Raw genomic sequence first — 57,671 nt, 5'->3', positions numbered from 1 at the left:
GTCGAATTCTCGTAACCCGGCGGTGTATACACATACATTTCGCGCCATGAATTGGTTCCTTTTGAAAAATATTTTTTGATTCTGATATCACCATGCGGAACGTCTTTTAAAGCGTAAAAATCTCCTTCTTTATTTGGAATTTCGATACCGCTTGCCATTCGTCCCATTCCGTAAAATGTCTGACTTGATGGATCTGCAACTGCAAGGCCATCAATAAGCAGGGAATAATAATTAAATCCTTTGTTGATTACCTCTGTAGTTACTGTCCAAAATCCTTCTGAATCTCTTGTCAGATCGTATTTTTTGCCCAAATCGATTTGTACTTTTGAAGCTTCGGGAGCGTTGACTTTAAAAAGCACTTTGTTATCCGGTAATATTTGAGGATATTTTGCAGTACGAATATTGGTTTGCGCAGGATTTCCTAAAATGGTATAAGCTGCAAAATTGGATTGATCGACAGGTTTAAATAAGAATTGTGAAAACATATATAATCCGTTTTTCCAGACTTTAAAATCATGAACTCCGGACTCGATATAATAAATGTGAGGTACATCATTTTTATATAAATAATCATGCGTTCGCTTACTATTTTCGATAAGCCAGTCGTTATCTCCGCAGGAAATCCAGAGTAGTTTTAATTTCTTTTTTGCCTCTTCTGGATTGGGAAGTAATTCTTGGGGTGCTTTAGTATTTGGAGCTGCAGAAAATGCTCCAACCCAGGCAAATTTATCTAAATTACCTAATCCGAAATTTAAAGATTGTCCGCCTCCCATTGATAATCCGGCGATGGCGCGGTGTTCTCTGTCTTTCAGAACCGGGTATTTTTTTTCGATAAACGGAATCAGGTCGTTTAATAAATCTTTTTCAAACGTAGCAAAAGCCTGTACTTTGTCGGGCGCCATTATATTTCCGGTCGCACTGTCGTCTTTCATTGCCCTGCCGTTTGGCATGACCACAATCATAGGTTCAATTTTTCCTTCTGCAAAAAGATTGTCTAATATAATTTGCGGATTTCCTCCGTTGAGCCATTCTTTTTCATCGCCGCCTATTCCGTGTAAAAGATACAAAACCGGATATTTTTTCTTTTTATTAAATCCCGGAGGTGTGTAAACTGTTGCTTTTCGTGTAGAACCAACCGTTTTAGATTCATAAGAGATCGTTTCTATTTTTCCCGCCGGAATATTGGTATTTAACTGATCAAAACCAAGGGGAGCCTGCACTATAAAAGGCGATTTTCCATCAGCCAATTTATATCCCAATAATGAAAGCATTTTATCAGCATAACGTCTTCCTAAGTCTCTGTAACCTGCGGCATTAAAATGCAAAAAATCAGGTTCTGCCATACATCCTTTAGATGAAATCACATACGAATTTGGAATCGTTTTTGGCAATGTTGCAATAATTTTATTCATGCTGCCACATTTACCATTCTGGTCTTCGTTTACGGTTTCCCCTGAAAGCAAAGGCACTTTTTTCGGATCCAGATTCAGGTCTTTTATCAAATTATCATAGACAATTTTTACTTTTTTTGTCCAAAGTGTATCGCCGGTATTCGATTCTCCCTGATGCAGCAAAATGCCTTTAATAACTCCTTTTTTCTGTGCTATTTTGGCCAGCTCTACCAATCTTGCATACGGATTTCCGTCGTATTCTTTTAGAATGCCTTTCATCCAGTCTGGCGCTGTTGCTACATATTCTGCTGTTTTATCTTTGTCAAAAAGTTCAATTTTGCATCCTCCAACGGCCACATTGATTACGCCCACTTTTATATTTTTAGGGAGATTGGCTACCAGATTTCTTCCAAAATAATCAACTGGCGTTAGTCCGGTACTGCAACGGCACAATGGCGGTATGGCAGTGTACCAATTTCCTTTTTCACGTTTCAGGTCAGGACAATTGACTGCCTGTAAAACCTGAAATCGATCATCGACACCCAATTTATCCTGTGGTTCTATTTTGGCATATCCTTCCATATTCGACTGGCCAAAACTCAGATAAACATGAAAATTAGGATCTTGAGAATATCCCTTTTGTGCTATTGAAAAAAGAACCGTAAATGCGAAAAACCTAAGTATTGATTTCATTGTTGATTTGTTTTTATTATCAAAAAATCATTTTAATCGAATTCAAAATATGCAAACTGTTATTTAAATAAATTGAGATCTACTGTTTCTCCCATCTTAAGATAACCTGCTTCGTTTGGATGCAAAAAATCGCCGTCGTGCAAGTTGGATAAAATCGTTTTTGAACCTTCTTCTGAAACCATGGCTTTATCAAAATCAATTACAGCATCAAAGGATTTGCTATTTCTGATCCAGGCATTTACAATATCACGGGCTTCTTGTTTGTGTGGCGCGTCATAAAATGATTTCGCAAATGGCAAAATGGTACAGCCGTAGACTTTAATTCCTTTTGCATGTGCTTTGGTAATCATCACTTTATAAGCTTCAATAAGTTCCTGCGCTTTTATTGGTGCATCTTCCTGATTTTTAATTCCTCCAATATCGTTGATGCCTTCCAGGATTACGAGCCATTTTGTGCCTTTTTGAGATAATACATCTCTGTCAAAACGATTTAAAGCCGTTGGGCCTAATCCGCCTTTAACGACACAATTTCCTCCAATTCCTAAATTTAAAACACCAATTTTTTCTGTTTTTTTATTGGTAGATAATCGTGTCGACAAAATATCTGTCCAACGATTTTGTTTGTTAGTTCCTGATCCTCGGCCGTCTGTAATGGAATTTCCCAAACAAACGATATTCGCAGTGTTTTTATCAGCCACAACATCCAATCCCATAATCGAATACCAATGATCTGTTTTTATGGCGCCATCAAAAGCTGCATTTTGAATTTGATCTCCTTCAAGAATGTAAGAAGTGGTTCGCGAACCGGGATGTCCTGATGTTTTTTGCGATGTATTTCCGTAATGAATGGTAATCGCCAAAAGTTGTCCGGGCTGTAATTCAAAATCAAAAGCATCTGAAAAAACTTCCTGTTCGGGATTTATGGTGATGTCTGGTTTTCCATTAAAACGAAGTTCCTTTTGGGTTTTAGCATCAACAATCGGTGCATCGATAACATTGGCCACACTAACCGATTTTAAAACCGTTTGTTGATCGCTAAAAATATTAGAGAAACGCAATCTCATCCGTTTTCCTCCAATAGAAACCCTTATAATTTGTCGAAGCGTATTTTCTGAAAGTCCCGGAGCGGGAGGCATATTGTTGGGTTCAACCAGCATTTGCGCGCAAGCCCAGGTTCCGACCCAATTCTCCGTTTTTGATTTGCTTTGTGCTAATATCTGACAACTCAAAATCAAAAAGAAGAGTTGCAAAAACAACAATCCTTTAAAATGTTCCTTTTTCATATTTCATTTTATTGTGGCTGAGCATCATTTGCAGCCGTTGCGTACAATCCTACCAATGCACCTGTAAAACCTCCTGCCACATTGGTTGAAAGAATATCACCTGAAACCGGTTCGCCTAAATTTTTAAAATTAGTACCGTTCAGGGCATAAGTAAATTCGTAACTGTCTCCGGTTGCTTTTACCTGAAGTCGTATGTTTTTTTTAATTTCAATTTTGGCACTTGCGATTGTTTTTGACTGTCCTTTTTCTGTTCTTTCTAATAAAATATAGGTGTCTTTTCCTTTTTTTGTGATGCCAAAAACATAATTAAAACGCTCGTTTTGCAGGCATGTAATTCCGGCAAGATCTTTTTCAGATTCTGGTTTATAGTCTATTGTCGTGGCAAAGGAGAACGTGTTGTGCATTTGTCTGTAAAAAAGTGTCGACGTAGGTTTCAGTTCTTTCATATTTACTTCGAAAGGATTAATCTGAAGTCCTTTTTTGGTTACGGAAATAAAGTTTTCACGAGGGCCTCGAAGTCCGATCCAGCGGTAATCTAATTTATCAGAAGTAAAATTTTCGGTAAATGTAAAATTACCATTCGGGAAAAATCCGTCTTTACCCGTTTTGTTTTCGGTAACGCCTTTTGGCATTTTAATTTTTGGTTCTAAAGGCACTAATCCGTTTTCAAAAACCGGAAAAGTTCCTGACCAGTCTACCGGAAGCATAAAAGTTTCGCGTCCTGTATTTACTCGGTCTTTATCATTCGGGCGAACGCCTAAAAATACACCGTAATATTTATTATCAGGTCCAAGAACTAAATCGGCATGTCCTGCCCAGTCTACTTTGTCTTTTCTGTCCTGAGGGAAATATCTTTGGGTCAAAATCGGGTTGTTTGATGCCGGTTTAAAAGGCCCTTTGGGACTATCGCTGATAAAAATAACTTCACTGTGATTTCCGCCAGTACCGCCTTCGGCACACATTAAATAATAATGACCGTCTTTTTTATACAAATGCGGCGCTTCTATCCAGATTGGTTTTTTAGAAAGGTCTACTCCGCCATCTACAATAATTTTATCCGTTCCCGGAATCACCTTATCTTTTTCCAGATCGTATTCCCAAACTTTTATAACACGATGTCCTTCATATAATTGCTTTCCTTTATCGGGAGCATCATTATGAACGATATATCCTTTTCCGTTATCATCAAAAAAGATACAAGGATCAATTCCGTCAAAGCCTAATTTTATTGGGCTTCCCCAGCCTTTCATCGGATCTTTTGTTTTTACTATAATATTGCCCAGACCTCCCGAAAATGCTGTTACAATCATATAGAAAGTGTCATTATGAGGATTATATGTTATTCCCGGTGCATATACGCCCTGGCTTATACCTGTATCATGCGGATTAAATTCGGAGACTTTATTTAATACGCCTCCAAGGTCTGTCCAATTCACTAAATCTTTAGAATGAAAAATTGGTACTCCTGGAAACATAGCAAATGAAGAACACACCATAAAATAATCATCGCCTTTTCTGGTAATTGCCGGATCCGGATAACATCCCTGTAAAACGGGAGAATAAAACTCATCTGGCTTTAATGGATTATTTTTATAAATATTATCATTTCCCTGATACACAACATTCGAAAAAACAGGTGGTTTTACATTCTGTTTTCCGGTAATGGTATCTTTAACTGCAACTCCTTTAAAAGAAAAGAGAAACGATAATGCTAGTGAGAGAACTAATAGTTGTTGTTTCATTTTTGTTTTTTCTTATTTTTTTAATGTGGATAAAGTGGGTTTATTGGAACGCGGATGACGCGGATTTAAACAGATTGTCGCTGATTTTTTTATTGAAAATCTGATAAATCTGCTTAATAAAACAAAGAAATCCGTTTAAATCCGCGTCATCCGCGTTCCATTTTTATTTCATTTTCAAATCAATATCCCTTATATCCTTGCTGCGTTTTACAAGGTAAAAGCCGAGGAAATTATTCCTCGGCTAAACTTAAACTAACTTAAAAATTTATTTACTTCAAAATATTTATTAATTGTATCCTGGATTCTGGTACGTTTTTTTATCGGCATCAGACATTTCCATACCATCTATTTGCCCTTGTGGAATAGGACGCAGATAATGATGTGGCTCTATTGTTCTGGTAATAACCTCTGGCGTATGCTGACCGTAATTTGATCCGCCAATTGAATATTTACCGGCAATTTCATTCCATTTTTGAGTTCTTACTAAATCGTACCAACGGTATCCTTCACCATAATATTCACGGGAACGCTCTGCCAGAATGTAATTAATGTCAATTACCGCAGGAGTTGTGCTTGTTAATAAGGCACTGTTGTCGGCCGTTTTTGCTACTTTACCATTATTGTCCCAGCGCCATTTTCCTGCGCGGTCTCTGATTACATTGATAAGATCTCTGGCAGACATACCGCCAGTTGCTCCTTTTACAGCTGCTTCTGCCGCGACAAAATAGAGTTCTGAAAATTTAGCAACCGGATAAGGTCTTGTGCTTCCTGCATTTGGCTGTCCTAATCCTCCTGCATTATCTGTACGGTATGGTCCTAATTTCCATAATCCCGGATATACGATTCTGCTTATTCCCAGTGGAGAAATTACATAATCAGATCTGCCTGGTAAAACTCCTGCTCCAACACCGTTATCTCCTGCTCCTGTAGGATAGGTAATTGCCGTTGCAGGTTCATCATTAAGAAAAGTTACAATAGCATCACCTGGCTTTACCGGTAATCCGTTAGCATTATACAATGTTGGTACATCGGTTAATCCGGTTCCAAGTAAATTCCAGTTTCCACGATATACGGCTGCAAATGTTCCGTCGTATCTTGAATCGTTTGTTTTATCTGCAAAAGTTTTGGTAAAGACTTCTATAGGCGGTACCATTCTTACCCACGGACGTCCCAAAAACTGATCTGCTGCTCTTTGTACAGTCGAAACTGCAGCTCCTGATGCATTTTTACTTCTTATCGAAGTGTAATTAAATGTTCCCATCCAGCCTGCAAAATTATCCGGCGCACCACCACTTCCGTATGTAAGACTTGCTCCATTGTAATATTCACTTTCTTCTGTATGATCTGCATAAAGCATAATTTCTTTGTTGCGATCATTAGAACCTAAGTTTACATCATAATAGTAAGGCAATAATCCATAAGTTCCCGGATTATTAATTCCGTCTAATGCGATGTTGTAAGCTTCCTGAAAATACCATTGTGCATTGTGACCATCAGGATCTGTTCTTGGTGTATCAGGATAGGTTGGAATATTGTTTGGATTTTCCAGCCACCATGCATATGTCAGATATGCTTTTGCCAACATTAAACGAGCCAGCGTTTTAGTTGCTGTACCGGTTAACCTTGGCGCATCAGGTAATTCATTTACAGCTGCTACTAAGTCCGGAAAAATAGCTTTGGTATAAACCTCACTTACTGTATTTCGTTTTGAAGATCTTGATGGCTTACTATTAAATTTCAGTTCGCCAGCTCCTAAATCTAAAGGCACGCCTCCAAAATTTTGTACTAATAAAAAATAATCAAAAGCTCTAAAGAATTTAGATTCTGCAATTAAGCTATTTGCAATACCTACTGCAGCAGCATTTTCAATAATACCACTTGCTGTATTAATATCATTGTAAGAGTTATTCCATACCACATCGGCTCTGCTTGAGGCAGGATTTATAACCCCAACTCCGGATAAATCATGATCTTTGAAATTTCCATCGGCTTGCTGTCCATATGTATTTTCATCTGTTCCTGTTTGCACAGAATTATAATAATAGGCCTGCCCGTATATCCATCGTAAATGGGCATAATGTGAGGTCAATCCCTGTACAACTCCCTGTTCCGTTTTAAAATAGCCAGGCTCATAAAAATCATGTGGTTTTTCTTCTAAAATATCAGAGCAGCCCGCAAAGGAGAACAAAGCTACTGATCCTATAAGTAATCTTTTAAAAATATATCGTTTCATAGTTGTTCTTGATTAAAATGTGAAATTAAGTCCGAATAAAAAGTTTCTGGTTGAAGGTGTATTTGTTCCAATAACCGTAAATCTACGTTGGTAAGTACCTGTTACGGCCTGATTTTCATCTCCAAAAGAATTTGTTTCAGGATCCATTCCTGATTTTCTATTGTAAGGAGAGAAAAGTACAAACGGATTTTGCGCTGTAAAATAAAGTCTCAGCTTCTGTATCCCTAAACTTCTCATAAATTCCTGATCTAGAGTATATCCAAGAGTTAATGCTCTGATTTTTACATAAGATGCATCAAAATATCCCATCGTAGAAATGTATTTTGGGTTATCACCACTTCTAATACCTCTTGGATTTGGATATTCAGCATCTCTGTTATCCGGAGTCCAGTAATCTACATCAACATTACTTCTTCTTCCGTTAAGTAAATTCAGGTAACTGTTTCCTCCGTAAAGTGTACTGATTAAAACACCACCGCTTTTAAAAGCTCCTACGGCAGAAAAATCAAAACCTTTATATGTTAAGTTCGTATTAAAACCTCCCTGAAAGTCCGGGTCAGTTTCTATAATTTGTCTGTCGCTTGTATTAATGGCACGAGTTGGTGAACCATCCGGATTAAAATCTCCTGTATATTTTACTTTAATAGATCCTACTACTGTTCCCTGAGCGTTGATACCGGTTGGTCCTGGCTCTAATATTGACATGTATGGATCGCCTTCCTGCCAGATTCCTACTTTTTCATAATCGTAAATAGAGTTGATATTATAACCTACAAACCAGGAATTTGCCTCATCTCTTTGCGCTCCCGACGCAAGTTTAACCAACTTGTTTTCGTTGGCATAGAAATTAACCCCAACGGTCCAGCTCAATCCTTTTGGATTATCAAGAATAACTCCGTTTAAGGCAATTTCATATCCTTTATTTTCAGTTTCACCCACGTTTGCCACATAACTGCTCACGCCCGATGTTGCCGGAAGATTTACGCGTTGCAGCAAATCTTTTGTATTTGTTTTATAATATTCGATGGTACCTGATAAACGATTATTAAGGAAAGCGAAATCCAGTCCGTAATTCCATGTTGTCGAATATTCCCATCCTAAATCCGGATTAGGTAGTGTTGTAACATATACACCTGTAGAATTTGTATTTCCAAAATTATAAGGTCTTGTACTTAAAGCCCCCAAAGTTTGATATGGATCTACAGCCTGATTAGAAGTTTCACCGTATCCTACACGTAATTTTACAAGATTAACCCATGAAAGATTTTTCATAAAAGATTCATTAGAAGCTGTCCATCCTGCAGAAACCGCCGGATACGTAACCCATTTATTTCCTTTTGATAAACGTGACGAACCGTCTGAACGAATTGTTCCCGAAATAAAATATTTATTGTCATAAGAATACATTGCCCTTGCCATATAAGAACTTAAACCCCATTGTGTATAATCCTGATCTGCAGGGTTTATAACCGCTTCTTCTTCACTCTGACCCAAGTTGTAAAACTGAAATGCATCAGAAGTAATTCCGTTTCTGGCGATTCTTGAAGTATTTCCTGTAAATTGCTCGTTTGAATATAATCCCACAAAATTTACGGTATGCTTTTCAGCAAAAGTTTTATCGTATGAAATCAAATTTTCAATAAGCCATTGTGTTGATAATGTATTGCTAATCCATGCATTTGATATCGTGGTTGGATTTACATCAAAAACACCTTGTCCTTCATAGTAACCGCCATTTGATAAGCGTAGATTCAATCCGGTATTCATTCGATATTTCAAACCTTCAACTCCCGGTATTTTTACTTCAGCAAAAATATTATTGTACGAACTAAAAGCTCTTGTCTGGTTCACATAAGACTCGCCAAGATTATTAATAGATTCTCTGGTGTAAACCCAGTTTTCATCAGCACCCATTCTCACGGTTCTTTTCAAAGATCCGTCCGGATTATATGGATTTGCCAAAGGAGAGGTTCCTAAAACAGTACCTGTACCAATGTTATCTCCGTTGGTAACAGAATAATTGCTATTGGTATTAAATCCCATACGAAAAGAGCTTCCTAATTGCTGATCTAAACCTGCTCTTAAGCTAAAACGCTCGTATTTTTGACCAGGTAAAACTGATTCTTCTTTATAATATCCTAAACCTGCATTATAAGCTCCGTTCTCACTACCTCCTGAAACACTTACATCATGACTAATCATTTCGCCAGCTCCGTAAAGTGAATCCTGCCAGTCTGTATTGGTGCTTCTTGACTCATCAATACCATCTGTATATAAAGTTGAATAATCACGAAGTGCTCCAAATTTAGCAGCATCCATCATATCATATTTCCCAAAAACCTGCTTGATACCGCTAAATCCATTATAGTTAAAAGTAGCTTTTTGATTTTTACGTCCTTTATTACTTGTAATTAATATAACCCCGTTTGCTCCACGTGAACCATAAATAGCAGTTGCAGAGGCATCTTTTAAAACATCTACAGATTTTATATCAACAGGATTTATATCTCCGATTGAACCTGCAAACGGAACTCCGTCTAAAACAATTAAAGGATCATTACTCCCTGTTAAAGATCTGGTTCCACGTATGCGTATCTGCATTGCTGCTCCCGGTTTGGTCGAAGTCTGAGTTAAGTCAACACCCGCGAGCCTTCCTTGTAAAGCCTGCGTTACGTTGGCAGCAGCAACTTGATTTAATTCACCGCCTCCAATAGAAGCTACAGATCCCGTTACAGCTTCTTTCCTTTGCGTTCCGTACCCGATAACAACTACTTCTTTTAATTGAGCAGAATCTTCTTCAAGACTTACATTAATTTTGCTTTGTCCGTTTACAGCTACTTCTTTGTTTCTTAAACCTATAAAACTGAAAACAAGAATACCATTGGATGGGACATCGATAGTATAAGTACCGTCAAAACCAGTACTTACACCAGTTTTAGTTCCTTTTAAATTTACATTAGCCCCCGGAATTGGACCATTTGCATCTGATACGGTTCCGGTAACTTTTGTCTGCGCACTCGAATGGAGTGAAAACGCAAACATTAAGATCAAAAAACAAAAACATTTTAGATGCTTTGCTTTACTTGTAACAAAAGAGTTAGTCATAAAAATTGATTTAGATAGTTAAAATTTGATTGGTTTAGTTAATAAGTGTACTTATAACAAATATAAAGAAAAGCAACTAATACACAATCGGTTGTTTGTTATTTTTTTAAACAATCAATAAAAAAACATACTTTAAAAAACATTCTAAATAATTTTAAGACTAAAATAATACATAATAGTTATTATTAGAATTATTTTTACTCCTAATTTTGACAATATTGCTGCATAACTTCTATTTAGTTAAAAAAAGCATAAAAAATAAAAAAAGTAAAAACGATCATGCTTTTACTCAAAAATAGTAATTTTTTAATGTAAAAATATTGTTAAAATAGAAAACTAAAAGGTAATAGATCAGTGTATTTGCTCTTAATCATTAAATATTTAGTTCTGAAAAGTAATCAGAACAACAGAAAAAGCAATCGGTTGTTATAAAATTAAAAAAAGCTCCTTTCGAATTAAATTCAAAAGGAGCTTTTCTAAAAATTGAAATTCAGTAAAATCAGTAAAAATTGACGTACTAAACTGGCAGTAAGAATATTATAATTTCATTTTTTTAGCATCTTCAATAAATTGGTTCAATCCAATATCGGTTAACGGATGTTTAAGTAATCCTTTAATAGCAGAAAGAGGACCCGTCATAACATCCGATCCAACTTTTGCACAATTTACAATGTGCATTGTATGTCTGATCGAAGCAGAGAGAATCTGAGTTTGGTAATCGTAATTATCATAAATTTCTCGGATCTCTTCAATCAAATGCATTCCGTCTGTTGAAATATCATCGAGTCTTCCTAAAAACGGAGAAACATAGGTAGCGCCTGCTTTTGCTGCCAGTAACGCCTGCCCTGCAGAGAACACTAAGGTAACATTGGTTTTAATTCCTTTTGATGAAAAATACTTGCATGCTTTTACGCCATCGCCAATCATTGGTAACTTAACCACGATTTGTGGATGAAGTTTGGCAAGTTCCTCACCTTCTCTTACCATTCCGTCAAAATCTGTCGAAACAACTTCTGCAGAAACATCGCCATCTACAATATTGCAAATGTCCAGGTAATGTTTTAAAATATTATCTTTTCCTGTAATTCCTTCTTTCGCCATCAACGAAGGATTTGTTGTTACACCGTCCAGAACGCCCATTTCCTGCGCTTCCTTAATGTCTTGTAAATTGGCTGTGTCAATAAAAAATTTCATTTTTTTGTGGTTTTAATTTGGTTAGTATTTAGTTTGTCATCCTGACGAAGGAAGGATCTCCGCTTACAACATCGACAAAGATTGACATATTTGATTGTAGAGCTACTTCCTGAGATTCCTCGTTTCCTCGGAATGACAAAACTACCTCTAACAGCTAATAGTTGTTGCGCACATCTTTGTCAAAGTTTAAAACTTTGACAAAGATTATACACACAGAATGTTTATCAAAATAGTTATTTCAGTTTTTAACCTTCTATAACTATCACTTTGATTATATATATTGATTGATAATGTTTTCAAACAATTCTTGTTTACCGCTTTGCAATGACAATTCACCATTTTGGTTGGCAATTTCATACAAATCTTTAAGGTTTAATTTTCCATCAGCAAAATCTTTTCCTTTTCCAGAATCAAAAGAGCTATATCTTTCTTTTCTTAATTTTTCATAAGGAGAAGAAGTAATAATTTTATCTGCAGTCAATAATGCTCTTGCAAAAGTATCTGCACCACCAATGTGCGCAAGGAAAACATCTTCAAGATCAGTAGAATTTCTTCTGATTTTGGCATCGAAGTTTACACCACCGCCTTGTAATCCGCCAGCTTTTAAGAAAACAAGCATTGCCTCTGTAGTTTCCTGAATGTTGTTCGGGAATTGGTCTGTATCCCAGCCATTTTGGTAATCACCTCTGTTAGCATCGATACTTCCTAACATTCCTGCTTTTGCAGCCACTTCCAATTCATGTTGAAAAGTATGTTGTGCCAAAGTTGCGTGGTTTACTTCAATATTGATTTTGAAATCTTTATCTAAACCATATTCTTTTAAGAAACCAATCGCTGTAGCCGAGTCAAAATCGTATTGGTGTTTTGATGGTTCCATAGGTTTTGGCTCGATAAAGAAAGTTCCTTTAAAACCTTGTGATCTTGCATAATCTCTTGACATCGTTAAAAACTGTGCCATGTGATCTAATTCTCTCCCCATATCTGTATTCAAAAGAGACATATAACCTTCTCTTCCGCCCCAGAATACGTAGTTTTCTCCGTCTAAAGCAATCGTAGCATCAAGTGCTAATTTTACTTGTCCGCCAGCTCTTGCAACGACATTAAAATCTGGATTTGTTGCTGCTCCGTTCATAAATCTTGGGTTTGAGAAACAGTTTGAAGTTCCCCAAAGCAATTTAATTCCCGATTCTGCTTTTTTCTGTTTTAAGTATTCTGTAATAGTTGCCAAACGTTTTTCAGATTCGGCAAAAGTTGGTCCTTCAGCAATCAAATCATAATCGTGAAAACAGAAATAATCAAATCCCATTTTACTGATAAATTCAAACGCAGCATCCGCTTTATCTTTTGCTGCCTGAATTGGATCTGATGACTGATCCCACGCAAAATTCTGAGTTCCCGGTCCAAACGGATCGCTTCCTTGTCCGCAGAACGTGTGCCAGTATGCAATCGCAAATCTAAAGTGCTCTCGCATTGTTTTTCCCGCAACAACCTGCTCCGGATTGTAATATTTAAATGCCAACGGATTATCAGATTCCTTGCCTTCAAATTTTATCTGGCCAATGCCTTTGTAATATTCTTTATTGCCTAAAACTACCATTTCTTTATTTTTTATGTGTTAATATTAATTCTAATTCTTGTTTCCATTTTGCATAAGCCTTTGCATACGGTTCTGCATTTTTTAGTGGTAAAAAGGTCATTACGTGATCGTTGGTCGTAATACTTGAACCAAATTTATTGTAATCACCATCTTTTAAACCCACTGCTCTCGCCGCTCCAACTGCGCCGGTTGTATTGTAAATTTCAATTTCGTGTCCGATTAAAGTTGCCACCGTATTCGAAAAAATCTCCGAACGGAACAAATTATCATTTCCGGCTCTAATTACATTTATCGTCGCATTATCATCCTTTAAACATTCCATTCCGTACACAAACGAAAAAGCAATTCCTTCAAGAGAAGCCCTGAACAAATGTGCGCTATTGTGAATATTTAAGTTGAGATTTAAAAAGTGTGTTCCGATGTTTTTATTGTTGAACATACGTTCTGCGCCATTTCCAAACGGAATCACGACAACACCATCAGAACCTACATCAATTTTAGACGCTTTACGGTTCATCGATTCGTAGGTTTCGTCACCCATATTATTACGAAGCCAACGGTACTGAATTCCGGCTCCGTTTATGTTTAAAAGTTTTCCAACTCTTGGTGTTTTTTCTTCGTAATTAACATGTACAAAATTGTTGACGCGTGTACTTTTTCCGGAAGACATTTCGCTAACGGCATAAAATACACCCGAAGTTCCTCCCGTAGCAGCCACTTCTCCCGGATTCAAAACATTCAAAGCCAAGGCATTATTAGGCTGATCTCCCGCTCTGTAAACGACCGGAATCCCAACAAGAAGTCCTGCTTCTTTCGCTCCTTTTTCGTTTAAAATTCCCTGATTCGTGAAATTCTCAACAATATCCGGCGTCAAAGATGGATCGATTCCGTAATAATCCAAAAGCCAGTTTGCCACTTTGTTTTCTTTATAATCCCAAAGCATTCCTTCAGACAAACCATTTTTTGTAGTGGTAATTTCTCCCGTCAATTTTAGCGCAATATAATCGCCCGGAAGCATGTATTTGTAAATGTTGCTGTAGATTTCAGGTTCGTTTTCTTTGACCCATTTTAGTTTCGAAGCCGTAAAATTCCCAGGAGAATTCAATAAATGCTCCATACATTTTTGTTCTCCAATTTCGGCAAAAGCCTCATTACCAATTTCCACCGCACGGCTGTCGCACCAAATAATCGAATTTCGAAGCGCATTTCCATCTTTGTCCACAATAACCAATCCGTGCATTTGGTACGAAATACCAACTCCCGTAATTTTTGAAGCTTCAATATTGGCCTCACGAATCGCTCTTTTTGTGGCTGTGCAAATGTGCTGCCACCAAATTTCAGGATCTTGTTCAGCCCAGTCAGAATGAAGGGCAACAATTTCCATTTCGTTTTGAGGTTCATTCAAAACAATTATTTTTTTCCCTGTTTCAGCTTCAACCAAAGCTACTTTTACAGACGAACTTCCAATATCATATCCTATATAATACATAACTTATAATGATTCTCTTAAAATTAAATTTGTTGGCACATAACTCTGCATCACTTCATCATGCGTAATAAATGCGGCCGCTTTTGTTCCTATTGCATTAAAATCAGTCGATACGACCGAAATTCCTTTGTATATAAATTTCTTCATTGGTGTTTCGTTATACGACAAAAAACCAACATCTTCCCCAGGCTCTAAATCCTTCTCTTTGCATTGCTCTAAAAAGTGACCTAAAATCCTGTCGCTTATGCTGATATACGCAATTCCTTTTTCGATATTAAACTTTTTGGCATCGGTAATAATTTCATTTTTAAAATTAAAATCGGCGCAAAATTTCTTAAAAAACTGTAAGGTTTCTTTGGGATGATTTGTATAATCCGGATAAATAAAATGGATGCTTTTATACTTTCTAAACAAATCAGCGGCTTCTTTCAATGAACTGTAAAACGCTTTTCCAAAATCCTGAAAAACATAATTATTTTCTTTTTTCGAATGAATATTCCAATCAATCAAAAGCAATTTATCATTCGAAATAGCTGATAATGTTGGCGCTACTTCTTTATGATCAAAATTCATCACCACGTATTTATAATATTTCCCAACACTATTATTGATGATCGTTTTAAAAACATCTATATTATAATGATGAAACTGAACATCTGTAATCACATTATCCGGCAAATTATTGACAAACGAATGATACAAAACCTCTTTATACGCCTTAAATGTGTCTAAAACCAAAAGCACTTTTCTGGTTTCTCCCGAAACATAATAGCCTTTATTCGGCACAGAATCAATGACATTCTGATCTTTTAAAATTGAATATGCTTTAAAAACCGTATCTCTCGACAACTGATTTTCTTTACAAATCGCATTTACAGACGGAAGCAAATCCCCCTTTTGCAAAATATTCTCCGCAATAGCATTATTAATTCCGTTTACCAACTGCTGGTATTTCGGAACATCACTATCGTGATTGATAACAAATACAAATTTTTCCTGTTCTTCTTTTAGCATACTGTTCCGTTCTGTTCTGGTATGCTAAAGTAGTGAATCCAACTTTATAAAAAAATACTTTTTCGTCCTAAATTGTTATGTTTTCAAAGCTCCAAAGGAGCGATATTTCCTAGAGATGCCACCCCGCTGGGGTTTCTATATAAATTAAAATACCAATTCTATAAATATGACGTCCCGTTGGGACTATTCAAATTATTATTGATATTCTCTGAATTATTATCTAAACAATAAAAATAATTTGGGCGTGTCCCTCCGGGTCGGGCTATTCGCTGCAAGTCCTCGCACTTCCTTCGTCAGGCTGTGGGCTTTTCGCTGCTATCCCTCACGCACCCGTAATCAAGACCAGACAAAACACTTCCTTAAAAATTAAAATTTATTTCTCTCTGTGATAACAATTCCTGATTTTGCAAATTCAAACTGTAAAACCTTGCAGCTCTGTGCGAAACATCTTCTTCCTTTTCATTCGAGTCATGTACAATTCCTGTCTGCAATAACTTTCTTCTAAAATTTGATTTATTAATCTCGATTCCTAAAATTTCTTCATACAAATTGATAACCTGCAAAAGGGTAAATTTCTCCGGCAATAAATTAAAACCAACCGCGCTTTTGCAGATATTTTTGCGTAATTCTTTTAAGCTAAAATCTAATATAATTTTGTGTTTATCGTTTAAACCGATAATTTCATTAATGCCAATCCATTTAACATCAGCATTAAACAAATCATCTTTGCTGTTATCGCGTTTTACCAAAGCATAATATGCGATCGAAATGTCTTCCTGCAACGAAGAGTCTGACTGATAACTAAATGCCTTTAATTGCTCTAAGAAAAATTGATCGCCGTTAATGTAATTTTTCAAAATATTATGGGCTGTACTCAAAATTGTTTCACCTTTTTTGATGTAATCATTCGCCAGTCCCCACGTTATAACTCCTTCATTGTCTTGTTGTTTTACCAATAAAACTTTAAGACTGTTGTTTTCAAAATTGAATATGACACAATCAATTTCTATTTTGTTTGTAATATATTGTTTGGCGATTTTTCTAACATTTTCATCTCCCTTTTTCATAGAAAATAAAATTTAAACATATTACTTTTCTTTTCCTTAATCTCCTGATCTTCTGATCCCGTACGGATCTATTGTAATAATTGAACCATCTTCGAGATAATCAATTTTAGTTACTTTCATACTTCGCAAATGCGTTACGCCTTTTGATAAACTCGAATCGTGGTAAAACAAATACCAGTCATCCTCAACTTTACAGATAGAATGGTGCGATGTCCAGCCCACAACCGGATTCAAAATGCGCCCCTGATACGTAAACGGCCCATACGGACTGTCTCCAATCGCGTAACAAATAAAATGCGTATCGCCTGTTGAATACGAAAAATAATATTTGTCATTATATTTATGCACCCACGAAGCTTCAAAAAAACGTCGGTCGTTGTCTCCGGCTAATAAAATTTCTCCGTTTTCATCAAGGATTTTAATCTCTTTTGGTTCTTCTGCAAACTCCAGCATATTGTCTGTAAGCAAGGCTACAATTGGTCCTAAAGCAGGTTCATTTGCAAGAGGTTCTTCCTGATTTGAATCGTAGGTATTGTTTCTGTATTTTTGAAGCTGTCCACCCCAAATACCTCCAAAATAGATATAATGTTTTCCATCTGCATCTTCAAAAACAGCAGGATCAATACTATAACTTCCTTTAATAGCTTCTGGTTCAGGCAAAAAAGGCCCAACTGGTGAATCACTTATTGCAACGCCAATCTGGAAAATTCCGTTAGCACGTTTCGCCGGAAAATACAAATAAAACTTTCCGTTTTTACAGGCCGCATCCGGTGCCCACATTTGTTTTTCGGCCCAGGCCACATCATCAACATGAAGCGCAACTCCGTTATCAACTGTTTCTGCATTAATGTTTTCCATCGAAAAAACATGGTAATCTTCCATTCCAAAATGATCACCATTATCGTTAAACGGAATCCCGGCATCAATATCATGCGACGGATAAATATAAATTTTACCATTAAAAACATGCGCCGACGGATCTGCGGTATAAATATGCGAAACCAAAGGCTGCGAAATGGCTTTTTTATTAATTTGCTCGAAATTAATTTGTTCAGTACTATCTTCAGGCATAGTCGTTTTTGTTTTATAAAATAATTAAGTTCTTCTTTCTTTTAAATCAGATTCAATCTGCACTTCCATATTTTTATCGATTTTATAGAAAAATAATAGCGTAACGCCAATTAAAAAAGGTATCGCGGGAAAAATACTTACCAATAATTTGATTCCGTTTATAGCAATCGCAGTTTGACCCGAAGCATTTGGCACATAATCAAAAAAGCCTAAAAACGAAGTGGTTAAAGCGCCGCCAATACTCAATCCGGCTTTTAAACCCACCATCATGGCTGAGAAAATAATAGCCGTTGCGCGACGGTTATTCAGCCATTCTGAATAATCGGCAACATCTGCAATCATCGCCCACAAAAGCGGAATCGTTATTCCGTAGAAAAATCCGTGCAGTATTTGTGAGAAAAACATAAAGCTGATGGCGTTTGCCGGAAAGAAATAAAATGCAATAATAAATAGGGTCGAAATGAATAAAAACAATCCGAAAATATTTCGTTTTCCGTATTTATCAGCCAGACTTTTAGATAAAGTTATTCCAACAATCATGAAGATAATTCCGCCAGCATTAAACAATCCGAAACCGGCAGAAACAGGATCGCTCCCAAAGTAATTCAGTTTTAAAGTGGATAAAACATCCAAAATGGGCTGGATAAAAATCGCCAGCTGATCTTTGTCTACATAATTTTCAAAATAATATACATAAGAACCGCCTTTCATTGCCAATGTAATGAATACCAATGTGGTAAGACTTAACATAATGACCCACGGTTTGTTTTTCATCAAATCGCTTAAGTCTTCTTTAATACTTGATTTTTGTTCCGGTTTTGGAATAATACGTTCTTTCGTAGTTAAAAATGTGATTAACAACATGATGGTTCCGATGATCGCTAAAACGGTCATTACCTTTTCTATACCAATGGCTTTGTCGCCATTTCCGGCACTTTTAATAATGCCCAGCATAAAAACCTGAACGAAGAATTGCGCAAACATTACAGCCACAAAACGGTACGCCGACATGCTGTTTCTTTCGCCCATATCGCCTGTAATAACTCCGCTTAAAGCAGAATATGGCAAATTATTACTCGCATAAAAAAGCAATAATAAAGTATAAGTAACAACGGCATAAATTACTTTTCCGTGGTAAGAGAAATTGGGCGTTGTAAAAGCCAGTAAGGCAATCGCACTAAGCGGAATTGCAGTTATCAAAATCCAAGGTCTGAATTTTCCCCATTTTGTGCGTGTTCTGTCTGCCAAAACACCAATAATCGGGTTGAAAACAAAAGCCGCAATTAAACCCACGACTAGCATAATTATAGAAGAATCTGTTGGCGATAAGCCGTAGATATCTGTATAAAAATAAGCGAGATACGTCATCAGGGTCTGGAAAACCAAATTTGCCGCGAGGTCACCTAAACTGTAGCCGATTTTTTCTTTAATGGATAATTTTTGTGAAATGTAATTCATTCTTGGTGTGGTTATTTTTTTAGTTAGTTGATTCCTGAAAAGGTATCTATTTTTTTGTCATTTTGAGAAACAAAAATAACATACAGAGAGCGACGTATTACATGGCTGTATTATATGATTTCTCGTTCCTCAAAATGACAAATTTGATAAAACAATCGGTTGTGTAAAATTATATAAAAAAACAGAATTCGCAAGTGCGTATTTAATTATTTCATTAAATCAAACAAAATACGCATTCGGTTGTGTACTTCGCAAAAAAAAGTTTTTTTTACGAGAAAATTTTATTGTTTTATTTCTTTTAATTGGATTACGCTGTTGTACGCTTTTTTGGGCTTTAAGTCTCTATCAAATAACAATGGGTAATTTGTCCTACCTTTTATAGGCCAGTCGTTTAACCAAGATTGTCCATCGTGAACGCCCCAAAACGTAACGCGGCTAATTTTGTCTTTATATTTTAAAAATAATTTAAAAATCGAAGCATAACGTTCTGCCAGTTTAACCTGCACAGAATCCGGAAGTGTTTTAGGATATGGATTCATTTTAGGATCTCCTTCAAATTTTTGGTTTACATCGGCACCACTAAAATCCTTTGGATTTGGCAAAACCGAAATATCAAGTTCTGTAAAAGCAACCTTGACACCAAGGGCAGAATACTCTAAAATACTTTTTTCAATTTCTTCTAATGATGGATAACCCAATTTCCAATGCGCCTGAATCCCTACTCCATCAATTTTGCCTCCGCCTGCCTTGATTTTTTTAATTAATGCAATATTTCCTGCTCTTTTTGCTGGTTCTTCATTATTATAATCATTGTAATACAAATCAACTTTAGGGTCTGCAGCAGCAGCCAATTTAAAAGCGTCTACAAGATATTGCTCTCCAAGTTTGTCCAGAAAAATTGATTTTCTTAAAGTTCCGTCTTCATTTAAAGCCTCATTTACCACATCCCACGAATCTATTCTGCCTTTGTATTTGGAAACAATTGTCGTGATATGATCTTTCATGAAAGCTTTCATTTCTGTGCTGTCCTTAATTTTTTGCATCCATGGCGCCAACTGACTGTGCCAGATCAAAGTATGACCGTGAATGAACATTTTGTTCTTTTCTCCGTAAGCAATAAATTTATCCGTGAGAGCAAAGTCGTATTTATCTTTTTGTGGATGAATAAACATCGATTTCATGATATTTTCTGCTGTAATCGCATTAAATTCTCTTTCGATTAAGGAATCTTCGTTAGCGTTTTTTTCTTCAATCTGATCAGCGCTCAGGGCAGTTCCAATATAAAAATCATTTTTATAGCTGTCTTTTAAGGAAACAACTTCTTTTTCTTTTTGTGCATTACAGCTGTTTAAAACTACAACAGACAAAAGCAGTAGAGAGCGGTTAAGTAATCTCATTTTATGTGGTTTAAGGTTAATAGTTAGTATGTAGTTGTTAGTACTTAGTTATTAGTAATTCTTGCTTCTTTATTCTATTTTCTATTTTCTAAACTATTGCTTCTTACTTCTTTCGATGATTGCTTACGCCAATTCTTTCAGCTTATAAGCAATACCCATTTCTAATCCTCTTAACTCAGCAAGACCTTTTAATCTTCCTGTTAAGGAATAGCCGGGATATGTTTCCTTGTCTTTATCCACTTCATGCAAAAAACCGTGATCGGGACGCATTGGCAGACTTATTTTTGTGGAATTCATTAGCAGTAAAATTTTCTCGACTATCCTTTCCATTTTGGTATCACCGTTTAAATGTTCTGATTCTCTGAAAATAGTTTCGCTTTCGCGGAAGGTGTTTCGAAGATGTAAAAAGTGAATTCGGTCTCCGCAATCATCTATAATTTTCTCCAGATTATTTTTCGGATCTGCTCCCAAAGAACCTGTACAAAAACACAATCCATTCGAATTAAAAGGAACGGCATTCAAAATAGCTTTAATATCTTCTTCGGTAGAAACAATTCTGGGCAATCCCAAAACCGAAAACGGCGGATCATCAGGATGAATGGCTAATTTAGCATCATGCATTTCAGCTACCGGAGCAACTTCTGATAAAAAATAAATCAGGTTTTCTCTTAGTTTTTGATTATCAATATTGGCATAATTATCTAATAAAGAGAGGATTTGTTCTGCCGTAAAATTGATTTTACTTCCAGGCAATCCCAATAAAACATTCTTAAAAAGTAAGTCTTTTTCGTCTTCAGAAAGTTTATCTCCAAACTTTAATGCATTTTCTTTTTCTTTATCAGAATAATCATTTTCAGCATTGGGTCTTTTCAGCAAAAAAACATCAAAATAAATAAAAGCTTCCTGATTGTATAATAGTGCTTTGCTCCCATCTTTATTAATAAAATTGTGCTCTGTTCGAACCCAGTCCAAAATTGGCATAAAATTATACGTGATGATTTTAATACCGCAATCTGCCAGATTTTTGATGCTTATTTTATAGTTTTCAATGTATTGCAGATAATTTCCGGTAGCGCGTTTTATTTCTTCATGAACCGGTAAACTTTCTACAACTGTCCAATCTAAACCTGCGTTTCTTATAATTTGCTGTCTTTCTTTAATATCTTCAACCGTCCAGATCTCGCCAACAGGAATTTGATGCAAAGCGGTAACAATTCCGGTTGCTCCGGCTTGTTTTATATCTAATAAACTTACGTTGTCATTTGGTCCAAACCAACGCATTGTTTGCTGCATTTTTATCATACTGAGTATTTTTTTTAATCTCGCAAAGTCGCAGAGTCGCAAAGTTTTTTCTTTTTTAAGCTTTATTTTAAATAAGTTGGCGACTTTGCGAGCAATTTCATAGGTTCTTAAAACCCAATACTATTTCCACCATCAACAGGCAAGACAGTTCCGGTTGTGTATTTTGATTCGCTCAGGGCGAAATAATAAACGGCATCGGCAATGTCTGATGGTTCTCCTAAAAAGCCCATTGGCGTTCTTCCCAAGACTTTGTTTTTTCTTTCAGGATCATTATCAAGTGCTGCCGAAGACATTTTTGTTTTTATAAATCCCGGAGCGATGCAATTGACACGAATACCAAACGGTGCCAGTTCGACCGCCATGGCTCTGGTCATCGATTCGATTGCGCCTTTACTGGCTGAATAGGCAATTACTTTTGGAATCCCGTATTGCGATGCCATCGAACTGATATTAACGATGCTTCCGCCATTATTTTCTTTCATGTTTTTTACAACGGCTTTACTCACGGCAAAAACACTCAAAAGATTGGTGTGAATTACTGATAGAAAATCTTCATCGGTAACATCTGTAAACTCTTTTTTTAGATTGATTCCGGCATTGTTTACCAAAATATCAATCGGGTTTTCTTTGGTTAGCTTTTCAATCATTGTTGGAATTCCGCCCAAATCATTTAAATCATAAATAACCGGAATGGCATTTTCGCCAATTTCCTTACATGCATCTTCTGTTTTTTCTTTTGATCTTCCAATTATATAGGTTTTAATACCGTTATCGCATAATTTCTTTGCTGTTGCAAAACCCAAACCCGAATTTCCTCCGGTTACAATTGCTGTTTTTGTGCTCATATTTTTTAATTTGAATATTAATTTCCCGGTGCAAAAGGAAATTTTAATGATTTAAAATAGTCCAAAGACTGTGTTGGTTTTTCGACGCCTAAAGGTAATTCCTTTTTTGAATATTGTTGAAAATACAGCAGACACGCATCCCGCCACCATTTTGCTTCTTTGTGCTGAATTTCTAATAACATCTGCACTTCTTTAAAACGTTCCTCATCAACATATTTCTGCGTTTTATTCCAGATATTTTGCATTGCTGCAACCTGATTTACACCTTCCTGATATTTTAAAGCTAAACCATTCCAAAGCGTTTGTCCGTTTTTCAATTTATAATCCCAGGAAACGTGATGAAACCATAACAAATCTTTTTCGGGACAAGTTTCGAGATTATCGAACATTTTCTCCACTTCGGGGGCGTATTGCGCTGTGGCATTTGTTCCGGTTTTTGATCGGTCGAAACCAATTCCGTTTTTATCTGCTTTATGATAATAAACGGGATTCCATTCTGGTCGTGACAAATTTGAAACCCACGGGCCCGGACCATAATGATGCCCAGTATCCATAATATGATGCAAACCAAGCGGTGTCATATAATTTACAACAGCTTCGCGCGATTGCATCATCATTTGTTTAACAGGTTTTATGAAGTTTTCATCGTTAGAGAATGTACATCGAAGCCACTCATCGGCAATGGTTTCTGAATCTAAATAGGGATTCCATGCTAGTCTCCCAAAGCCATACCAATTTGCCTGCGCAAAAGGATGCCCCGTCCAGTTTAGATCATTTCCGATGTTGGAAACGCCTGCAATTCCGGTTAGTTTTGTTTTGTTTAGAGATCCATCAATAACTTTAGCAACGGTTGTTCCTTTTCCTTTTTGATAGGTATCTGATTCTAAAACTTCCTGAAATAATTTTGGCAGAAAAACCAAATGTGTACTAAAACCCAGATATTCCTGAGTGATTTGAAATTCCATCATCAAAGGTGTTTTTGGCATCGCACCAAACATGGGATGAAAAGGTTCACGAGGCTGAAAATCAATCGCTCCGTTTTTTACCTGAACAATTACATTGTCTTTAAATTTTCCATCATAAGGCACAAATTCGGCATAAGCTTGTTTGGCTCTGTCGTTTGCATCATGTTCAGAATACACAAAAGCACGCCACATAATGACACCTCCAAAAGGCGCAACGGCATCGGCCAGCATATTGGCTCCGTCGACGTGGTCTCTGTTATAATTTTGCGGTCCGGGTTGACCTTCTGAATTTGCTTTTACCAGAAATCCGCCAAAATCGGGGATTCTTTTATAGATTTCTTTGGCTTTATTCTTCCACCAATTAATGACTTGGGCGTCTTTTGGGTCGGCTGTTTTTAAACCTCCAATTTCGATTGGTGCAGAAAATCTTGCTGTTAAATACACTTTTATTCCGTACGGTCTGAAAACGTTGGACAAAGCTTCTACTTTTTCTAAATATTGCGGCGTCAGGATTAATGCGTTTGCATTTACATTCGTCAAAACCGTTCCGTTAATCCCGATTGAGGCATTTGCACGAGCGTAATCAATATAACGCTGATCGATAAAATCAGGGAGTTTTTGCCAGTTCCATAACGAAAATCCGGCGTAACCGCGCTCTACAGTTCGATCCAGATTATCCCAGTGATTTAGTATTCTAATGTTTGTTTTTGGTGCATCAGTAATATTTAAATTTTGAATGGATTTATTGGTTTGCATTAATCTCAGGAAACTGTAAACACCATATAAAACGCCAATATCTGTTTTTCCTGTAATGACAAGCTGTTTTTTATTTTTTATGGAAATTGATTTAATAATAAAACCTTCGTCATTTATTTGATCGAAATTCCCAATTTCCTTTTGAATTTCAGGGGCTAAAGATTCTTTTGAACCAATAATAATATTATGATCTCCAGTAGTTATCGATTTATTTTCAAATTTCTTTCCCAACATTTCATCCAAAGCTGATTGCAATTCTGTAAAGGCAATTTGTGAAGTTTCCGATTTTCCCAGAGAAACAATTTCCTTAATGTTAGAAAGATATTCTGTTTTTAAATTATCGTTATCAACTTTATTGTATTGCAGCCATAATTTGTAATCTTTTTGAGCTGATGAAGACCAGCAAACTACAAAAAACAATAAAATAGATTTGAAAAAAGTTTTTTTAATATATGTCATTTTGCTTTTCTATCAATTTAAATTTAAAGTGCAAATCAGAAATTCTACTTAAAATCATATTATTTAGCAAAAAAAGTGCTAAAAAAATATAGTTTTAGAAAAAATAAGCTATTTGCAATCGGTTGTGCTAAAATACAAAAATATGGGAATAAAAAAATAAAAATTGATTTTTTTAATTAGGAAGCGCTTTAAACAACGCTGAGGAACATAGCCAACGGTTTCAACCGTTGGAAACAGAATCTGATTATCAATAGGTCTCCCAAGGTTGAAGATGAGAGACAAAATTTATATAAAAAAACCTGTCAATATTACTATCAACAGGTTTGTAATATAGTAAAAAGAGAAACTAAATCCTCTTAGAAGATTCACGTATAAGGACTTGTGTGTTTAAAAATGTAATTTCTTTAGCATCTTCTTCCTTAGCCGATTTAAGATTTTTGATAATTAGTTCGGCTGCGGCTTTCCCCATTTTCTCAGCCGGATGTGTTATAGTAGAAATATTTGGTTCAATAATTTTAGAAATTGGATCATCGTTAAAACCAATTACTGCAAACTCTTCGGGTATTTTAATTCCACGCTTTTTTGCTGTCTGCACCGCACTTACGGCAAGAATATCCCCAGGCGCAAAAAGACCATCGGGACGGATTTTTAAATCAAATAATTGATTACAAGCTTTTACGCCGTCTTCATACGTCATTTCTTTCAGGTTTATAATCAGCTTTTCGTCAACAGGAAGTTCGTGCTCTATTAAAGCATCCATATATCCCCTTTTTCGCTCATTATAAAGTGTACCAAATTCTGATCCGGCAGTTAAATGCGCGATTCTTTTACAGCCTTGTTCAATGAGATGTTTTGTTGCTTTATAACCTGCGAGATAATTATTGATGACAACTCTGAAAGTATCATAATCTCTGGGAACCCTGTCTACAAATACAAGCGGAATGTTATTATTGGAAAATTGTTTAAAATGAGAAGTATCTTTTGTTTCCATTGCAAGCGAGCAAATAACACCGCTTACCCTATTGCTATATAGTGATTTGGCCAAATTAACCTCCATCTCGTAGGAATCATGCGACTGCATAATAAGAACTGAGTATTCAGATTTTTGGGCTGTAATTTCGATACCACTAATTAAAGAGGATAAAAATGGCTGTGTTACTGTTGGAATTAAAATACCAATAGTCCTTGATTTATTTCCACGCAAACCCGCGGCCAAAGTGTTAGGCACAAAACCCATTTCCTTAGCTGTCTGTTTTACTTTTTTTATTGTCTTATCACTAATAGTATGATGATCTTTTAAAGCCCTTGAAATCGTTGATGTCGCAAGATTAAGCTTCTCCGCAATATCATATATCGTTACATGTCTGTGTTCTTCCATCATTAAAGTACTAAGATCGTAAATGTAATTATTTTAATGATACATCAATACATTCTGAAAGCATTTTGCATATTACAAGCACCTAATAGGTTGCCTGATACCATCTCATTTTTAAAAATATGTCACAAAACAGGATTTTTTTATTTTAAAAAAAAGTTATTCCTTTACACAATCGGTTGTTTGAAAACAAGTTATAATACTGTATATTTAATACTCCAAAAAACAAAAGCTTATGAGATCACCAAAATTCAAATATTTATTACTGCTGTTTATATCCTCTTATTGCTTCGCACAAGAAAAATCCGGAAAATTTCTATTTCAAGATCCAAACCTGACGTTTGAAGAACGGGTAGACGATCTGGTAGGTCGCTTGACATTGGAAGAAAAAGTATCACAGATGCTAAATTCATCTCCGGCAATTCCCCGTTTGGGAATAATTGCTTACGACTGGTGGAACGAAACCTTACACGGCGTTGCGAGAACTCCGTTTAAAACAACGGTTTATCCTCAGGCAATAGCGATGGCGGCAACATTCGATAAAAATTCTCTTTTTAAAATGGCCGATTATTCTGCTTTGGAAGGAAGAGCAATTTACAATAAAGCTTTGGAATCAAACAGAACAAACGAACGTTATCTGGGGCTTACTTATTGGACACCCAATATTAATATTTTTCGTGATCCGCGTTGGGGACGCGGTCAGGAAACCTACGGCGAAGATCCCTATTTGACCAGCATTTTAGGTGATTCATTTGTAAAAGGTTTGCAGGGCGATGATCCTAAATACTTAAAAGCAGCGGCTTGTGCCAAACATTATGCCGTACACAGCGGACCGGAATCACTGCGCCATACCTTTGATGTTGATGTAACGCCTTATGAACTTTGGGATACTTATCTGCCTGCTTTTCAAAAATTAATAACCGGATCAAAAGTAGCCGGCGTGATGTGTGCTTACAATGCTTTTAGAACGCAGCCGTGTTGTGCGAGTGATATTTTGATGACCGATATTTTACGTAATAAATGGAAATTTGATGGTTACGTAACCTCTGACTGTTGGGCAATTGATGACTTTTTTAAGAACCATAAAACGCATCCTGATGCCGAATCAGCTTCGGCAGATGCTGTTTTTCATGGTACTGATATTGACTGTGGTACAGATGCTTACAAAGCTTTGGTTCAGGCTGTAAAAAACGGAAAAATCAGTGAGAAACAAATTGATATTTCGGTTAAAAGGCTTTTTATGATCCGTTTCAGATTGGGCATGTTTGATCCTGTGGCAATGGTTAAATATGCGCAAACGCCTGCTTCTGTTCTGGAAAGTCCTGAACATAGCCAGCATGCTTTAAAAATGGCGAGACAATCAATGGTTTTGTTACGTAATGAAAAGAATGTATTACCACTTAGTAAAAAGTTAAAAAAGATTGTAGTTCTTGGTCCAAATGCAGATAATGCTATCTCAATATTAGGCAATTACAACGGAACTCCAAGCAAATTGACAACGGTTTTAAATGGTATTAAAGAAAAACTAGGCAGTAGTACAGAAGTGGTTTATGAACAGGCAATTAATTTCACCAATGACACTTTATTAGTATACCAGGATCTTAAAAATCAATACCATTACGAAGGAAAAGCAGGTTTTAAAGCAGAATATTTTGACAATGTTGATTTGTCCGGAAATCCTGCCGAAATAAGAATTGAACCTGAAATTAATAACTTTTGGCAGGAAGGCGAAGTTGTGGTTAAAAACATTAAGGCAAATCATTTTTCTGCCCGTTATACCACAAACTTTACTGCAGACAAAGACGGTTCTATAACATTCGAACTCAGCGCCGACGATGGTTATCGTTTTTTAATTGATGGAAAAGAAGTGGTAAACGCCTGGAAAAAAAACAGATGGGGAGAAAAAACATTTCAATTAACTACCAAAAAAAATACAGTTTATAAGCTAGTTCTTGAATATTGGCAAGGCGAAGGAAAAGCAAACGTTGCCTTACGTACAGGAAATTTTGTAAAAACTGATTTTGCAAAATTAACTGACCGACATAAAGATGCCGATGCATTTATTTTCGTTGGCGGAATATCACCTCAGCTTGAAGGTGAAGAAATGCCAGTTAATTTTCCGGGGTTCGCAGGCGGTGATCGTACCTCTATCCTACTTCCGGAAGTACAAACCCGACTAATGAAAGCACTAAAAACTTCAGGAAAACCAGTTGTTTTTGTGATGATGACCGGAAGTGCGATCGCGATTCCATGGGAAGCAGAAAATATTCCGGCAGTGCTTAATGCATGGTACGGCGGTCAGGCGGCAGGAACTGCAGTCGCTGATATTCTGTTTGGAGATTATAATCCGGCGGGAAGACTGCCTGTTACTTTTTACAAGGACGATTCAGACTTGCCAGCTTTTGTTGATTACAGTATGGATAATAAAACCTATCGTTATTTCAAGGGCACGCCGCTTTATGGTTTTGGATATGGTTTGAGTTATACTTCTTTTAAATATGATCCATTAACGATTCCTTCTAAAATAAAAAAGAATGAAACTGTTCCGCTCTCCGTAAAAATAACCAATACCGGAAAAATGGAGGGCGAAGAAGTTGCCCAATTGTATATCATCAATCAAAATGCAAACATTAAAACACCACTGAAAAGTCTAAAAGGATTTGAAAGGCTTAATTTAAAACCGGGCGAAAGCAAGACCATAACCTTTACTCTTTCTCCTGAAGATTTGTCTTATGTGACTGCCGAAGGAAATTTACAACAATATGAAGGTAAAGTTAAACTTGCTGTTGGCGGTGCCCAGCCAGATGAAAAAAATCAAATAAAAAGTAATATTGTGTCTCAAATTATTCAGATAGAAAAATAAAAAGCAAATTAAGCTGATTATATAACTATTTTATATTCCGAATATTAAAATACGGTTCCTCTGACATTCTGTGAATTTTGAGGGACCGTTTTTATTGTCTTATTCTTTTATCATAATGTTACGAAACCATACTTTGTTTCCGTGATCCTGCAAAGCTATTTTTCCTTTTTTGAATGTGCCAAAACCCGGCCATTCTGCAAATTTGCTTCCCTCGATCAATTTATTAAAATTAGCATCCCAAAGTACCGTCTCAACTACTACAATACCATTTAGAATTAGCGTTAGTTTTCCTTTTTTGCTTATCACTTCTGCAGTATTCCATTCTCCAACTTTTTTTACAGGTTCTGATTTACTTTGAATTAAGTCGTATAAATCTCCCGCACGATGTTTGGTGATTTTTCCGTCGGTATGACCGTCATTGTCCAAAACCTGCATTTCGAGACCTGTACTGTATGTGTTTTGGTATTTTGAAGGATCTTCTTTAACATAAAAAATAATACCGCTGTTACCGTTTGGTGCTATTTTCCAATCTAATTTCAAATGAAAATCTTCAAATTCAGTGTCTGTTACTAAATCCCCTCCTTGTCCATTTGCGGCTGCATCAGGATCAAAATACAAGACTCCATCTTCTACTTTCCATCCGGCTCCTGCCGAATTTTTACCATACGAATGCCAGCCTTTGGTAGTTTTTCCATCAAAAAGCGGTTTAAAACCTTTCTGTGCATGAATCTGTAAAAAAGACAAAATCAATGCTGCAATTATAACTTTTTTCATTTGTTTAAATTATTTATTTGTACTAAAAACAATTTTCTGAGTTCTTCTAAGATCCTTTCTTTTTCCGGCATTATAAAAATAACAAGTTTTAGGAGAAATTAGAAAATTAAAAGATACCTTAACAAAATCAGAAAACACATTAAATAAAATAGAGGCTGCTTCACAATTGTGAAACAGCCTCCTATATTTTGTAAGAGAACTCTAATTCAACTTCTAGTATAAATAATTAAGAGCTGTAACGTCGTTAGAATTGAAAGCACCTGTTACGCTTGAACTGAAACATGCTAACATGTAAGAAGTAGAATCATATCCTGAAGGTGTTCCAGGAATTTGAATTGCTCCAACACCAGCTGTTCCTTCGTTTGAATTTTGTCCACAACTTTGACGGCTGAACCAGTCTGTGTGACGTAAACCAATACAGTGTCCGATTTCGTGTGCAGCTACGTGTGCGTTTACATTTGTTGAATAAGTATCTAATCCAGAATATAATGTAACTGAATTATAAGGATTCCCTCCTGAAGGGAAACCTGCTACTCCACCGGCAGATCCGGTTTGTCTTCTTACAACAATGTTTGCACCTGAAGTACTTGAACTAAAAGTTAGCGTAAAGTTAATTGATAATCCTAAGTTATTGTATCTGTTGATTGCCGCTTGCAATCCATTCCGCATATTTGTTGACAGTGCTGATGTACCAGTCCCTGTTAACCCAACAACTCTAATTGTTCTTGGAGCAGATACTAAATTAGTAGTACGATACTGTTCTGTCGTAATACCACCGTGAAGATCCATTTTGTTTAATTGATCTTGTGTAATGATAATATCTCCTTCTATCAGGAACGCATCCTCGGTAGTACCATCTAATTTAGTATTCTTAATCACCTGAACATCTGATGTATTTAATGAAAGTGAACTAATTTTATTTAACACCTCTGGTGTTACTTTAAGGGATCCTTGATTAGATTGAACTTGCTCATCTTCTTTGTTACAAGAAAACAGCGTTAGCGCTATAAATGACAAGGCTACAATTGATTTAATTTTTTTCATAATAAGTTTTTTGGTTTGTTAAATTAAGTTGATAAATAGGGGTTCTTTTACAAAATATTGTAATACTTATTACCAAATTTATATAATTTTTAATCTTAAAATACTTATAAAACAATAATTCAACAAAATTAACACTTTTTGTTATATTTTTTAATAACATATTTTTAATAATAATTATCTGATTATTACTACAAGCCCAGTAAAATCAATAACTGAATATAAATCAGATTATTAAGATCTAATAGTATCCGAAAATTATTTCTTTTCTAAAAGTGTTAGAAAATGTTTTTTACAATTTTGCATTCATTTTAAAATGCAAACAGGTTATAAAAGAAAATTGTTCTCCTACAGATTTAGATTATTGTGAATGAATAAAAAATCATAAAATTATTACAAATAATTTAATAACTTTGATTTGACCTACAACGGATAAATATTTAAAATAGAAATCATTAATCATAAATTTCAGCTGGATTTATCTAAATTAAAAAGTGATAAACAGCTGCAATAAGAATGTTATAGTTGCCCTAACCTCTACAGTAAATGAAGAAACGAATTACTTTCCTCCTTTTTATGATAACAACAATCAGTTTCTCACAAAGTTCTGAGAAATGGAAACGGTACATAAAAAAAGAAAATGAAAGTAAATTTGAGAAATACTTTTTTACATCTTTAGAAAATGCACATCAAAATAAATACAAGATTGTAAAAAAACTGGACAGTACTTTTTGTATTGTTGAAAATGAAAGTTTAAAATCGAATCAAACTTTTAAATCAGATCAAACTTTAAAAAAAAATATACCGGTAAATAATTTATGGAAATTACCTTCAAATTTTTCAGATCATAAAGAAGAAAAGTTTTATACAATAGCAACAGATACTATCGAAGCTTTGATTACAGACTTGGAGTTATTGAACATTTCTGATATTAAAATACTGAACAATCATCTTGTAATTATAAAAAGTGATTCTAAAAAAATTGTTGATGAAATTATAGCGCTCAACAGTGTATCGTCTATTTCGCAGGAATCGCTGCGGCCAAAAGGAGAATCTAAAATAATAGATCAAAATTTTAGTATCAATTCTATAAATAAAGCCAATGCTAATTTTCCTCTCTTAGCGGGTGAAAATCAAATTGTAGCTATCAAAGATGATTTGTTTAATCTGGATGATATTGATTTATTAAATAAGCACATTCCTTCCTCAACGCAATCTGCAATTGTATCGAGCCATGCAACGGCTATGGCGACTATAGTTGCAGGATTAGGAAATAGTTCTGCATTAGGAAAAGGAGTTGCCCAAAAGGCTAAAATACAATCGTCTGACTTTTTGAATATTTATCCTGATGAAGTAGCAACTTTACAAGGTGCTGTTACTCAAAATCATTCATACGGCACAGAAATTGAGAATTTTTATGGTTCGCTTGCTAATGCTTACGATTCTCAATTGTTTTTAAATCCTGATTTGACTCATTGCTTTTCCTCCGGTAATAGCGGACTTCAGGGGTATAAATCTATTACCGGTAATTTTAAGCAATCCAAAAACAGCATTGTATTGGGCTGTATTGACCAAAACGAAGTAGTTATGCCGTTTTCTTCAAAAGGTCCTGCTTACGACGGCCGAATAAAACCTGAGTTAGTAGCTTATAGCACACAAGGAACTTCAAATTCTACAGCATTGGCTACAGGTATTATTACGCTTATGAAACAACATTATAAAACTATAAACAATAGTTTTTTGACTAATGCCCTGACAAAAGCCATTTTAATTAATAGCGCAAAAGATTTAGGCAATTCGGGTCCGGATTTTACTTATGGTTATGGTAATATCGATGCTAATAAAAGTCTAAAAACAATCAGCGAAAACAGAATTCTATCAGGTAATTTAACATCCGGTCAGACAAATACACATACGATTACTATTCCCGCAAATGCAAAAAACTTAAAAATTACATTAGTATGGAACGATTTGCCGGCTGCAATTAATAGTAATATAAGTTTGGTGAACGATTTAGACATGGAAGTTATTTCGGCCGACAATATCACATTTTTACCCTGGATTCTTAACCCTGAGATTCCTGAGCAGCAAGCGTTAAGAGGAAAAGATAAAATTAATACTACAGAACAAATCACTATCGAAAACCCAGCGTCTGGTTCAGTTTCTATCAATGTTTTGGGGTCGTACATATCAAATACATCTCAGGAATACGGTATCACTTACGAATATGAATTGGAAAATCAATTTGAATGGAATTATCCTGTAATCAATGATAATTTCCCTTATGATGGAAAGACTATTTCTCCTTTCAAATGGAATTCGTCGTTTTCCGGTATTTCCGGAGAATTGTCTGTTAGTTATAATAATGGGGAAACCTGGGAAATTATAGCAAATGATATAAATCTGGATAATGAACAATTTACATATACGCCTAAAGAACAAAAATTTTCAAAGGCAAAATTAAAAATGACCATTAATAATACCGAATATATCTCTGACAGCTTTACGATTTCTTATGATTTAAACATCAGTACCAGTTTAGTTTGTGACGGCACAACAGAAATTAATTGGGACAAACCTGCCGATGTTGCTTCCTTTAATATTTATCAATTAACGGGAGATCATTTAGAATTTAAAGAACAAACCACAAACACCAGTTATACTTATACTGATGGAAAAATCCACACGGTAATTCCTGTATTTGACAATACCGAAGGAATAAAAAGTGAGTCAACATTACAATACGCCGAAAACTCAAATTGTTATTTTGAGTTGACTTTGGCAGAAGTTTTTGAGGAGGATAAAGTAAAGATATATGCCAGTCTTTTCAGTTTGTACAACATTAAAAGAATTGATTTGGTAAAAATAGTTAATGATGTTGAAAGTGTTATTAGTACAATAAGCGACATCAATTCAAAAACATTTTCTTTTTTGGATGCTGCCCCGATAAAGGGCAGCAATAAATATAAAATAAATATAATTTTAGAAAACAATAACGTAGTAAGTTCGCTAATTCTTGATACCAATTATTTAGGCGATGATTTGTTTTTTGTACACCCCACACTACTGAGCAAAAATGAAGAATTAAATATTGATGCTAAAAAAGAAGGAAACGCTATTTTCTATCTTTACAACATTAGTGGACAAAATACTATTGCTTCTCCTTTACTTTCTAAAACCAATACTATCCATCTAAAAAATACTGCATCGGGAATTTATATCTACAAAATAGTTACAAACTCAGGCGAAATGCAAACAGGGAAAATTGCAGTTTTTTAAGTTCTTGATACAGAATATTACTTTTTAAAAACCAGATCATTAACCAAATCTATTTCGTCCTGGCTTATTGTATGCCCCATATTTGGGTATATTTTTTTTGTAACTAATGCTCCCATTTTTTTAAGAAGCACTTCAGTTTCATTTACTCTTTCAACGGGAACATGAAAATCAGGATCGCTTGTTCCGATGAAAATCGGTGTATTTTCAAAATTTCCTGAATAATGATTTTCATACACTTTATCGCCTATAAGTCCGCCGGTAAAAGCAACAACACCGCCGTATTTTATAGCATTTCTAGCTGTAAATTCCAATGCAAGACAAGCTCCCTGCGAAAATCCGAGGAAATAAATGTTTTCTTTCTCAATTCCATTTTGCTGAACTGCTTCAACAACCTGAGCAATGGTTTCCAAGGATTTTGAAAACGAAGGCTCATTCTCTTCAATCGGTACTAAAAAGGAATACGGATACCAGGTTCTGTTCTCTGCCTGAGGCGCTATTAAGGCAAAATCTTCAACCTTAAGATACTTCGCAATCGAAAGAATATCGTTTGAACCTGCACCACGCCCGTGAAGCATGATTAAAGCTTTTTTTGCTTCTTTTAAAGGCGTTCCTGCTGTTATATTTTCTAAATTCATGATTGTATTTTTTAAATTATTTTTTCCAGATATCCTGATATTCATCCGGATGTTTCTTGAACTGCGCATGTACATACGGACAAAGTGGTAAAACCATCAAATTATTGGCACGTACATAGGATGTCATTTCATCCAAAAGTTTTTTTGCATAACCTTTTCCTTCAGCTTCAGGCTCAACACCTGTATGGTAAACAGTCAGCAAACCCGGTTTAATGCTTACCGTCATTTCTCCTAGTTTTTTATCATCAACATAAAGATTAAAAGCTCCATGTTTTTTTTCGTCTAATTCTAATTTTATTGTTTCCATAGTATTTTTTATTTATAAAATTAATTTACGCCTAATTTAAGCGTAAACTAATTTCATTTTTTTATTGATTTAAATATATTTTAGTAATTAATTAATTTTAACCAAATGCTTTTCAATGGCAGCTCTTTGTGATTCATATTGTGCCGGAAGTTTTAAGTTTTGTCCTAATTCTTCTAAGCTTTCATCTACTGTAAATCCGGGATTATCTGTTGCGATTTCAAACAAAACTCCTCCTGGTTCTCTGAAATATAGAGAATGGAAATATTGTCTGTCGATTTGTGGTGTAATTGACAATCCAAACTCTTCTATTTTTTCACGGAAGTGCATTAGAATTTTATCATTTTTTACTCTAAAAGCCACGTGGTGAACAGTTCCATTTGCATTTAAACCACGTTTTTCATCAGCCAATTCTACTAAGTCAACAATTGCGGCATTTTCTACAGCATCTGTTGCATAACGATAACGATTTACATCCTGATCAATCAATTTGTAACCAAATATTTCTGTTAAAACTAAAGCAGTTGGTTTAATATCGTTTAAAGTTAAAGTAATATTATGAAACCCTTTTGTTGCAACATCAGCTTTTACTTCGTCTGTTTCCCAGGCTTTTCTGGTATCGTCTGTTTTAGATTCGATCAATTCTAATTTTAATCCGTCCGGATCTAAGAAAGTAAGATATTTTTCTCCGAATTTCTCAGCAGGTTTGTTATAAATTACATTGTATTGTTCAAAACGTTTTTGCCAGAAATCAAGGCTTCCTTTTGGAACAGAATATCCTATTTCAGTAGCCATTCCAGAACCTTTTCTTCCTTGCTGAATTCCTTCTCCCCAAGGGAAAAAAGTTAAAATTGTTCCTGCACTTCCTGTCTCATCACCAAAATAAAAATGGTATGTTCCCGGATCGTCAAAATTCACTGTTTTTTTGATGAATCTTAATCCTAAAATTTTTGAGTAAAAATCGAAATTACGTTTTGCGTCACCTGCAATTGCAGTAATATGGTGTAAGCCTAAAATTTTATTTTCCATGGTATTTTATGTATTAAAGTTGTTTTGATTTTCTTTTACAAATTTACTTCCGTTATACCTGTTTATCGATTAACCTAGATTAAGAAATGAAAATTGCTTAAAAACTGTTGTTTTTCTTATTATATAATCAGTCGTGTTCTTAATAACTGAATTAACTTTTTGTAAGTTAATCTACCTAAAAATAATATAAATGATTACCCTAATTCTATAAAATGGAATCAATCGTGTTTCGGAAATTTGTGAGAAAGCAAGAACCATGAAAAACTTTTTACGAAATAACGGACTCAGTATCTGTTTTCTACTATTATTTTTCGGCGCATTAATCGGTCAAATATTTTTTGGGTTCGAAGAACATAATAAAGAATTGATTGATGAAGGCAGTACTGCTATTACGCTTTCTTCTTATCTTATTTCAGGTCATTTTATTCAATCGACTTTTGAAAATTGGGAAAGCGAATTTCTACAAATGGCCTTGTTTGTTGTATTAACCATTTTTTTTATGCAGCGGGGTTCTTCAGAATCTAAAGATTTAGACAAGGAAGAAGAATTTGACAGAGAACCTTCGCCTACGCGAAAAGATGCACCCTGGCCTGTAAAAAAAGGCGGCTGGATTCTTAAAATCTACAAACATTCACTTACCATTGTTTTATTGTTATTGTTTATACTTTCTTTTTGTGCTCATTTTTACGGAAGCCTTAAAGATGAAAATGAGCAATTGGCCTTAAAAGGAATGCCTTTGGAATCTGCCTCTGATTATTTAGGAGATACGAGGTTTTGGTTTGAATCTTTTCAAAACTGGCAAAGTGAATTTTTATCTGTTTTTGCCATCGTAATACTTTCTGTTTATCTAAGACAAATTGGCTCTTCACAATCTAAACCTGTCGATGCTCCTCATATGGAAACAGGCGAATAGCGCTATTTTTTTGAAATAAATATAAAAGATTTTTAATCAATTAAAACTATCATTATGCCAACAGTTACACCTTGGAGCGCTACGGCGCAGGAAGATATTGAAAATAGTGAAATACTTTTAGAAAGAAAAATTGTTGATTACACCTATCAATTTTACAATACAGGTGATTCTTTATGGATTGTGGTATTGATGCCTGAAAACGGAAAAATAGCTTTTCGTGCGGCATTTGCTATGAACAGCTGTTTTGAAGTTACGAATCTTTTTGATGATGAGGATACCACTGTTTTTGTACTCGATTCCAGATTGGGAAGTTATGAAGTTCGCATCAATTTTCCGGCAGGTGTATTACATTATACAACAACATTTACAGCAAAAACGGCCTTAATGATTCCGTTTTGGCCACGAGATATAATTCCGCTTACACAAAGTGGAAGTTTAGAAAATACGTCTGGAAATATTCACATGGCACAATTCGGGTCGCGATCAGGATTGTTATTTGCCAGCATTACAAAACCACAAACAGGATCCTTTTTTTATTTTCAAAATCTTACTTCATTGTCTGAGTATTGCGAAGTTACCAAAACAGAATCGAAAAATACTGTTGGAGGAACATGGCCGGAAATTGGATTTCAGCTTCCAACAACGGATGAATTGCCTCTTCCTCCCAATCAGGCATTTACAATATCAGATGCGTATATAATAGTAGAGACTGATATTTTTAAAGATACAACAGCTATTTGTGAGCACTTTTTAAATAATCTTGTTACTATATACAAAGTGCTTGAACAGCCAAGAATTGAATATCATAATTGGCCGGATATCGCTCAAAAAGTTTTAAATGATTTACAGCATAACAAAGGTGCATGGCAACAGGCAAACGGAATTCAGTATCTAAATGCTTACTTATGCGACTATGACACACCTCCTGAAAGTATGGTACAATTGGCTGTATTGGCACCTTTTAAGGAATTTGAAAAATGGAGTGGTGAAAAACAATCGATCTGTGATGAGTTAATTAAGGGACTGCCTGCTTTTTATGATCCAAAGATAAATTGCCTTAACAGATGGCTTCCTTCAATGGTAGACAAACTTGACAACTCAGAAGAACAAAAAAAAGAGATGGTGATGGATTCCTGGTATCTGCACCATCCGTTAATGAATTTGGCAAGACTGGCTTTAGCTGGAGACAAAACAGCAAAAAAACTGGTATTAGATTCTATTGAGTATGTCATAAAAGTGGCGCATCATTTTAAATACAAATGGCCTGTATTTTATAATATGGAAACCCTCGAAATAATCAAGGAAGAAACTGCTCCCGGTGCCGGAGGAGAAAGGGATGTTCCCGGATCGTACGCACATTTAATGCTGCTGGTTTTTAAATTAACGAAAGAAAAACGCTATTTAAACGAAGCAGAAAAAGCAGCCAGAAAATTGGCAGATCTGGGTTTAAATATATTATACCAGGCCAATAATACAGCTTTTGCCGCTGCGGCATTATTAGAATTATTTAAAATTACTAATAAAAAGCTGTACCTCGAGATAAGTTATACCTGTCTGAGCGGATTATTTAAAAATATCCAGCTTTATGACTGCAAATATGGTTATGGTAAAAACTATAATAATTTCTTTTCAATATTTCCCCTCAATGATGCACCGTATACTGCTGCTTATGAAGAATTAGAAGTCTACGCAGCTTTATCAGAATATTTATCACTGGCTAAAGATGTTGACATTTTGCCCTCTTTAAGAACGCTAATTCCGGAGTTTATTAAATATACCGTGAGCAGGATTGCTTATTATTATCCAACAATGCTGCCAAAAGAAATGCTTTCGGAAGAAGTTAAAACAGGCGAAATACAAGCCGATCTCTGGGTTCCTTTGGAAGATTTGTACAATGGCTGGGAAAAAAGCGGTCAGGTAGGTCAGGAAGTATATGGCAGCGGAATGGCTTTTGGAATTGTGTCCAGACAATACATCAAAATCGATGAAGATTTTCTTCTTTTTATCGATTATCCTAATGAATATACGAAAAGAGGAAAATCGATTACTATCAAATTAGATGGTCACAAAGATATGATCTGCAATTTGAAAATTATAAAACTCAAAGACCGTAAAATTCAAATGAAAGTGTTTTTTGATAATGAACTTCTTGATCCCTTCACAAAGAATGTCAACATACAGGAATATAAAATTTCCGGTCTGGGTTCAGTTAAAGTTCAATGGTAATATTTAATAAAAAATAGTAACTGCTGTAGAAATTTAGGCAGCTTACAAATAATAATCATTTATAAAAAAACAAACAATGGAACAATTAACAAATTACTTTGGACAAAATATTAAAGACAAACGAATTGTAGTAACCGGCGGCACAACCGGAATAGGAAAAGCAATTGCCGATGTATTGGTCTCTCTGGGCGGACGCGTTCTTATTTTTGGAAGAGATGAAAAAGATTTTAAAAATGCTGTCGAAGATCTTAAACAGCAATTTCCCGGCTGCGAAGTTTATGGAACTCCTGCCGATGTAACCAAAAAAGAAGATATCGATAAAATATTGCAAATTGTAGATACTGAGTTGGGCGGAATTGATATTCTTATTAACAATGCAGCATTAGGTGCTCCGGGAATTACACAGGAAACTTACAAGGATTACAAGTATATTATTGATACCAATATTACTGGTTACCTGGCTTTTGCTCAGGAAGCCTCATTGCGAATGAAAGAGCAAAAATCCGGGCATATCATCAATATTGGGTCTATGAGTGCCGAAAGCCGTACTCCGGAAAGCACCATTTATGTAGCTACTAAATCTGCAATACGAGGTTTTAGTACATCGCTTCGTAAGGAATTAAATCCGCTTGGAATTAAAGTCTCACTAATAGAACCCGGAGCCGTAACAAGTGATATGCAGCCAGGCACTAAAGAAGAGCATAAGGAAAAAATAGAAAAAATGGAAATGCTCGAAGCGTATGATATTGCTATGAGTGCCCTATTCTGTTTATCTCAGCCAAAGAGATGCGATATTGTAACGATGCAAATTCGACCACATCTTCAAATTATATAAAAAGAATTGCTATTGATTTTGGTTGGATGGTAATTGTACAATATTGCGGAATAATCTTATAAATTCAAATTAACGGTATAGGCTAAATTTGATTTATAAGTTTATTTCAGATCACAAAAACCTCATAATGTGACGATAACATAAAAAAATTAAATCTAAACAAAGCAAAAACTAATGAAAAATTTTCAAGACGAAAAACAGCGTGATTTGTCGATAAACAAATCCGACGGAACTAATAAGTTCCTGACTACTGATCAGGGTGTTCGTATTAACGATGATAACAATTCGTTAAAAGCCGGCGAAAGAGGACCTTCACTACTCGAAGATTTTATTCTAAGAGAAAAAATTACGCATTTTGACCATGAACGTATTCCGGAAAGAATCGTACACGCACGTGGTTCAGGAGCACACGGTTTTTTTGAAGTAACAAACCCAATTCCTGAATTAACAAAAGCGGGATTTTTAAAAGAAGCCGGATTAAAAACACCCGTTTTTGCCAGATTTTCTACCGTTGCCGGCTCAAGAGGTTCTACAGATCTTGCGCGGGATGTACGAGGATTTGCTGTTAAATTTTATACTCAGGAAGGTATTTATGACCTTGTTGGCAATAATATACCCATATTTTTTATTCAGGACGCCTCAAAGTTTCCCGATTTAGTTCACGCTGTAAAACCAGAGCCTCATAATGAAATGCCTCAGGCTGCATCTGCTCACGATACTTTTTGGGATTTTATTTCCTTAATGCCCGAGTCGATGCACATGATTATGTGGGTAATGTCTGATCGTGCGATTCCAAGAAGCTATAGAATGATGGAAGGTTTTGGAGTTCATACTTTTAGATTGATTAATGAAGCTGGAGAATCGACTTTTGTGAAATTTCACTGGAAACCTAAATTAGGAACACATGCTGTTGTGTGGGATGAAGCCCAAAAAATTTCGGGTAAAAATCCTGATTTTCACAGAGAAGATTTATGGGAAGCGATCGAAATGGGAAATTTTCCTGAATGGGAATTAGGCGTTCAGATCATTCCTGCAGAAGACGAACACAAATATGAATTTGACTTACTTGACCCGACCAAAATTGTTCCCGAAGAACTTGTTCCGGTAACGATTGTGGGAAGAATGGTTTTAGATAGAAATCCCGATAATTTCTTTGCAGAAACAGAGCAAATTGCCTTTCACCCAGGGCATGTTGTACCGGGAATTGATTTTACAAACGATCCGTTGCTTCAGGGAAGATTATTTTCTTATACCGATACACAACTTTCAAGATTAGGAAGTCCTAATTTTCATGAAATTCCGATTAACAGAAGCGTTGCGCCGGTGCATAATAACCAACGTGACGGACATATGCGTCAGGAAATTAATAAAGGTCGTGTAAGTTATCATCCAAATTCACTTGGCGGAGGATGTCCGTATCAGGCTAAAATTGCCGAAGGCGGTTTTGCGAGTTTCAACGAGCGCATCGATGCACATAAAGTAAGAGAAAGAAGTGAAAGTTTTGCAGATCATTTTGGTCAGGCAAGATTATTCTTTAACAGCCAGACAGATGTAGAAAAAAGCCACATCGTAAAAGCACTGCGTTTTGAACTTGGAAAAGTTGAAACTACTGCCGTCAGAGTCAGAATGCTGGGACTTTTATCTCAGGTTGATACACAATTAGCAGAAAAAGTTGCCTTGGGTCTTGGTGCTACGGTTCCGCCTGTATTGGAAACTCCAATTAATCAGGGCGTATCTCCGGAAAATGAAAATGGAAATCAGGAACCACAAACAGTAGATTCATCCGTTGACAGTTCTGATGCTCTTTCTATGCTTAAAAACCCTACCAATTCGCCTACAATTGCTTCCAGAAAAGTGGCTATTATTTGTTCTGACGGAGTTTCTGAAGCCGCAGTCCTAAACATGAAAAGTGCGCTTCTTAAAGAAGATGCAAAAGGTTTTATAGTTGCGCCGCATTTAGGATCTGTTGTTACAGATGCTGACGGAGCAGTTGCAGCAGATTATAGTTTGCTAACCGCATCATCTGTTTTGTTTGATGCCGTTTACATTCCGCATGGATTAGGTCTTGATCTTTTAGCCGAAAATGATGATGTGAACGAATTTATAAACGATGCTTATAAACACTGCAAAGTAATTGGTGCAGATGGCGAGGCAACAAAAATATTAAGCGCAGCACCTTTTGTAGCCAAAATAACAAACAATGATGACGGGCTTATTTTATCCAGCGAACCTGGCACACAATCATTTGCATTAGATTTTATTGCTGCTATGGCACAACATCGTTTTTGGGAACGCGAAACCAACTTATACAATTAACATTCAAAATAAAAAGATATGAAAAATTCAGAAAAACCAACTGAAACCAAAATTGCTGCCGCAAAAAGCACCAAGAAAAATAGTCTTGTCGAACCCGCATCAGACGCTGCTGCAGATTTAAGAGAATTATTTATTGATAGTCTTAAAGATATTTACTGGGCAGAAAATGCACTTGTGGGTGCCTTACCAAAAATGTCGGCCAATGCTACGGCTGCAAATCTTTCGGGCGTTATTTTAGAGCATGTTCTCGTTACCGAAAATCATGTTGCAAGACTTGATAAAGTTTTTGATATACTTGGAGAAAAAGCCGAAGGAAAAAAATGCGAAGCTATGGCCGGATTATTAAAAGAAGGCGACAGTATTTTGCTTGAAACAATTCCAGGCTCGGTTAGAGATGCAGGAATTATTTCGGCATCACAAAAAATCGAGCATTATGAAATTGCAACTTATGGTACTTTAGTCGCTTTTGCAAAAGCTTTGGGAGAAAATGACGCTGCAAAATTATTAGCACAAACACTGGCCGAAGAAAAAGAGGCAGATTGTTTACTAAATGACGTTGCCTTAAATACCGTAAATATTGTAGCGGCAGAATAACGAAACTAAATATTACCGTTTAATAAAAGATACTACTTTTTTCATTTACCTGAAAACATCTGTACTTCGTGCAGATGTTTTTGCATTCAATTCTAAACTTTAATTTTTTTAAATATAACCTATTATGAAAGAATTTCTGCATGACATTGCCCAACATATAGAAGGATATTATCAAAACATTGTTGATATCACGCCAAAATTATTACTCGCAATTCTGGTTGTTTTAATCTCCTGGTTTATAGCATCGCGTGTTCGGGGATTTGCAGATCGAAGATTAAAACTACGAATGCATGATCCTTTATTAGCGACTTTTATTGCCAATCTTATCAAAGCGGTCCTTATTGTTATTGGGTTTTTATTTATGTTTCGCGTTATTGGGCTTACAGGCGTCGCGCAAAGTGTTTTGGCCGGTGCCGGAATTTCGGCGTTTATTATTGGTTTTGCCTTAAAAGATATTGGCGAAAACTTTTTAGCGGGAATTTTACTCGCTTTCAAAAGACCTTTTTCTGTTGGTGATATTATCGAAAGTAACGGTGTAAAAGGAAAAGTCGTGGCATTGAACCTTCGTGATACACAGATAAAAAGTGACAGCAAAAACATTTATATTCCAAATGCATTATTAATAAAAAACACGCTTATCAATTTTAATAGTGAAGGATTTCTTCTTCAGGATTTTACAATTGGGCTTGAATATGGATCTGATTATAACAAGGCAATTGAATTGATCACCCAGGTCATGAAAGCAGATGAGGAAATTGTAGATAAAGGATATTCCAATTCGGCTGTAGTATCTGGCATTACAGGTGCCGTTGTACAAGTCAATGTAAGATATTGGGTAAAAACCGACTTAAAGGTTACGGATGGTAAACATCGCTCTGAAATTGTAATTAAAGTTGCCGAAGTATTAAAAACAAATGGTTTTGTTATAAAATAGTAAATCAACATTCAGAATGATTCTTGTAATACAGAGCAATAAAATAATGACAGGACTTTTAAAAATTAATTCAAATTTTAAACAAAAGATATCAAATATGGTATCTTTTGTTATTTAGTTAAAGATTAAATCAATTAAATTCTAAAAGCAAATTATTAGGATATCTTTCGTAATTTTATAGAACTCATGAGCTAAATAAGGCTTTAAGAACTACAGCTTAAATTGTTTCAGGCAAAAAACAGAAATCTATGAACGTTATTATTGATAAAGAAGCGACGAAAAAAATATTGCCTATTATTCTGGCAACTTCCATTTTTATGCAAATGCTTGATTCTACAATCCTTAATACTTCTATAACTGCTATTGCCAAAGATTTGCATGAATCGCCGCTGGAAATGCAAAATGCTATCATCAGTTATGTATTAACGTTGGCGCTTTTTATGCCTGTAAGCGGTTTTTTGTCAGACAAATTTGGAACCAGAAAAATATTTATTTTTGCTTTATTACTTTTTAGCCTTGGTTCATTGTTTTGTGCCCTTTCTCAAAACTTAATGCATTTGGTTTTTGCCCGTGTTATTCAGGGTATTGGAGGAAGTTTAATGACACCTGTAGGGAAACTGGCGCTTATTAGAACATTTCCAAAAAATGAATTATTACAGGCAATGAATTTTGCTATCATTCCAGCTCTAATTGGACCTGTTTTAGGTCCGTTGATTGGAGGATATATGGTCGATTATTTATCCTGGCACTGGATTTTCTTAATCAATATTCCTTTTGGTATTATTGGTATTATTTTAAGCTTAAAATATATGCCTGATTACAAATCTCCAATAATTGATTTTGATTTAAAAGGCTTCCTGATTTTTGCAGCCGCTTCACTCCTATTGTCTATTTCTTTAGAATTGTTTGGCAATACTGTTCGTTTATCACCGGTTTTAGTTGTTTTGATGTCAGGATTTTTAATGCTGTATTGGTATTATCGCCATGCTGCAAAAGATAATAACCCTATTTTTCCCTTAAACTTATTTCAGGTAAGAACCTTTCGTGTGGGTATTGTTGGTAATTTGGCAACTCGCCTGGGTTTTAGTTCTATTCCTTTGCTATTGCCTATGATGATCCAGATTGCTTATGGTCAGTCTGCAGTGACCTCAGGATGGATTGTTGCACCTATGGCACTTACCGCAATGTTTGGAAAATCGGCAGTAATTAAAATTCTAAATACTTTTGGATATCGTAAAACATTAATGGTCAACACTTTTATTATTGGTATATTAATTTGCGCTCTGGCTATTCCGTCAATTCATACATCTATTTATTGGTACATTCCGATTATTGCTGTTTTGGGTTTCTTTAACTCCATACAATTTACCTCGATGAATTCTATTTCTATTGCTGATTTAAGGGTTTATCACACAAGCAGCGGTAATTCATTAGTTTCTGTAAATCAACAATTGGCGATTGGTTTTGGTATTGCTTTTGGATTATTGGTACTCAAAATTTTTCAGGGAGATGTAAAACTCATTCATAACGAGATTCACAATGCCTTTCGCTACACCTTTTTAGTTGTTGGTTCTTTGACTATTTTATCCGGTTTAGTTTTTAGAAGGCTTCATTTAAAAGATGGTGACAATTTAAAATCTACTATTTAAATTTAGTATTTAGCCCAAATTTTAAAAACCGAAGAATTTCATCATATAATTGATAACGGCTTTTTTCAAGCTGCATAACATGAGTTCCTTTTTCGATAACCACATATTTTTTATAAGCAGCATTTTCCAGAGACGAAAATAATTTTTCACCATCAATATTGTTAGGATATTGATCCCATTCACCCCGAATTACTAAAACAGAAGCGTTTATATTGGCTGGGTTATAATATGATTTTCCGTGTAATAAATCTTCCACATCCTGAGAGGGACCTGAGGGAAAACGAATACTATTAGATTTAAATTTTACAGCTAATGGATCAGATTTTAGCCAATTATCTCCCCAAACATTAAAAACTTCGGTTTCCAATTGACATTCTTTTTCTGGTGGGGTCAAATTTTTCATTGAATTTATTCTTTCATCGGGCGTCATAGTTTCAAAAGAATATTCTTTTTTTTCAGCCTCAGAAGTATTTTCCCTTTTAGTAATAGCTGCAAACAAAACCAGCTTAGAAACTTTATCGGGAAATTGTGTAGCATATAAGGCCGCAACAGATCCTCCCCAGGAATGAGCTACTAAATATACTTTTGGTTTTCCTGTTTTTTTTATAATAAAATCAACTGCTTTATCTACATCTTTATAAACATCCAGAGCTCTTCCAACAGGTTTGCTATTTACTAAATTTGTTTCCATTTCATTATATCGGTCCGAATTTCCGTAACCCAAAAAATCTAGTGCATATACCTCATAACCATTATCTGACATACTATCAATCATTGAATAGTTATTCATCTTAAAACCAAAAGATAATGCAGATGGAAATGAAGAACCGTGCAAAAAAAGAATAGCATAATCGTCTAAAGGAACCTTTGGCTCTTTGTGTGTTATGGCAATTTTTAATCCCGAAACATGGCTTTCTATTTTGAGTACTTCTAAATCATTCATCTTTTTATTTTTAAAATTTTCAATATTATTCTGGGCATTGATTAAGCTTGTAAATAATACCAATGCAAGAATTGTAATTCTATTATTTTTCATCCTCTTCTTTTATGAATACAAAGTTTAAAAATCATTAGTTACAACACTTCATTTTATACTTAACTATGGATGTAAGTTTGATTAAAAAAGAAAAATGCCGGAATTATTATTGAACATAAAAACCTCGGTGTTCAAAGCAGGAGAACGTGATTAATATTTTAATTAAAAAAAATAAACTTACTCAATAGAAATAATGAGAAAATTTCCATAATTTAACTCTCTCAATATTTAAAATAAATAATTAAACAGATAAGAAATGAAAAAAATAAGCGTATTTACATTAGCAGCGGTTACTTTATTTTTAACGTCATGCGGAAAAAAATCATCTAACGAGACAACGACAGCTGCAGAACAAGAGGTTGCAGAAAAAAAAGGGGAAGTTTTACCGGTAAATTTAGAAACCTCGAAAGTAAACTGGAAAGCATTTCATAAAGGTGGTTTTGCTCCTCGTTGGGGAACTCTTAGCCTTACATCAGGAGAAGTTTCTGTTGAAGGCGGAGAACTTACAGCAGGTGACTTTGTAATAGATATGAAATCTATTAAAGTTGATCCGGCATCTGTAACAGAAAAAGATAAAAAATATTCTGAATTGGAGGCTCACTTAAAAGGTGCTGATTTTTTTGATGTAGAGAAAAATCCAACGGCAGCTTTTAAAATTACAAAAGTTGCGGCATTAGATCCTGCTGCTAAAGATGCAATTGAAGGTGCTAATAAAACAGTAAGCGGTAATCTTACCTTAAAAGGAAAAGCAGTAAATGTTACTTTCCCGGCAAAAGTTACTGTTGCTGAAGGAACTGCATCAATTCAGGCTAAATTTACTGTTAACCGTACAGATTGGGATATCAAATTTGGAGCTTCTGAGGCTGATCCTGCAGAATGGATGATCAGTAAAGATATTGAGATTGGTATTGATGTGAACGCAGCAAAAAAATAACAACAGATCATTATCGTTGATACAAAAGCCCTTCTTAATTATAAGAAGGGCTTTTTTTAATTTTAAATGATATTTCACCTTTATTGACTGGAATTTTTGTTAAACCAGACAATAAATGCATCAACAGCTTTTTGAAGAAACTCCCTAATCTCTTCTTTCTGAATATTTCTTTGTTCATCAAAAAGTTCATCTACTTTAGTAAGATAAACTTCAGGCTGCTGCATAACAGGAACATTTAGAAAAACCAAACTTTGTCTTAAATGATGATTAGCACCAAAGCCAGAAATACTGCCTGGCGAATTACTAAATACGGCTCCCGGTTTACCGTCCCACACACTTTTTCCGTAAGGACGCGAACCTACATCCAATGCGTTTTTTAAAACTGCGGGCACTGATCTGTTGTATTCCGGTGTTATAAAAATAGCACCATCAATTACTTTTACTTCATTTCTAAAAATAGTGTAGGATTCCGGCACTTGATTTTCATCATCAAAATCCTGATTATAAAGCGGCAAATCACCCAACGAAATTATTTTAAACTCAAATCCTGCAGGTGCCATTGCTGCAACTGCTTTAGCTATTTTTCTTGAAAATGATTCCTTACGCAAACTTCCTGCGAAAAGTCCAATTACTTTGTTCATATCAAATGTTTTTAATTACAGTTACCACAGCTTTTGCAGTATAACTTACTTTAAATAAAAATTAATCGATTAATAATCTTTCGTTATATAATAAAGTTAGTCAAAAAAGCAGACTGCTCTAAATAAGAACTCATAAAATTGACGTAAAATTCTTAAGATTATATAAAACTAAAACATCTTATTTTTTTATTAAAAATCAATAAACATGTCTTAAAATCCTTTTATTCTTACAAAAATCATTCACTACCCAAACCACTACATTTTGTTAATATTGAGTTAACACCGGGCTTCTTCAATCTCATAATTTTGCCAAAAAATTAAACCAATATAAAACATTAGATGAAAAAAATTATTTTTATTTTGATTATTTTACTCTCGACTTTAGGTCATGCTCAAGTTACGAGTTCTGCCATGTCTGGGATTGTTAGATCAAATAAGGGGGAGGCTCTGCCTGGGGCGACAGTAGAAATTGTTCATAAACCAACGGGAACAAAGTACTTCTCAACTTCTGATTTTGACGGTGGATACGCTGCACAAGGTTTGAGACCAGGAGGTCCTTACACAGTTAAAGTAACTTATATTGGTTACAAAACAACAGAAATAACAGACATTAATGTCGGTTTAGGTAACAACCTGACTATAAACATTACTATTGATGAAGAACCAAATGCACTTCAGGAAGTTGTGGTTTCTACAAAATCAAAAGGAAATTTTAATAAAGGAAGAACTGGTGCTTCACAACAGTTTTCAAACAGAGAAATAGCTGCAGTTCCTGTATTAGGAGCCCGTTCGATAAACTCTGTTACAAAATACAATGCAAATGCAGGAGCTAACGGAACATTTGGCGGACAGGATTCAAGATTAAATAATTTTACTATTGACGGTTCTGTATTCAACAACGGATTTGGACTTGGATCAGATTCACAAGCCGGAGGCAGAACTGGTTCGACTGCAATTTCATTAGATGCAATTGAGCAGTTACAAGTAAACATTGCTCCATATGACATTCGTCAATCTGGATTTTTAGGTTCGGGGATTAATGCCGTAACAAGAAGTGGAACAAACGAAATCGAAGGATCTGTTTATACTTCTACCAGAAATAACAAAAAAGATTTTATCGGTACTCACGCTGGGGATGTAACAATTAAACCGGGTAAATTTGAAGAAACAATCTGGGGAGCTCGTATTGGAGCGCCAATTATCAAAGATAAATTATTCTTTTTTGGAAATTTTGAAACTATTGACAATGTAAGCCCGGCTACAAACTGGACATCTACAGGTTCTCCGCAACCAAGTGGTCAGGTTTCTCTTCCTACCTATACTGAAATGCAGACTCTTTCTAACTTTATGAAAGATAAGTTTGGTTATGATACAGGTGCATGGGAAAACTATGATTCATCAAAAGAATCAAAAAAATTCTTAACGAGAATTGACTGGAATATCAATGACAATCATAAACTTACTGCTCGTTATGTATTTCATAATTCATCTTCGGATCAGTTAACTTCTAACTCAAATTCATTAGGTTTTGGTAACAGAACTAATAGTGCATTAGCAATGTCATTCAAAAATAGTGGATATACAATTTTAGATAATACAAGGTCTATTGTATTAGAATTAAATAGTAAATTAAGCAATTCATGGTATAATAACTTCATTGGAGGTTATGATAAACAAATTGAAGACAGAGGTTTAATTGGTGGTGGTTTATTCCCTACAATTGATATTAAACAAGGAACTGCTACTTATATTTCAGTTGGTTTAGATCCTTTTACTCAAGGTAACAAACTGTCATACTCAACACTACACTTTACAGATAATTTGACTAAAACTATTGGAAAACACTCTTTAGTATTTGGTGCAAACTTTGAATATTTCAAATCTAGCAACTTGTTTTTCTCAGGATCAAACGGAGTTTACGTTTTTAACTCTTTAGCAGATTTTTATGCTTCTGCAAATGAATCTCTTGCAAATGGTGGCGCGCCATCAACTACAATTAGTACTATGCCGAATAAAGTTCAATTTAAATATTCCGCTTTACCTGGAGGTGCTGAACCAATGCAAATACTAAAATCTAACAAATTAGATTTATATGCTCAGGATGAAATGAAATTGAGTGATAAATTTAAATTAACTGTTGGTTTAAGAGCTTCAAGAATATGGTATGCTGATACAGCATTAGAAAACCCAACAGTTACTGCTATGACTTTCGCTGATGGCGAAAAATTCAATACTAGTTCAATGCCGGATGCAGCAATCTTATTCGAGCCTAGAGTTGGTTTCAACCTTGACTTAAATGGTGATGCTTCAACAATTGTTCGAGGAGGTTCAGGAGTATTTACTGGTAGATCTCCTGGTGTATATTTATCAAACCAAATTGGAAACAACGGAGTTCTTACTGGTGTTGTCGATGTTAGTGGTGCTGATGTATATACAAAAGGATATGGTTTTACAGCAAATCCAGCACAATATTTTACTCCAACTACACCTACAGCTCCATCAACTTATGACTTGTCATTTAATAAGAAAAACTTCAAATCTCCTCAGGTTTGGAAAACTACAATGGCAGTTGATCAAAAACTTCCTTTTGGATTTACAGGTACAGTTGAAGGAATACTTCAAAAAAATATTAATGCGATCACTTATTACAATGCTAACTTTGATGCTCCGGTTGGAACATTTAGCGGTACTGACAACAGACCAAGATATTCTCGTAATGATGCCGGAACACGTGTAAATGATAATGTTTCAAACGGTATCGTTTTAGCAAACTCTGATGAAGGATATTTTTATTCTACAACATTTAAATTAGAATACCCATACCAAAGAGGACTTTGGGGATCATTCGCCTACACGCACTCTAATGCGACAGATTTAATGTCTCCAGGTTCAGTAGCTTCAGGTTCATGGACAAGTGCGAGATCTGTAAATGGAAATAATGATTTGGATGTATCTAATTCAAACAACAATACACCAAATCGTTTGGTTGGAGTTATTGGTTACAGAATTGAATATGGTAAAGGTCTTGGCGGTGCAACTTCTATCAACTTAGGTTATATTGGAGAACAAGCTAGTCCATTTACTTACACTTATAGTGGAGATATGAATGGAGACAGAATTAGTGGTAATGATTTGCTTTATGTACCAAACAGCGCAAGTGAACTTACGTTTGCTCCTCTTGTAGTATCTAGTACAGTAAATAATGTTACAACTTCAAGAACTTACTCACAAGATGAGCAAAGAGCTGCGTTTGATGCTTATATCAATCAGGATAAATATTTACGTTCAAGAAGAGGTCAATATGCTCAAAGAAATGAATCTACTTTACCAATGTTACACAGATTAGATTTATCTATCTCTCAAGATATATACATCAAAATAGCTGGTAAAAAGAATACTTTCCAATTTAGAGCTGATATCCTGAACTTTACAAACATGGTAAATAAAGACTGGGGATTATCACAAAGAGCAACAAATCCAAATGTTCTAGCTTATTCTAGTACAACAGGTGCAAATGTCCCTGTTTATACCCTTGCTACACAAACAGATCCTAATGGAAACAGGTATTTAATTAAAGATACTTTCCAAAAGAACTCTTCAACATCAGATGTTTGGCAAGCACAATTTACACTTAGATACATATTTGGTAACTAAAATATTTTTTACAAATAAATTAAAACCAAAATAATTAATAAAACGACATTGACTTTTAGTTAATGTCGTTTTTTTCGTATTGGAAGAATTAAAGAACCTGAAATCTGGAAAATATTAGTCTTCCCATAAAAAAGTCCTGTCTTCATATTAAAAATGACAATATCAGGAATCTTTTAATATTTTTGACCTGTGAAGAAGTCCCCAAAAATGCAATTCATCTAATACTTTTTCTAATGAAATTCCATGCTCTGTGATTGAATATTCGACTTTTGGAGGAAATGAATCATAAACCTGACGTGTAATAAGTTTATTTGCTTCTAATAATTTTAATTCTCTTGACAGCGTTTTATCTGTAATCCCAACTACACTTTTTGATAATTCTCCAAATCTTTTTGGATGTTCAGCAAGAGAAAAAAGAATAAGTAATTTCCATCTTCCCTCTACCGCTTCAAGAGCATCTTTTATAGAAAGCATTGTTTTAGGGCATCCACCTTTTGATATCATAACGTATTGATTATCTATTTACTTTACTTCCGGATAGTACTATCCAGAGGTAAAGTAATATCGTTTGGATAGTAAAAGTATCTAATTTTGATAAAAACTTATAAAAAAATGGAAGAAAACAAAATTAAAAAATTGAAAAAAATCATCGTATGGATAGTTCAAATGCTGCTATTTACAATTTTTGCATGGGCAGGATTTATGAAAATTTTTAAACCAAACGATCTGCCATTTCCTTGGATAAAAGATAATGTGATTTTAGTACCTATTACTGGGATAATTGATCTTTTAGCGGCAATAGGAATTCTATTTCCTTCTCTATTGAACAATAAATCCAGACTAACAGTTTATTCAGCTTACGGAATTATAGTATTAATGTTTAGCGCTATTGTCTTTCATATCTTTCGAGAAGAAGCTAAAGATATTGGTTTTAATATCTTCATTATTTTTGCTGCCTTATTTATAGCTTGGAGCAAAAAAAATAAACTTTAAGTAAATCGTTATGATTATCTAAATCCTGCAATTTCCAAATGCTATTATATAACAAGGCATTTTTAAAAAGGAATTAAATTTGAGACACTTACTTAAAAATACGATTATGAAAAATTATTTAATTCTTTTACTATCAATTCTCGTTTTTTCATGTCAACAAAAAGGAACCAAGAAAACTACTGTTGAAACCTCAGATACTATTTTCACGAAGAAAAATAAAGAGGAGAAAAAAGAAGAGAACAAACAAATAGACGATACTATTTTTATGAATTTTGCGAATGACAAAGGTTTATACACAGCTGAAGGCTCTTTAGACTCTATTCATTCTAAAATATATGTCAAATTTAAAAATGAAGATTTAGGCGAATTGAATGCAAAGATCATTCCGTCTACCGGCAAAGGAAACATCCGTTTCAACCAAATTATTTTCCCGGATAAATCCTCAGATGGCCCATTTGGAATGGATTTAAAAATTCAACTCAAGCAAAAAGGAAATCATATTATTGTAATTGGACATTCGCTTATGGCTGACAGTCCTTTTTGGGGTAAATTCGAAGTACAGCTTGAAAATAAAAAAGAATAATCAAAAAAAGTCCTAATCAAAATTAGGACTTTTTTATGGGTAAATTTAAAGGCTATTTTTCTGCAAACTTATATAGATTTGCTTTTAAACACAGTTAATTTTTCTCTTGTCATATCATTTATAGTATATGAAATCCCGCCCATTCCAAGACCTGATGCATCTCTGCCTCCAAACGGCATCCAATCTACTCTAAAGGCAGTATTATCATTAATCATAACTGCAGTAGCATTTAGTTTTTTGGCCGTACTCAAAGCAATATCAATATTCTTTGTAAAAACCGCTGCCTGAAAATGAACATCCAAAGCGTTGGCTTTATTTATTGCTTCTTCTCTATTTGTAAAAGGATAAATACAAACAACGGGGCCGAAAATCTCGTTAGTCGATACTTTAGAATCTTCTGAAGGATTAAGCAGAATTGTCGGTTCAAAACAAGTCTCTGAAATTCTTTTTCCTCCTGTAATTAATTTAGCGCCATTTTCAATAGCTTCATTAACCCATTCCTCAATGCGGTTAACTTCTTTTGGAGTTATAAGCGATCCTACATCTGTAGTTTCATCAAACGGATTTCCAACAATTAATTTGTTGGTTGCCTGCGAAAACTGTTCAATAAAACGATCACAAATTTCCTCATTTACATAAATTTTCTGAACTGAAACACAAACCTGACCCGCATGATAAAACCCTCCTTTTACCAAATCAGGAATCATTTCGTTAAAATCGGCATCGCTCTCCACAATTACAGGAGCGGCGCCACCATGTTCTAAAGCACATCTTGTTCCCGGCGGCAATTTGCTTTTTAGAGACCAGCCTACTTTTGCTGAACCAATAAAAGAGAAAAAATGTACTCTTGAATCTGTAACCAATAATTCTGCAGTTTCATTATCACATAACACTACTTGCAGCCATCCTTCGGGCAAACCGGCTTCTTTTAAAATATCTGCCAGTGCAAGACCAGATAAGGGTGTATTACTTGATGGTTTAAATATAACAGGACAACCGGCGGCAACGGCAGTAGCAATTTGATGTACTGCTAAATTTAATGGGTGATTGAATGCACTAACTGCAACAACAACGCCAATTGGTTCTTTTGACGTAAAAGCAATTCTGTTTAAAGAAGCTTCAGTAAGTCCCATCGGGATTTGTTCTCCTTTTATTTGCGCTATATGTTCTGCTGCTAATTTTACACCTTTGATGGCTCTAAGTATTTCCGCTTTTGAATCTTTATAGGGCTTTCCGCCTTCGCTTATTGCCAAATGAATCAATTCCTCACTTCTTTCACTCATTATCGAAGCTGCTTTTTCTAAAATTTCAATTCTTTCAAAAGCCGGAAGCCAATTAGATTGGTCATTAAATAATTTTTGGGCTGTATTTAATATATTCTCAACATCGTTACTATTTAACAGCGGTAATTCTTTGACCAGAGTCTGATCGTAAGGGAATAATATTTTTGTGGTCTTTTCCATAAATGTTTTTTTAATACTTAACCTGAAAAATGTTATCAAATATTTGGGTTCATTTTTTATGATTGTTCTTTAAATTTAGTCAAATTATCAATGACTACAATATCTTAATTCCCAATATTGAAAATTAAAATTTTAAATCCGTCACTAAAACAATCTCCCTATTCTCTAACAAAGGCACAATTTTACCTAAAACTAAATCTTGAAAATGTACTGAATTTCTATGTTCTGCAACAGCAGCTTCATTACTATATCCCTCAAATAATACAATTGTATTTACATCCGAATTGCTTTGATGGACTTTATAAAACAAATTACCTTCTTCTTTGATGCTTTCGTTATGTACTGCTTTTAGCAAGTGCAAGACATTTTCGATCTGACCTTCTTTCACTTTCCATGTAGCAAAAACATGAACTGGATTTTGATTTTCCATTTTGATTTTTTTTAATATTATTATATTTATTTTAAAATTGCATGAACCTCCTTTTTTTTCTGAAGAAGATCCATACAATTAGTTTCATTATTTTTTAGGCGATTCTAAAATGACAATCATTTTTTCAGCTACTCCTTTTGCCGAAGCAGGATTTTGTCCCGTAACGAGATTACCATCAGCAATGCTGTGAGCTGACCAAACTGCAGCTGCATGAAATTTTGCTCCTTGTTTGGTTAATGCAGTTTCTAACAAAAAAGGTACATCTGCGATAGCATAACCTCGCTCTTCTTCATCTGTAAAAGATGTGATGTTTTTACCATTTACAAGATAAGATCCGTTGCTTAATTTCACATTTAATAAGGATACCGGACCGTGACAAACAGCTCCAACAACTGCATTTCGTTCGTAGGTTTCTTTAATTACTTTTTTAAGAAGTTCATTTTCCGGCATATCAACCATTGGTGCTAATCCGCCCGGTATAAAAACAGCATCATATTTACTAACATCAACATTTGATAGTTTAACAGCTTTCTGCATTTTTTCCCATCCTTTTCCTGTTAGAAAAATAAGATTGTCAGGATCATTTGCTAAATTAAGTGCATCTAAATATGGGGTATCTCCTGTTAAGCTGGCAAAATCTATCTCATAGTTTGCCTTGTCAAATTCTGCATAAGGATGTGCTACTTCGGGAAGAAATGTTCCGGTTCTTCTGTTATTTGGTCCAATTGCATTGGCATTAGACACAATAATTAAAATTCTCTTTTTCATTGTAGATTCTTTTTTAAGTGTTGCTGTTTGTTTTACTGATGTGTTTTCCTTTTTACTTTGTGCATTCGAAGAAAAAAAGGCAATTGCAAGGGTTAAAAGCATAAATTTTTTCATGTCTATAAATTTTATTGGTTAATGAATTATTATAGGACAAATTTATGCCAGCTCTACTCCTCAATACGAGGAGCAAAGTCACAAAAAAAGTGTGACCGGAATCACACTTTCAGAATCAAGGTTATGTTATTTGTTGTTGGAGTAAAGCCTGCTAAGGGTTTCGCGGCTAATTCCGAGATATTCAGCTATATATTTTTTTGGAATTTTTTGCATTAGATTTGGATAAAGATCTGCAAATTCCTCATATCTCTGCTGCGGATTATTTGAGAGAAGTGAAATAACTCTTTGCTGAAGTGCAATAAAACCTTTCGTGAGTTTTATTCTAAAAAAATGTTCCATCTTATGAAGCGTATCAGAGAGTTTTTCTCTGCCATCGAGTGTGAGGCATAAAACTTCTCCCGGCTGCATGCATACAACATACATATTAGCCTGCTTTTGATTGAAATAAGCAATGTAATCAGACATCCACCAATTTTCTGTGGCGAATTGTACAATATGTTCCTTACCGTCTTCATCAAGATAAAAAACTCTAAAAATTCCACTCATAATGATGTATTCATATTTTGCTTCATCACCTTGTTGAATAAGATATTGATTTTTTAAAACTTTTCGTATCGTAAAAAATGGCTTGATAGATTCAAACTCCTCATTAGTGATAGGGATAATTTCTTCAATATGTTTTCTAAGTTTTTCCATAGTTTATCTTTTCAAAGATAGAAGATTTATTTTTTATTTGATAAATAGAAATATGGTGGCAATTCTATTCCATCTATTCTTTAACTTTTAAATGATTATCTTAAAATTAATATAGCGCAGAGTATTAAACAAAAAAGGCTTTAGCTAAAATAGCTAAAGCCTTTTTTAAAAACAAAATCCCCCTTATAAAATAATAAGGGGGATTTTTGTACTCAGAGCGGGACTTGAACCCGCACGAACATTGCTGTTCACTGGATTTTAAGTCCAGCGTGTCTACCAATTTCACCATCCGAGCATTATGTGGTACCTCCAGGGATCGAACCAGGGACACATGGATTTTCAGTCCATTGCTCTACCATCTGAGCTAAGGTACCTTTTATTTACTTATAATTGTATATAAATAAAATTAAGAATAAAAAACCCTGTTGATTAGAACAGGGTTTTTCAAAAGAAAGGCGACGACATACTCTCCCACATAACTGCAGTACCATCTGCGCAGGCGGGCTTAACTACTCTGTTCGGGATGGGAAG

General features: G+C 35.0%; 42 protein-coding genes, 2 tRNA genes and 1 rRNA gene (1 of these 45 running past the window's edge). 13 read left to right on the top strand and 32 right to left on the bottom strand.

What is annotated here, in order from left to right:
- From BUE22_RS20660 to BUE22_RS20580, 17 genes are all read right to left on the bottom strand, one after another.
- A protein-coding gene (locus BUE22_RS20660; protein WP_073397896.1) for an alpha/beta hydrolase-fold protein crosses the window boundary here: on the bottom strand, nt 1-2,084 show its 5' portion. 640 nt of this gene lie to the left of the window's left edge; 2,084 of the gene's 2,724 nt are visible here — the first part of the coding sequence; its start codon is at nt 2,082-2,084; its stop codon lies off the left edge, out of view.
- Nucleotides 2,085-2,143: 59 nt separating this feature from the next.
- Complete coding sequence (locus BUE22_RS20655) at nt 2,144-3,367, bottom strand: SGNH/GDSL hydrolase family protein (RefSeq protein WP_073397895.1); 1,224 nt, start codon at nt 3,365-3,367, stop codon at nt 2,144-2,146.
- Nucleotides 3,368-3,375: 8 nt separating this feature from the next.
- Entirely contained in the window at nt 3,376-5,109 is a 1,734-nt protein-coding gene (locus BUE22_RS20650; RefSeq protein WP_073397894.1) for a glycoside hydrolase family 43 protein, read from the bottom strand.
- A gap of 286 nt (nt 5,110-5,395) precedes the next feature.
- On the bottom strand, nt 5,396-7,342 hold the full coding sequence (locus BUE22_RS20645) for a RagB/SusD family nutrient uptake outer membrane protein (protein ID WP_073397893.1): 1,947 nt from the start codon (nt 7,340-7,342) through the stop codon (nt 5,396-5,398).
- Nucleotides 7,343-7,354: 12 nt separating this feature from the next.
- Nucleotides 7,355-10,447 (bottom strand): SusC/RagA family TonB-linked outer membrane protein, encoded by a 3,093-nt coding sequence (locus tag BUE22_RS20640; protein WP_073397892.1) that lies wholly within the window; start codon nt 10,445-10,447, stop codon nt 7,355-7,357.
- A 537-nt stretch (nt 10,448-10,984) separates the two neighbouring features.
- Nucleotides 10,985-11,641 carry a fructose-6-phosphate aldolase gene (fsa, locus tag BUE22_RS20635; protein WP_073397891.1) on the bottom strand — a complete coding sequence of 219 codons (657 nt, stop codon included), beginning with the start codon at nt 11,639-11,641 and terminating at the stop codon, nt 10,985-10,987.
- A gap of 271 nt (nt 11,642-11,912) precedes the next feature.
- A complete protein-coding gene (gene xylA / locus BUE22_RS20630) occupies nt 11,913-13,238 on the bottom strand; it encodes a xylose isomerase (protein ID WP_073397890.1) in 1,326 nt (441 codons plus the stop codon).
- Between the two features lie 4 nt (nt 13,239-13,242).
- Nucleotides 13,243-14,727, bottom strand: a complete 1,485-nt coding sequence (locus BUE22_RS20625) for a xylulokinase (RefSeq protein ID WP_073397889.1) — start codon at nt 14,725-14,727, stop codon at nt 13,243-13,245.
- 3 nt (nt 14,728-14,730) lie between these two features.
- Nucleotides 14,731-15,741 carry a GntR family transcriptional regulator gene (locus BUE22_RS20620; RefSeq protein ID WP_073397888.1) on the bottom strand — a complete coding sequence of 337 codons (1,011 nt, stop codon included), beginning with the start codon at nt 15,739-15,741 and terminating at the stop codon, nt 14,731-14,733.
- A gap of 359 nt (nt 15,742-16,100) precedes the next feature.
- Nucleotides 16,101-16,808 (bottom strand): NUDIX hydrolase, encoded by a 708-nt coding sequence (locus tag BUE22_RS20615; protein ID WP_073397887.1) that lies wholly within the window; start codon nt 16,806-16,808, stop codon nt 16,101-16,103.
- 36 nt (nt 16,809-16,844) lie between these two features.
- A complete protein-coding gene (locus tag BUE22_RS20610) occupies nt 16,845-17,879 on the bottom strand; it encodes a glycoside hydrolase family 43 protein (RefSeq protein WP_073397886.1) in 1,035 nt (344 codons plus the stop codon).
- 24 nt (nt 17,880-17,903) lie between these two features.
- On the bottom strand, nt 17,904-19,337 hold the full coding sequence (locus BUE22_RS20605; protein WP_073397885.1) for an MFS transporter: 1,434 nt from the start codon (nt 19,335-19,337) through the stop codon (nt 17,904-17,906).
- Between the two features lie 281 nt (nt 19,338-19,618).
- Nucleotides 19,619-20,734, bottom strand: a complete 1,116-nt coding sequence (locus BUE22_RS20600; RefSeq protein ID WP_073397884.1) for an endo-1,4-beta-xylanase — start codon at nt 20,732-20,734, stop codon at nt 19,619-19,621.
- 123 nt (nt 20,735-20,857) lie between these two features.
- Nucleotides 20,858-22,027, bottom strand: coding sequence for a mannonate dehydratase (gene uxuA / locus BUE22_RS20595; RefSeq protein WP_089075931.1), 1,170 nt, complete (start codon nt 22,025-22,027; stop codon nt 20,858-20,860).
- Nucleotides 22,028-22,143: 116 nt separating this feature from the next.
- Nucleotides 22,144-22,881 carry an SDR family NAD(P)-dependent oxidoreductase gene (locus BUE22_RS20590; RefSeq protein WP_073397882.1) on the bottom strand — a complete coding sequence of 246 codons (738 nt, stop codon included), beginning with the start codon at nt 22,879-22,881 and terminating at the stop codon, nt 22,144-22,146.
- 17 nt (nt 22,882-22,898) lie between these two features.
- Entirely contained in the window at nt 22,899-25,061 is a 2,163-nt protein-coding gene (locus BUE22_RS20585) for an alpha-glucuronidase family glycosyl hydrolase (RefSeq protein ID WP_073397881.1), read from the bottom strand.
- Between the two features lie 346 nt (nt 25,062-25,407).
- Nucleotides 25,408-26,439 (bottom strand): LacI family DNA-binding transcriptional regulator, encoded by a 1,032-nt coding sequence (locus tag BUE22_RS20580; RefSeq protein ID WP_073397880.1) that lies wholly within the window; start codon nt 26,437-26,439, stop codon nt 25,408-25,410.
- Between the two features lie 232 nt (nt 26,440-26,671).
- On the opposite strand from BUE22_RS20580, the gene BUE22_RS20575 reads away from it, so the two are divergent.
- Nucleotides 26,672-29,299 (top strand): beta-glucosidase, encoded by a 2,628-nt coding sequence (locus BUE22_RS20575; protein WP_073397879.1) that lies wholly within the window; start codon nt 26,672-26,674, stop codon nt 29,297-29,299.
- 99 nt (nt 29,300-29,398) lie between these two features.
- On the opposite strand, the gene BUE22_RS20570 is transcribed toward BUE22_RS20575, so the two are convergent.
- Together BUE22_RS20570 and BUE22_RS20565 are read right to left on the bottom strand one after the other, a co-directional pair.
- Nucleotides 29,399-30,073: a 3-keto-disaccharide hydrolase gene (locus tag BUE22_RS20570; protein WP_073397878.1), complete on the bottom strand. Its 675-nt coding sequence runs from the start codon at nt 30,071-30,073 to the stop codon at nt 29,399-29,401.
- Between the two features lie 213 nt (nt 30,074-30,286).
- Entirely contained in the window at nt 30,287-31,117 is an 831-nt protein-coding gene (locus BUE22_RS20565) for a M57 family metalloprotease (protein WP_042562891.1), read from the bottom strand.
- A 543-nt stretch (nt 31,118-31,660) separates the two neighbouring features.
- Between BUE22_RS20565 and BUE22_RS20560 the strand changes: the two genes are divergently transcribed.
- Complete coding sequence (locus BUE22_RS20560; RefSeq protein WP_073397877.1) at nt 31,661-34,393, top strand: S8 family serine peptidase; 2,733 nt, start codon at nt 31,661-31,663, stop codon at nt 34,391-34,393.
- 17 nt (nt 34,394-34,410) lie between these two features.
- On the opposite strand, the gene BUE22_RS20555 is transcribed toward BUE22_RS20560, so the two are convergent.
- From BUE22_RS20555 to BUE22_RS20545, 3 genes are all read right to left on the bottom strand, one after another.
- Complete coding sequence (locus BUE22_RS20555; RefSeq protein WP_073398074.1) at nt 34,411-35,028, bottom strand: alpha/beta hydrolase; 618 nt, start codon at nt 35,026-35,028, stop codon at nt 34,411-34,413.
- Nucleotides 35,029-35,044: 16 nt separating this feature from the next.
- Entirely contained in the window at nt 35,045-35,335 is a 291-nt protein-coding gene (locus BUE22_RS20550) for a GNAT family N-acetyltransferase (protein ID WP_073397876.1), read from the bottom strand.
- 87 nt (nt 35,336-35,422) lie between these two features.
- Nucleotides 35,423-36,361 (bottom strand): ring-cleaving dioxygenase, encoded by a 939-nt coding sequence (locus BUE22_RS20545; protein WP_073397875.1) that lies wholly within the window; start codon nt 36,359-36,361, stop codon nt 35,423-35,425.
- A 256-nt stretch (nt 36,362-36,617) separates the two neighbouring features.
- Between BUE22_RS20545 and BUE22_RS20540 the strand changes: the two genes are divergently transcribed.
- From BUE22_RS20540 to BUE22_RS20510, 7 genes are all read left to right on the top strand, one after another.
- Nucleotides 36,618-37,274 carry a DUF6766 family protein gene (locus BUE22_RS20540; protein WP_073397874.1) on the top strand — a complete coding sequence of 219 codons (657 nt, stop codon included), beginning with the start codon at nt 36,618-36,620 and terminating at the stop codon, nt 37,272-37,274.
- A gap of 54 nt (nt 37,275-37,328) precedes the next feature.
- On the top strand, nt 37,329-39,500 hold the full coding sequence (locus BUE22_RS20535) for a hypothetical protein (protein WP_073397873.1): 2,172 nt from the start codon (nt 37,329-37,331) through the stop codon (nt 39,498-39,500).
- A gap of 76 nt (nt 39,501-39,576) precedes the next feature.
- Nucleotides 39,577-40,335, top strand: a complete 759-nt coding sequence (locus BUE22_RS20530; protein WP_042562897.1) for an SDR family oxidoreductase — start codon at nt 39,577-39,579, stop codon at nt 40,333-40,335.
- A 174-nt stretch (nt 40,336-40,509) separates the two neighbouring features.
- On the top strand, nt 40,510-42,651 hold the full coding sequence (locus BUE22_RS20525) for a catalase (protein ID WP_073397872.1): 2,142 nt from the start codon (nt 40,510-40,512) through the stop codon (nt 42,649-42,651).
- Between the two features lie 18 nt (nt 42,652-42,669).
- Nucleotides 42,670-43,245 (top strand): YciE/YciF ferroxidase family protein, encoded by a 576-nt coding sequence (locus tag BUE22_RS20520; RefSeq protein WP_073397871.1) that lies wholly within the window; start codon nt 42,670-42,672, stop codon nt 43,243-43,245.
- Nucleotides 43,246-43,369: 124 nt separating this feature from the next.
- Nucleotides 43,370-44,179, top strand: coding sequence for a mechanosensitive ion channel family protein (locus BUE22_RS20515; protein WP_073397870.1), 810 nt, complete (start codon nt 43,370-43,372; stop codon nt 44,177-44,179).
- 248 nt (nt 44,180-44,427) lie between these two features.
- Nucleotides 44,428-45,828, top strand: a complete 1,401-nt coding sequence (locus BUE22_RS20510; protein WP_073397869.1) for an MFS transporter — start codon at nt 44,428-44,430, stop codon at nt 45,826-45,828.
- On the opposite strand, the gene BUE22_RS20505 is transcribed toward BUE22_RS20510, so the two are convergent.
- On the bottom strand, nt 45,821-46,864 hold the full coding sequence (locus BUE22_RS20505; protein ID WP_073397868.1) for an alpha/beta hydrolase: 1,044 nt from the start codon (nt 46,862-46,864) through the stop codon (nt 45,821-45,823). The two genes, BUE22_RS20510 and BUE22_RS20505, sit on opposite strands and share 8 nt — an antisense overlap.
- 256 nt (nt 46,865-47,120) lie before the next feature.
- On the opposite strand from BUE22_RS20505, the gene BUE22_RS20500 reads away from it, so the two are divergent.
- A complete protein-coding gene (locus tag BUE22_RS20500; protein ID WP_073397867.1) occupies nt 47,121-47,798 on the top strand; it encodes a YceI family protein in 678 nt (225 codons plus the stop codon).
- An 80-nt stretch (nt 47,799-47,878) separates the two neighbouring features.
- Here the strand turns inward: BUE22_RS20500 and BUE22_RS20495 are convergent, their stop codons facing one another.
- Entirely contained in the window at nt 47,879-48,439 is a 561-nt protein-coding gene (locus BUE22_RS20495) for an NADPH-dependent FMN reductase (RefSeq protein WP_073397866.1), read from the bottom strand.
- Nucleotides 48,440-48,778: 339 nt separating this feature from the next.
- Here BUE22_RS20495 and BUE22_RS20490 point away from each other — a divergent pair, with 339 nt between their 5' ends.
- The gene (locus tag BUE22_RS20490) at nt 48,779-52,093 is read left to right on the top strand and encodes a TonB-dependent receptor (protein WP_073397865.1); all 3,315 of its coding nucleotides are present in this window, start codon (nt 48,779-48,781) and stop codon (nt 52,091-52,093) included.
- Nucleotides 52,094-52,255: 162 nt separating this feature from the next.
- On the opposite strand, the gene BUE22_RS20485 is transcribed toward BUE22_RS20490, so the two are convergent.
- Nucleotides 52,256-52,597 (bottom strand): winged helix-turn-helix transcriptional regulator, encoded by a 342-nt coding sequence (locus tag BUE22_RS20485; RefSeq protein WP_073397864.1) that lies wholly within the window; start codon nt 52,595-52,597, stop codon nt 52,256-52,258.
- 108 nt (nt 52,598-52,705) lie between these two features.
- Here BUE22_RS20485 and BUE22_RS20480 point away from each other — a divergent pair, with 108 nt between their 5' ends.
- Nucleotides 52,706-53,086, top strand: a complete 381-nt coding sequence (locus BUE22_RS20480) for a DoxX family protein (protein ID WP_073397863.1) — start codon at nt 52,706-52,708, stop codon at nt 53,084-53,086.
- A 106-nt stretch (nt 53,087-53,192) separates the two neighbouring features.
- Nucleotides 53,193-53,669 (top strand): hypothetical protein, encoded by a 477-nt coding sequence (locus BUE22_RS20475; protein WP_073397862.1) that lies wholly within the window; start codon nt 53,193-53,195, stop codon nt 53,667-53,669.
- Nucleotides 53,670-53,737: 68 nt separating this feature from the next.
- Here the strand turns inward: BUE22_RS20475 and BUE22_RS20470 are convergent, their stop codons facing one another.
- The 7 genes from BUE22_RS20470 to rrf form a co-directional block, all read right to left on the bottom strand.
- Nucleotides 53,738-55,132 (bottom strand): aldehyde dehydrogenase family protein, encoded by a 1,395-nt coding sequence (locus tag BUE22_RS20470; RefSeq protein WP_073397861.1) that lies wholly within the window; start codon nt 55,130-55,132, stop codon nt 53,738-53,740.
- 124 nt (nt 55,133-55,256) lie between these two features.
- Entirely contained in the window at nt 55,257-55,562 is a 306-nt protein-coding gene (locus BUE22_RS20465; protein ID WP_073398073.1) for a putative quinol monooxygenase, read from the bottom strand.
- Nucleotides 55,563-55,649: 87 nt separating this feature from the next.
- On the bottom strand, nt 55,650-56,444 hold the full coding sequence (locus BUE22_RS20460; RefSeq protein ID WP_207761259.1) for a type 1 glutamine amidotransferase domain-containing protein: 795 nt from the start codon (nt 56,442-56,444) through the stop codon (nt 55,650-55,652).
- Nucleotides 56,445-56,570: 126 nt separating this feature from the next.
- Nucleotides 56,571-57,140 (bottom strand): Crp/Fnr family transcriptional regulator, encoded by a 570-nt coding sequence (locus tag BUE22_RS20455; protein WP_073397860.1) that lies wholly within the window; start codon nt 57,138-57,140, stop codon nt 56,571-56,573.
- 209 nt (nt 57,141-57,349) lie between these two features.
- A tRNA-Leu gene (locus BUE22_RS20450) sits at nt 57,350-57,435 on the bottom strand.
- Nucleotides 57,436-57,441: 6 nt separating this feature from the next.
- Nucleotides 57,442-57,514: transfer RNA gene (locus tag BUE22_RS20445), tRNA-Phe, on the bottom strand.
- Nucleotides 57,515-57,590: 76 nt separating this feature from the next.
- A 5S ribosomal RNA gene (gene rrf / locus BUE22_RS20440) occupies nt 57,591-57,671 on the bottom strand; the annotation flags it as partial.

This window comes from Flavobacterium pectinovorum, assembly GCF_900142715.1.
In the GTDB taxonomy this organism is placed as follows: Bacteria; Bacteroidota; Bacteroidia; order Flavobacteriales; family Flavobacteriaceae; genus Flavobacterium; species Flavobacterium pectinovorum.
The sequence above is the reverse complement of the archived record's forward strand: the minus strand, read 5'-3'. Positions and strand labels throughout refer to the sequence as shown.

Bases quoted from the DNA above. Each gene is read 5' to 3' on its own strand.
- BUE22_RS20645 (WP_073397893.1), bottom strand. From the start codon at position 7,342: ATGAAACGATATATTTTTAAAAGATTACTTATAGGATCAGTAGCTTTG.
- BUE22_RS20620 (WP_073397888.1), bottom strand. From the start codon at position 15,741: ATGCTAAAAGAAGAACAGGAAAAATTTGTATTTGTTATCAATCACGAT.
- BUE22_RS20480 (WP_073397863.1), top strand. From the start codon at position 52,706: ATGGAAGAAAACAAAATTAAAAAATTGAAAAAAATCATCGTATGGATA.
- BUE22_RS20605 (WP_073397885.1), bottom strand. From the start codon at position 19,337: ATGAATTACATTTCACAAAAATTATCCATTAAAGAAAAAATCGGCTAC.
- BUE22_RS20625 (WP_073397889.1), bottom strand. From the start codon at position 14,727: ATGTATTATATAGGATATGATATTGGAAGTTCGTCTGTAAAAGTAGCT.
- BUE22_RS20560 (WP_073397877.1), top strand. From the start codon at position 31,661: ATGAAGAAACGAATTACTTTCCTCCTTTTTATGATAACAACAATCAGT.
- BUE22_RS20565 (WP_042562891.1), bottom strand. From the start codon at position 31,117: ATGAAAAAAATTAAATCAATTGTAGCCTTGTCATTTATAGCGCTAACG.
- BUE22_RS20465 (WP_073398073.1), bottom strand. From the start codon at position 55,562: ATGGAAAATCAAAATCCAGTTCATGTTTTTGCTACATGGAAAGTGAAA.
- BUE22_RS20500 (WP_073397867.1), top strand. From the start codon at position 47,121: ATGAAAAAAATAAGCGTATTTACATTAGCAGCGGTTACTTTATTTTTA.
- BUE22_RS20460 (WP_207761259.1), bottom strand. From the start codon at position 56,444: ATGAAAAAATTTATGCTTTTAACCCTTGCAATTGCCTTTTTTTCTTCG.
- BUE22_RS20640 (WP_073397892.1), bottom strand. From the start codon at position 10,447: ATGACTAACTCTTTTGTTACAAGTAAAGCAAAGCATCTAAAATGTTTT.
- BUE22_RS20470 (WP_073397861.1), bottom strand. From the start codon at position 55,132: ATGGAAAAGACCACAAAAATATTATTCCCTTACGATCAGACTCTGGTC.
- BUE22_RS20555 (WP_073398074.1), bottom strand. From the start codon at position 35,028: ATGAATTTAGAAAATATAACAGCAGGAACGCCTTTAAAAGAAGCAAAA.
- BUE22_RS20575 (WP_073397879.1), top strand. From the start codon at position 26,672: ATGAGATCACCAAAATTCAAATATTTATTACTGCTGTTTATATCCTCT.
- BUE22_RS20490 (WP_073397865.1), top strand. From the start codon at position 48,779: ATGAAAAAAATTATTTTTATTTTGATTATTTTACTCTCGACTTTAGGT.
- BUE22_RS20570 (WP_073397878.1), bottom strand. From the start codon at position 30,073: ATGAAAAAAGTTATAATTGCAGCATTGATTTTGTCTTTTTTACAGATT.
- BUE22_RS20585 (WP_073397881.1), bottom strand. From the start codon at position 25,061: ATGACATATATTAAAAAAACTTTTTTCAAATCTATTTTATTGTTTTTT.
- BUE22_RS20455 (WP_073397860.1), bottom strand. From the start codon at position 57,140: ATGGAAAAACTTAGAAAACATATTGAAGAAATTATCCCTATCACTAAT.
- BUE22_RS20505 (WP_073397868.1), bottom strand. From the start codon at position 46,864: ATGAAAAATAATAGAATTACAATTCTTGCATTGGTATTATTTACAAGC.
- BUE22_RS20535 (WP_073397873.1), top strand. From the start codon at position 37,329: ATGCCAACAGTTACACCTTGGAGCGCTACGGCGCAGGAAGATATTGAA.
- uxuA (WP_089075931.1), bottom strand. From the start codon at position 22,027: ATGCAGCAAACAATGCGTTGGTTTGGACCAAATGACAACGTAAGTTTA.
- BUE22_RS20580 (WP_073397880.1), bottom strand. From the start codon at position 26,439: ATGGAAGAACACAGACATGTAACGATATATGATATTGCGGAGAAGCTT.
- fsa (WP_073397891.1), bottom strand. From the start codon at position 11,641: ATGAAATTTTTTATTGACACAGCCAATTTACAAGACATTAAGGAAGCG.
- BUE22_RS20650 (WP_073397894.1), bottom strand. From the start codon at position 5,109: ATGAAACAACAACTATTAGTTCTCTCACTAGCATTATCGTTTCTCTTT.
- BUE22_RS20615 (WP_073397887.1), bottom strand. From the start codon at position 16,808: ATGAAAAAGGGAGATGAAAATGTTAGAAAAATCGCCAAACAATATATT.
- BUE22_RS20550 (WP_073397876.1), bottom strand. From the start codon at position 35,335: ATGGAAACAATAAAATTAGAATTAGACGAAAAAAAACATGGAGCTTTT.
- BUE22_RS20600 (WP_073397884.1), bottom strand. From the start codon at position 20,734: ATGAGATTACTTAACCGCTCTCTACTGCTTTTGTCTGTTGTAGTTTTA.
- BUE22_RS20485 (WP_073397864.1), bottom strand. From the start codon at position 52,597: ATGATATCAAAAGGTGGATGCCCTAAAACAATGCTTTCTATAAAAGAT.
- BUE22_RS20610 (WP_073397886.1), bottom strand. From the start codon at position 17,879: ATGCCTGAAGATAGTACTGAACAAATTAATTTCGAGCAAATTAATAAA.
- BUE22_RS20655 (WP_073397895.1), bottom strand. From the start codon at position 3,367: ATGAAAAAGGAACATTTTAAAGGATTGTTGTTTTTGCAACTCTTCTTT.
- BUE22_RS20475 (WP_073397862.1), top strand. From the start codon at position 53,193: ATGAAAAATTATTTAATTCTTTTACTATCAATTCTCGTTTTTTCATGT.
- BUE22_RS20525 (WP_073397872.1), top strand. From the start codon at position 40,510: ATGAAAAATTTTCAAGACGAAAAACAGCGTGATTTGTCGATAAACAAA.
- BUE22_RS20515 (WP_073397870.1), top strand. From the start codon at position 43,370: ATGAAAGAATTTCTGCATGACATTGCCCAACATATAGAAGGATATTAT.
- BUE22_RS20590 (WP_073397882.1), bottom strand. From the start codon at position 22,881: ATGAGCACAAAAACAGCAATTGTAACCGGAGGAAATTCGGGTTTGGGT.
- BUE22_RS20510 (WP_073397869.1), top strand. From the start codon at position 44,428: ATGAACGTTATTATTGATAAAGAAGCGACGAAAAAAATATTGCCTATT.
- BUE22_RS20540 (WP_073397874.1), top strand. From the start codon at position 36,618: ATGAAAAACTTTTTACGAAATAACGGACTCAGTATCTGTTTTCTACTA.
- xylA (WP_073397890.1), bottom strand. From the start codon at position 13,238: ATGGTAGTTTTAGGCAATAAAGAATATTACAAAGGCATTGGCCAGATA.
- BUE22_RS20530 (WP_042562897.1), top strand. From the start codon at position 39,577: ATGGAACAATTAACAAATTACTTTGGACAAAATATTAAAGACAAACGA.
- BUE22_RS20495 (WP_073397866.1), bottom strand. From the start codon at position 48,439: ATGAACAAAGTAATTGGACTTTTCGCAGGAAGTTTGCGTAAGGAATCA.
- BUE22_RS20545 (WP_073397875.1), bottom strand. From the start codon at position 36,361: ATGGAAAATAAAATTTTAGGCTTACACCATATTACTGCAATTGCAGGT.
- BUE22_RS20520 (WP_073397871.1), top strand. From the start codon at position 42,670: ATGAAAAATTCAGAAAAACCAACTGAAACCAAAATTGCTGCCGCAAAA.